General features: G+C 70.2%; 51 protein-coding genes and 1 pseudogene (2 of these 52 only partly in view). 34 read left to right on the top strand and 18 right to left on the bottom strand.

Features of this window, described 5'->3' with window-relative positions; translation table 11 throughout:
• The 3 genes from ABTU92_RS16420 to ABTU92_RS16410 all read left to right on the top strand — a co-directional run.
• On the top strand, positions 1 to 1239 hold the 3' portion of the coding sequence (locus ABTU92_RS16420; RefSeq protein WP_408092484.1) for a tripartite tricarboxylate transporter permease. Its footprint begins 279 nt before the window's first position; only the last 1239 of its 1518 coding nucleotides appear in the window; its start codon lies off the left edge, out of view; its stop codon occupies positions 1237 to 1239.
• A gap of 121 nt (positions 1240 to 1360) precedes the next feature.
• Positions 1361 to 2200 (top strand): sulfurtransferase, encoded by an 840-nt coding sequence (locus ABTU92_RS16415; RefSeq protein ID WP_408092483.1) that lies wholly within the window; start codon positions 1361 to 1363, stop codon positions 2198 to 2200.
• 46 nt (positions 2201 to 2246) lie between these two features.
• Positions 2247 to 3383 carry a zinc-binding dehydrogenase gene (locus ABTU92_RS16410; protein ID WP_408092481.1) on the top strand — a complete coding sequence of 379 codons (1137 nt, stop codon included), beginning with the start codon at positions 2247 to 2249 and terminating at the stop codon, positions 3381 to 3383.
• A 120-nt stretch (positions 3384 to 3503) separates the two neighbouring features.
• Here ABTU92_RS16410 and ABTU92_RS16405 read toward each other — a convergent pair whose 3' ends face one another.
• The 4 genes from ABTU92_RS16405 to ABTU92_RS16390 form a co-directional block, all read right to left on the bottom strand.
• Positions 3504 to 4514, bottom strand: coding sequence for a Gfo/Idh/MocA family protein (locus tag ABTU92_RS16405; RefSeq protein ID WP_408092479.1), 1011 nt, complete (start codon positions 4512 to 4514; stop codon positions 3504 to 3506).
• A gap of 202 nt (positions 4515 to 4716) precedes the next feature.
• Positions 4717 to 5169 (bottom strand): GlcG/HbpS family heme-binding protein, encoded by a 453-nt coding sequence (locus tag ABTU92_RS16400; protein ID WP_408092477.1) that lies wholly within the window; start codon positions 5167 to 5169, stop codon positions 4717 to 4719.
• A 395-nt stretch (positions 5170 to 5564) separates the two neighbouring features.
• Positions 5565 to 8393: a sulfide/dihydroorotate dehydrogenase-like FAD/NAD-binding protein gene (locus tag ABTU92_RS16395; protein ID WP_408092475.1), complete on the bottom strand. Its 2829-nt coding sequence runs from the start codon at positions 8391 to 8393 to the stop codon at positions 5565 to 5567.
• On the bottom strand, positions 8390 to 13369 hold the full coding sequence (locus ABTU92_RS16390) for a 2-oxoacid:acceptor oxidoreductase family protein (protein WP_408092473.1): 4980 nt from the start codon (positions 13367 to 13369) through the stop codon (positions 8390 to 8392). Before ABTU92_RS16390 ends, ABTU92_RS16395 begins: the two co-directional genes overlap by 4 nt.
• A 769-nt stretch (positions 13370 to 14138) precedes the next feature.
• On the opposite strand from ABTU92_RS16390, the gene ABTU92_RS16385 reads away from it, so the two are divergent.
• The 4 genes from ABTU92_RS16385 (at position 14139) to ABTU92_RS16370 (ending at position 15605) form a co-directional block, all read left to right on the top strand.
• A complete protein-coding gene (locus ABTU92_RS16385) occupies positions 14139 to 14306 on the top strand; it encodes a hypothetical protein (protein ID WP_170145822.1) in 168 nt (55 codons plus the stop codon).
• Between the two features lie 50 nt (positions 14307 to 14356).
• Complete coding sequence (locus ABTU92_RS16380; RefSeq protein ID WP_408092471.1) at positions 14357 to 14518, top strand: hypothetical protein; 162 nt, start codon at positions 14357 to 14359, stop codon at positions 14516 to 14518.
• 50 nt (positions 14519 to 14568) lie between these two features.
• Positions 14569 to 14730 carry a hypothetical protein gene (locus ABTU92_RS16375; protein ID WP_201159338.1) on the top strand — a complete coding sequence of 54 codons (162 nt, stop codon included), beginning with the start codon at positions 14569 to 14571 and terminating at the stop codon, positions 14728 to 14730.
• A 182-nt stretch (positions 14731 to 14912) separates the two neighbouring features.
• A complete protein-coding gene (locus ABTU92_RS16370) occupies positions 14913 to 15605 on the top strand; it encodes a peroxiredoxin-like family protein (protein ID WP_408092469.1) in 693 nt (230 codons plus the stop codon).
• A gap of 53 nt (positions 15606 to 15658) precedes the next feature.
• Here the strand turns inward: ABTU92_RS16370 and ABTU92_RS16365 are convergent, their stop codons facing one another.
• Entirely contained in the window at positions 15659 to 16546 is an 888-nt protein-coding gene (locus ABTU92_RS16365) for a LysR family transcriptional regulator (RefSeq protein ID WP_408092467.1), read from the bottom strand.
• Between the two features lie 298 nt (positions 16547 to 16844).
• Between ABTU92_RS16365 and ABTU92_RS16360 the strand changes: the two genes are divergently transcribed.
• The 3 genes from ABTU92_RS16360 (at position 16845) to ABTU92_RS16350 (ending at position 17591) form a co-directional block, all read left to right on the top strand.
• On the top strand, positions 16845 to 17012 hold the full coding sequence (locus ABTU92_RS16360; RefSeq protein ID WP_408092465.1) for a hypothetical protein: 168 nt from the start codon (positions 16845 to 16847) through the stop codon (positions 17010 to 17012).
• Positions 17013 to 17062: 50 nt separating this feature from the next.
• Positions 17063 to 17224, top strand: coding sequence for a hypothetical protein (locus ABTU92_RS16355; protein ID WP_408092463.1), 162 nt, complete (start codon positions 17063 to 17065; stop codon positions 17222 to 17224).
• A gap of 64 nt (positions 17225 to 17288) precedes the next feature.
• Positions 17289 to 17591 (top strand): hypothetical protein, encoded by a 303-nt coding sequence (locus ABTU92_RS16350; protein ID WP_408092461.1) that lies wholly within the window; start codon positions 17289 to 17291, stop codon positions 17589 to 17591.
• A 22-nt stretch (positions 17592 to 17613) separates the two neighbouring features.
• On the opposite strand, the gene ABTU92_RS16345 is transcribed toward ABTU92_RS16350, so the two are convergent.
• A complete protein-coding gene (locus ABTU92_RS16345; protein ID WP_408092459.1) occupies positions 17614 to 18843 on the bottom strand; it encodes an alpha/beta hydrolase family esterase in 1230 nt (409 codons plus the stop codon).
• Positions 18844 to 19008: 165 nt separating this feature from the next.
• Here ABTU92_RS16345 and ABTU92_RS16340 point away from each other — a divergent pair, with 165 nt between their 5' ends.
• Positions 19009 to 19791: an SDR family oxidoreductase gene (locus ABTU92_RS16340; RefSeq protein WP_408092457.1), complete on the top strand. Its 783-nt coding sequence runs from the start codon at positions 19009 to 19011 to the stop codon at positions 19789 to 19791.
• A 161-nt stretch (positions 19792 to 19952) separates the two neighbouring features.
• Here the strand turns inward: ABTU92_RS16340 and ABTU92_RS16335 are convergent, their stop codons facing one another.
• Entirely contained in the window at positions 19953 to 20759 is an 807-nt protein-coding gene (locus tag ABTU92_RS16335; protein ID WP_408092455.1) for a HesA/MoeB/ThiF family protein, read from the bottom strand.
• Between the two features lie 69 nt (positions 20760 to 20828).
• On the opposite strand from ABTU92_RS16335, the gene ABTU92_RS16330 reads away from it, so the two are divergent.
• Positions 20829 to 22184: a peptidoglycan-binding domain-containing protein gene (locus ABTU92_RS16330; protein WP_408092453.1), complete on the top strand. Its 1356-nt coding sequence runs from the start codon at positions 20829 to 20831 to the stop codon at positions 22182 to 22184.
• Positions 22185 to 22333: 149 nt separating this feature from the next.
• On the opposite strand, the gene ABTU92_RS16325 is transcribed toward ABTU92_RS16330, so the two are convergent.
• On the bottom strand, positions 22334 to 23149 hold the full coding sequence (locus ABTU92_RS16325; RefSeq protein WP_408092451.1) for an enoyl-CoA hydratase: 816 nt from the start codon (positions 23147 to 23149) through the stop codon (positions 22334 to 22336).
• A gap of 479 nt (positions 23150 to 23628) precedes the next feature.
• Between ABTU92_RS16325 and ABTU92_RS16320 the strand changes: the two genes are divergently transcribed.
• The 4 genes from ABTU92_RS16320 to ABTU92_RS16305 are packed head-to-tail and all read left to right on the top strand — an operon-like array spanning position 23629 to position 26631.
• A complete protein-coding gene (locus tag ABTU92_RS16320) occupies positions 23629 to 24825 on the top strand; it encodes an ATP phosphoribosyltransferase regulatory subunit (protein WP_408092449.1) in 1197 nt (398 codons plus the stop codon).
• Positions 24822 to 25790 (top strand): ATP phosphoribosyltransferase, encoded by a 969-nt coding sequence (hisG, locus tag ABTU92_RS16315; protein WP_408092447.1) that lies wholly within the window; start codon positions 24822 to 24824, stop codon positions 25788 to 25790. The genes ABTU92_RS16320 and hisG overlap by 4 nt, the downstream gene beginning before the upstream one ends.
• A 50-nt stretch (positions 25791 to 25840) precedes the next feature.
• On the top strand, positions 25841 to 26128 hold the full coding sequence (locus ABTU92_RS16310) for a DUF1778 domain-containing protein (RefSeq protein WP_408092445.1): 288 nt from the start codon (positions 25841 to 25843) through the stop codon (positions 26126 to 26128).
• On the top strand, positions 26125 to 26631 hold the full coding sequence (locus ABTU92_RS16305) for a GNAT family N-acetyltransferase (RefSeq protein WP_408092443.1): 507 nt from the start codon (positions 26125 to 26127) through the stop codon (positions 26629 to 26631). The genes ABTU92_RS16310 and ABTU92_RS16305 overlap by 4 nt, the downstream gene beginning before the upstream one ends.
• A gap of 9 nt (positions 26632 to 26640) precedes the next feature.
• Here the strand turns inward: ABTU92_RS16305 and ABTU92_RS16300 are convergent, their stop codons facing one another.
• Positions 26641 to 27186 carry a GtrA family protein gene (locus ABTU92_RS16300; RefSeq protein ID WP_408092441.1) on the bottom strand — a complete coding sequence of 182 codons (546 nt, stop codon included), beginning with the start codon at positions 27184 to 27186 and terminating at the stop codon, positions 26641 to 26643.
• Between the two features lie 229 nt (positions 27187 to 27415).
• On the opposite strand from ABTU92_RS16300, the gene ABTU92_RS16295 reads away from it, so the two are divergent.
• The 3 genes from ABTU92_RS16295 to ABTU92_RS16285 all read left to right on the top strand — a co-directional run bounded on the left by ABTU92_RS16295 (position 27416) and on the right by ABTU92_RS16285 (position 30552).
• On the top strand, positions 27416 to 28555 hold the full coding sequence (locus ABTU92_RS16295) for a glycosyltransferase family 2 protein (protein WP_408092439.1): 1140 nt from the start codon (positions 27416 to 27418) through the stop codon (positions 28553 to 28555).
• Positions 28552 to 29391: a ChbG/HpnK family deacetylase gene (locus tag ABTU92_RS16290; protein ID WP_408092437.1), complete on the top strand. Its 840-nt coding sequence runs from the start codon at positions 28552 to 28554 to the stop codon at positions 29389 to 29391. The genes ABTU92_RS16295 and ABTU92_RS16290 overlap by 4 nt, the downstream gene beginning before the upstream one ends.
• Before the next feature lie 288 nt (positions 29392 to 29679).
• Entirely contained in the window at positions 29680 to 30552 is an 873-nt protein-coding gene (locus tag ABTU92_RS16285; RefSeq protein ID WP_408092435.1) for a DUF2076 domain-containing protein, read from the top strand.
• Between the two features lie 34 nt (positions 30553 to 30586).
• Here ABTU92_RS16285 and ABTU92_RS16280 read toward each other — a convergent pair whose 3' ends face one another.
• Complete coding sequence (locus ABTU92_RS16280) at positions 30587 to 32992, bottom strand: hypothetical protein (protein ID WP_408092433.1); 2406 nt, start codon at positions 32990 to 32992, stop codon at positions 30587 to 30589.
• A gap of 315 nt (positions 32993 to 33307) precedes the next feature.
• Positions 33308 to 34051: a L,D-transpeptidase gene (locus ABTU92_RS16275; RefSeq protein WP_408092431.1), complete on the bottom strand. Its 744-nt coding sequence runs from the start codon at positions 34049 to 34051 to the stop codon at positions 33308 to 33310.
• 468 nt (positions 34052 to 34519) lie between these two features.
• Between ABTU92_RS16275 and ABTU92_RS16270 the strand changes: the two genes are divergently transcribed.
• On the top strand, positions 34520 to 35191 hold the full coding sequence (locus tag ABTU92_RS16270) for a chemotaxis protein (RefSeq protein WP_408092429.1): 672 nt from the start codon (positions 34520 to 34522) through the stop codon (positions 35189 to 35191).
• A gap of 314 nt (positions 35192 to 35505) precedes the next feature.
• On the top strand, positions 35506 to 36495 hold the full coding sequence (locus ABTU92_RS16265) for a tripartite tricarboxylate transporter substrate binding protein (protein WP_408092519.1): 990 nt from the start codon (positions 35506 to 35508) through the stop codon (positions 36493 to 36495).
• A gap of 390 nt (positions 36496 to 36885) precedes the next feature.
• On the opposite strand, the gene ABTU92_RS16260 is transcribed toward ABTU92_RS16265, so the two are convergent.
• Together ABTU92_RS16260 and ABTU92_RS16255 are read right to left on the bottom strand one after the other, a co-directional pair.
• Entirely contained in the window at positions 36886 to 37320 is a 435-nt protein-coding gene (locus tag ABTU92_RS16260; protein WP_408092427.1) for a GNAT family N-acetyltransferase, read from the bottom strand.
• A 30-nt stretch (positions 37321 to 37350) separates the two neighbouring features.
• The gene (locus ABTU92_RS16255) at positions 37351 to 37902 is read right to left on the bottom strand and encodes a hypothetical protein (RefSeq protein WP_408092425.1); all 552 of its coding nucleotides are present in this window, start codon (positions 37900 to 37902) and stop codon (positions 37351 to 37353) included.
• 391 nt (positions 37903 to 38293) lie between these two features.
• Between ABTU92_RS16255 and ABTU92_RS16250 the strand changes: the two genes are divergently transcribed.
• The 4 genes from ABTU92_RS16250 to groL all read left to right on the top strand — a co-directional run bounded on the left by ABTU92_RS16250 (position 38294) and on the right by groL (position 41668).
• Entirely contained in the window at positions 38294 to 38992 is a 699-nt protein-coding gene (locus ABTU92_RS16250) for a peptidoglycan-binding domain-containing protein (RefSeq protein ID WP_408092423.1), read from the top strand.
• Between the two features lie 220 nt (positions 38993 to 39212).
• The gene (locus ABTU92_RS16245) at positions 39213 to 39341 is read left to right on the top strand and encodes a hypothetical protein (protein WP_408092421.1); all 129 of its coding nucleotides are present in this window, start codon (positions 39213 to 39215) and stop codon (positions 39339 to 39341) included.
• 297 nt (positions 39342 to 39638) lie between these two features.
• Complete coding sequence (gene groES / locus ABTU92_RS16240; protein ID WP_111357443.1) at positions 39639 to 39935, top strand: co-chaperone GroES; 297 nt, start codon at positions 39639 to 39641, stop codon at positions 39933 to 39935.
• Between the two features lie 95 nt (positions 39936 to 40030).
• Positions 40031 to 41668: a chaperonin GroEL gene (gene groL / locus ABTU92_RS16235; protein ID WP_408092419.1), complete on the top strand. Its 1638-nt coding sequence runs from the start codon at positions 40031 to 40033 to the stop codon at positions 41666 to 41668.
• A 147-nt stretch (positions 41669 to 41815) separates the two neighbouring features.
• On the opposite strand, the gene ABTU92_RS16230 is transcribed toward groL, so the two are convergent.
• On the bottom strand, positions 41816 to 43561 hold the full coding sequence (locus tag ABTU92_RS16230; protein ID WP_408092417.1) for an ABC transporter ATP-binding protein/permease: 1746 nt from the start codon (positions 43559 to 43561) through the stop codon (positions 41816 to 41818).
• Positions 43562 to 43872: 311 nt separating this feature from the next.
• Between ABTU92_RS16230 and ABTU92_RS16225 the strand changes: the two genes are divergently transcribed.
• The 3 genes from ABTU92_RS16225 (at position 43873) to ABTU92_RS16215 (ending at position 47731) form a co-directional block, all read left to right on the top strand.
• Positions 43873 to 45066 carry a TRAP transporter substrate-binding protein gene (locus tag ABTU92_RS16225; RefSeq protein WP_408092415.1) on the top strand — a complete coding sequence of 398 codons (1194 nt, stop codon included), beginning with the start codon at positions 43873 to 43875 and terminating at the stop codon, positions 45064 to 45066.
• A 224-nt stretch (positions 45067 to 45290) separates the two neighbouring features.
• Positions 45291 to 45992, top strand: coding sequence for a TRAP transporter small permease subunit (locus tag ABTU92_RS16220; protein ID WP_408092517.1), 702 nt, complete (start codon positions 45291 to 45293; stop codon positions 45990 to 45992).
• Positions 45989 to 47731 carry a TRAP transporter large permease subunit gene (locus ABTU92_RS16215; RefSeq protein WP_408092413.1) on the top strand — a complete coding sequence of 581 codons (1743 nt, stop codon included), beginning with the start codon at positions 45989 to 45991 and terminating at the stop codon, positions 47729 to 47731. The genes ABTU92_RS16220 and ABTU92_RS16215 overlap by 4 nt, the downstream gene beginning before the upstream one ends.
• Positions 47732 to 48017: 286 nt before the next feature.
• Here the strand turns inward: ABTU92_RS16215 and ABTU92_RS16210 are convergent, their stop codons facing one another.
• The gene (locus ABTU92_RS16210; protein ID WP_408092411.1) at positions 48018 to 49232 is read right to left on the bottom strand and encodes a hypothetical protein; all 1215 of its coding nucleotides are present in this window, start codon (positions 49230 to 49232) and stop codon (positions 48018 to 48020) included.
• 205 nt (positions 49233 to 49437) lie between these two features.
• Here ABTU92_RS16210 and ABTU92_RS16205 point away from each other — a divergent pair, with 205 nt between their 5' ends.
• Positions 49438 to 49872, top strand: a complete 435-nt coding sequence (locus ABTU92_RS16205) for an META domain-containing protein (protein ID WP_408092409.1) — start codon at positions 49438 to 49440, stop codon at positions 49870 to 49872.
• Positions 49873 to 50026: 154 nt separating this feature from the next.
• Here ABTU92_RS16205 and ABTU92_RS16200 read toward each other — a convergent pair whose 3' ends face one another.
• Positions 50027 to 51523, bottom strand: coding sequence for a UbiD family decarboxylase (locus tag ABTU92_RS16200; protein WP_408092407.1), 1497 nt, complete (start codon positions 51521 to 51523; stop codon positions 50027 to 50029).
• Positions 51524 to 51758: 235 nt separating this feature from the next.
• Between ABTU92_RS16200 and ABTU92_RS16195 the strand changes: the two genes are divergently transcribed.
• The 5 genes and pseudogenes from ABTU92_RS16195 to ABTU92_RS16175 all read left to right on the top strand — a co-directional run bounded on the left by ABTU92_RS16195 (position 51759) and on the right by ABTU92_RS16175 (position 55110).
• Positions 51759 to 52313, top strand: coding sequence for an SCP2 domain-containing protein (locus tag ABTU92_RS16195; RefSeq protein WP_111358051.1), 555 nt, complete (start codon positions 51759 to 51761; stop codon positions 52311 to 52313).
• A 119-nt stretch (positions 52314 to 52432) separates the two neighbouring features.
• Positions 52433 to 53374 carry a peptidase U32 family protein gene (locus ABTU92_RS16190; RefSeq protein WP_408092515.1) on the top strand — a complete coding sequence of 314 codons (942 nt, stop codon included), beginning with the start codon at positions 52433 to 52435 and terminating at the stop codon, positions 53372 to 53374.
• Positions 53375 to 53518: 144 nt separating this feature from the next.
• The gene (locus tag ABTU92_RS16185) at positions 53519 to 54448 is read left to right on the top strand and encodes a U32 family peptidase (protein WP_408092405.1); all 930 of its coding nucleotides are present in this window, start codon (positions 53519 to 53521) and stop codon (positions 54446 to 54448) included.
• Between the two features lie 67 nt (positions 54449 to 54515).
• Complete coding sequence (locus ABTU92_RS16180) at positions 54516 to 54746, top strand: DUF433 domain-containing protein (protein ID WP_408092403.1); 231 nt, start codon at positions 54516 to 54518, stop codon at positions 54744 to 54746.
• Positions 54746 to 55110: pseudogene (locus tag ABTU92_RS16175) on the top strand (DUF5615 family PIN-like protein). Before ABTU92_RS16180 ends, ABTU92_RS16175 begins: the two are co-directional and overlap by 1 nt.
• A gap of 48 nt (positions 55111 to 55158) precedes the next feature.
• On the opposite strand, the gene ABTU92_RS16170 reads toward ABTU92_RS16175, so the two are convergent.
• Positions 55159 to 55590: a RidA family protein gene (locus ABTU92_RS16170; RefSeq protein WP_111358046.1), complete on the bottom strand. Its 432-nt coding sequence runs from the start codon at positions 55588 to 55590 to the stop codon at positions 55159 to 55161.
• Between the two features lie 51 nt (positions 55591 to 55641).
• Positions 55642 to 55917 carry the end of an ABC transporter permease gene (locus ABTU92_RS16165; RefSeq protein WP_408092401.1) on the bottom strand. Its footprint extends 555 nt past the window's final position, so 276 of the gene's 831 nt are visible here — the last part of the coding sequence; its start codon lies beyond the right edge, outside the window — the gene reads right to left on this strand; its stop codon occupies positions 55642 to 55644.

The following is a 55917-nucleotide window of genomic DNA, read 5'->3' as shown; positions in this document are numbered from 1 at the left end:
GGCGAGGTGATGGCGAAGAAGGGGCAGGCCTCGATCGCCATCGGCATCGCCACCATCGCGGGATGTGTCGGCGGGATTCTCAGCCTGATCGTCATGCTGGTCTCGGTCGACGCGCTGGCCCGTGTCGCCATCTCGTTCGGCCCGGCCGAGATCACGGCGCTCGTGGTGTTCGGCCTCTCCACCATCTGCGGGCTCGCCGGCGGCTCGCTGGTCAAGGGCCTGATCGGCGGCGTGATCGGCCTGATGCTGATGAACATCGGCCAGGATCCGATCGACGGCGTGCCGCGCTTCACCTTCGGCACCACGGCGATGCTGCAGGGCGTCGACCTCCTGGTCGCGATGATCGGCCTGTTCGCCGTGCCGCACGTCGTCACCGTGTTCGCGACCTACTGGCGCGGCAAGGAGATGCGCATCGAGGCGGGCAATGTCCGCACCGAGCTGCCGTCCTGGCGGCTCCTGCTGTCGCAACGGTGGAACTTCGTCCGCTCCGCGGCGATCGGCACGGTGGTGGGCGCCATCCCGGGCACCGGCGGACCGATCGCCGCGTTCCTGGCCTACGACCAGGCGAAGCGCTGGTCGAAGCACCCCGAGACGTTCGGCAAGGGCGAGGTGTCGGGCGTGGTCGCGCCGGAGGCGTCCAACCACGCCGTCACGGGCGGCGCCATGATCCCGCTGATCGGCCTCGGCATCCCGGGCGATCCGGCGACCGCCATCATCCTGGGCGGCCTTCTGATCCACGGCATCCAGCCGGGACCGCTGCTGTTCATGGAGAAGCCCGACGTGATCACGTCGATCTATCTCCTGTTCGTCCTCGCCTATGTCGTCACGGCGCTGATCCAGCTCTTCGGCGTGCGCCTGTTCGTCAAGGCGCTGCGGGTGCCGCCGCACCTGATGGCGGTCGGCATCCTGGTGATGTGCGTGATCGGCTCCTTCGCGATCCGCAACTCGCTGTTCGACGTCGGCGTGATGGGCCTGGTCGGCTTCGTCGCCTACTGGCTGATCAAGGGCGGCATCCCGGCGACCCCGATCCTGCTCGGCCTGGTGCTCGGGCCCACGCTGGAGCGCGAGGCGCGCACCGCCCTGATCATGTCGGAAGGCTCGCCGGCGATCTTCGTGGAGTCCTACACGGCGCTGCTGTTCTGGGGGTTTGCCCTGATCATTCTGGGCAGCCAGGCCATCGGAATGATGCGGGCTCGCAAGAACGGGGCCGGAAACAAGCCGGGCAAGGCGACGGCGTGACCGCCGGGAGGGCGCTCCGCGCCCGTCGCCGAGCCAATTCGGGGCCGACCGTCCGGCCGGCCCGCTTCCGCACCGGATCGGCGACCGCAGACCGGGCGACATCCATCGACCGAGGACCACCATGACCTCACCGCTCGTCTCGAACGACTGGCTGGAGAGCCACCTCACCGATCCCGATCTTCGGATCATCGAGATCTCGGGCGAGGCCGAGCCACGGCCCTATTGCGACGCCCACATTCCGGGCGCCACCTTCCTGTTCTGGAAGGATGCGTGCTGGCACCCCACCGACCGTGAGCTGATCACGCCGGAAGCGCTCGCCGCGATGTTCGGCCGGCTCGGCATCGGCCCCGAGACCACCGTCGTGCTCTACGGCGAGCCGGTGCAGTACGGCACCTACGCCTACTGGGCCTTCACGATGGCGGGCCACAAGAACCTCAAGGTGCTCGACGGCGGCCGCCGCAAGTGGATGCAGGAGAACCGTCCGCGCTCGCAGACGGTGCCGCACCACGCGCCGGTTCCCTATTCCACGCCGGCCCCCGACCTCTCGATGCGGCTCGGCCGCGACGACGTGCGCGCGAAGCTCGGACGGCCGGAGCGGCTGCTGCTCGACGTCCGCTCGGCCGAGGAATATCTCGGCGTGCGTCTCGCCGAATACGCCACGGCGTTCGATCACGGCGCCATGCGCTACGGCCGCATCCCCGGCGCGCAGCATCTCTACTTCCGCTGCGTCCTGAACGACGACAACGGGTTCAAGACACCCGACGAGATGCGCCGCGCGCTCGCCGTCGCGGGTGTCGATCCGGGTCGCTACGAGGACGTCGTCGTGTACTGCCGGATGAGCCATCGCGCCACCCTGGTCTGGGTCGCGCTGGAGAAGCTCCTCGGCTACCGCAACATCAAGATCTACGACGGCTCCTGGACCGAATGGGGCAGCATCGTCGGGTTCCCCGTCGAGAAGTGATCGCCCGCGAGCGCGCCCGGCGCGCCGGACCGAGAAGGACAGTGCGATGACCGCGACCACCACAGCGACCGCTCCTAACGACTATCACGTCCCGCCGACCATGAAGGCCTGGGTGCTGGACGATCCCGGCCAGCTCCGCCTCACCGAGAAGCCGGTGCCGCAGCCGGGCCACGCCGAGGTGCTGGTGCGCATCGACGCCATCGCGTTCTGCGCCGGCGACATCTCGATCATCACCAGGGGGCCGCCCGCCCTGATCGAAGGCGGCAAGCCGTTCAACAAGAACTTCACCCCCGGCCACGAGTACATGGGGACCGTGGTGAAGCTCGGCACCGGGGTCGACGAGTTCGCGGTGGGCGACCGCGTCGTCGTCGAGGTGCATTACGGCTGCGGCCGCTGCGAACGCTGCCGCGCCGGCATGTACACGGCCTGCCTGAACTACGGCATGAACTACAAGGGGCACGACAAGGGCCACCGCGCCAACGGCTTCACCACCGACGGCGGCTTCTGCGAGTATCAGGTCAATCACGTCGCGACCCTGATCCACGTGCCCGACGGCGTCGGCGACGAGGAGGCGACCCTGATCGTCACGGCCGGCACGGCCATGTACGCGCTCGACACGCTCGGCGGGCTGATCGCGGGCGAGAGCGTCGTGGTGCTCGGGCCCGGCGCGATCGGCCTGATGGTGACGGCGGTGGCGAAGGCACTCGGCGCCGATCCGGTGATCCTCACCGGCACGCGCGAGGCGCGTCTCGCGCTCGGCAAGCGCATGGGCGCCGATCACGTCGTCAACATCCGCAACGAGGACCCGGTCGAGGCGGTGCGCCGCATCACGGGCGGGCGCGGCGTCAACTACGTGGTCGAGGCCTCGGGCGATCCGAACAGCCTCAACGTCGCGACCGACATGCTCAAGCGCGGCGGCAAGGTGTGCCTGGTCGGCTTCCCGGAGGAGAAGGCCTCGGTCGATCTCGCCAAGCTGATCCGCCAGCACATCTCGGTGTTCGGCATCCGCGGCGAGGGTCGCAGCGCCACCCACCGCTGCGCGGCGCTGATCTCGCAGAAGCGCTTCGACCCGAAACCGATCCACACCCACACGTTCCCGCTCGGCGAGGTGCCGACCGCCTTCCGCTACGCCCGCGACCGCATCGAGGACGCCATCAAGGTGGTGGTGAAGATGCGAGAGTGAGTGGCGACGCGCGTGGCTCTTCTTCGTCATGCCGCGGGGAAGACGGCGCCTGCGCTCCCTCTCCCCGCGCGCGGGGAGAGGTGAAGAAGCGCCTCGGCGGTTCACCTCGGCCCGCCTCGCTCAATCCTTCTCCAGCATCTCGGCGACCGTGACGCGACGGCCTTCGCGGGCCGAGACGGTGCCGGCCCGCACCACGGCGAGCGACTGGTAGCCGTGGACGCCGTCGGTCTCGGGCTTCGCCTGCCCGCGCACCGCCGCAGCGAACTCCTCCAATTCGTCGCGGATCGCGTCGTTCTTCTCGAACGGGATCGCCTCGACCTTGTCGGAGTGCCGTTTCTGCAGGCGCAGGCCGCCGTGCAGGTCGTAATAGGCGGTCGCCTCCTTGCCGTAGATGTTCATCAGATAATACTCGCCGGCCGAGGCATAGCAGGCGTTGACCGTGGAAAGCGCGCCGTTCTCGTGCTCGAGGATCATCGAGGCGACGTCCGGATTGTCGCCGGGCAGCACGAGCTGGGACGCGCGCCCCGACACCGCGACGACCGGCCCCATCAGGTAGCTGAGCACGTCGATGTAGTGGATGCCGATCTGCAGCATCACGCCGCCCGGCATGCCCTCCGCCGTGTGGCGCCAATGATGCGCGTCGAACTTGCCCAGCCGGTCGCGGCTGATGTTCGATTCGGCGTTGACGAGGCGACCGAACACGCCGGCGTCGATCTGCTGCTTGATCCAGCGGAACTGACTCTCGCGACGGCGCTGATAGCCGAGCTGCAGCACGATGCCGTGCCGCTTCGCGACCTCGGCGATGGCGCGGCCCGTCGCGACATTGTTGGCGATCGGCTTGTCGAGAAAGACGTGCTTGCCGGCGGCGGCGGCCTGTGCGGTGGTCTCCAGATGCACGTTGTTCGGCGTCGTGTTGACGATGCCCTCGATCGACGGATCGGCCAGCATCTCCTCGTAACTCGCGACCGTCTTGCAACCGTACTTCTTGGCGAAGGCGTCGCGCTTGTCGGCCGTGCGGGTGTAGCAACTCACGATCTCGATCTTGCTCGACCGCGCGATGGCGTCGGCCAGCACGTCGGACCACCAGCCCATGCCGATGCAGCCGACGCGTACGGGTGAGGTGTTGCTCATGGGGTTCGACCAGGTTGTTGTGAAGTTCGGATGGAGAAGCGCGAAGGCTCAAAGGAGCTGGTCATTCCAGGGCGCGGGCGAAGCCCGCGAGCCCGGAACTCATATCCCCGGTGTCGATGATCGACCGTATCACAGGGGTTACGGGTCCCGGGTTCGGCCCTCCGGGCCGCCCCGGGACGACCGGAGTCGGAGGGAGGTGCCGTCACTTCCCGTCGATCGACACCGACGCGCCGATCGACCGCACCGCCTCCTCGGCGATCTGCGCGTCCATGTCCCAGCTGCCGCCCGAGACGCCGACGCCGCCGACGCATTCGCCGTCGATGATGATCGGGCAGCCGCCTTCCATGGCGGTCCAGTTCTCCGGGCCGGCGGCGAGCGCGAGGCCGAGCGCATGGGCGACGTCGAGCGGCTGGGCGACGGCACCCTTCGAGGTGGTCGGCCGCTTGTTGGAGGCGCAGCAGCGCGCCTTGGTGGTCGAGGAATGCACCAGATGGAAGCGCGCCGTGTCCATGCGCTCCAGCAGCAGCAGATTGCCGCCGCCGTCGACGATCGCCACGGCCACCTGGATGCCGGCCACGCGGGCCTTCTCCATGGCGGTTTCCAGGATTTTTCTGGCGCCCGCATTGGTCAGGCGCTTCGCGCTCGCGGTGTACATGGGGTTCTGCTTCGGAGCTCGGTTTCGGGTTTCGTTTCGGAACGCCATTGTCGGGGCGGCGGAGTCGCGACGCAAGACCGCCCGGCCGCATCGCACCCGCGCACGCATGGCTCGCCGCACTTCGAATGCAATGGATGCAGGGCTCGGGCTACCCACAGCACTTGTCATACAGAGTTGGCCGGCCGCGCCTGCGGCACGCCGCCGCGCCCGACCGATTTCCCGCGCATCCCCGCAGGCGCCCGCACGTTCGCCCGGCTCGCCATCGCCCGCGAATCACCGCGCCGGGGCGGCCCATACGAAAAGGGAGCGGGGGGTCGCCCCGCTCCCTCGTCTCGTTGGCCGTCTGTCGTTCGGCCGATTGCTGCGCCGCGAAAGGCGGGCGGCCGTGTAGTCGCTCAGGCGAGCCCGTGCGCCACCTTGCTGGCCTGCTCCTGCGCCTTGAAGGTGTTGAACCGGGGCAGGAACTTGTCCCAGTCGATGAGATGGGCGTCGAGCTCCGGCCCGTCGATGCAGGCGTGCTTGCGGACCATCTTGCCGTCCACCGTGATCGGCACCATGCAGGCGCCGCACATGCCGGTGGCGTCGACCATGATCGAGTTGAGGCTCGCCACCGTCTTGACCCCGTAGGGCTTGGTGAGGTCGGAGACCACCCGCATCATGATCGGCGGACCGATGGTGATCACCTCGGCGATCTTGCGGCCCTTCGACGTCTTGTCGTTCTTCAGCATCTCCTCGAGCGGCGTCGTGACGAAGCCCTTGATGCCGTAGGTGCCGTCGTTGGTCGCGTAGATCAGGTCGAGCTGGTCGCCGTACTTGGCCTTCAGCTTGCCCATCCGCTCGTCGTCGCCGGTCCAGAACAGGAACTCCTTCGAGCGGAATCCGGCGATCAGCGTGACGTGGTTGCCCATCTCCAGATGCGCGCGGGCGATCGGATAGACGGGCGGCAGGCCGACGCCGCCGGCCGTGAAAACCACGGTCTGGTCGGGACCGTAGTGGTGCAGCTCGCTCGCCCGGCCGAGCGGGCCGGCGATGCCCGCGAAGGCGTCGCCGATCGTCATCTGGTTCATCATGAGCGTCGAGGTGCCCATGCCCTGGATGACCAGGTCGATGGTGCCGGCCTCGGCGTCCCAGTCGGCGAGCGTCAGCGGAATCAGCTCGCCGTCGTCCCAGCCGAGCACCCGGACGAACTGGCCGGCCTTGGCCGACTGCGCCACCATCGGGGCCCGCACCTTGAACTCGACGATGCCGCCGGCGAGCGGGATCTTCTCGACGATGGTCTGCTTGACCTGGCCGAGCTCGGTGTACCGCGCGGCCTTCGCCACCCGCGCCTTGATCTCGGCCGGCGTGAACGGAATCTCGCCGACGATCTCGCGCGCCGCCGCCTGGCCGTCGCCGGCCGCCCGGATCGCGGTCGAGCCGCCGCGGGCCGCGTCGCCACCCGAGTAGACGTCCTTGATCGAGGTTTTCTGCGTGCCCTCGCCGACCTCGATGGTGCCCCATTTCGAGGTCTTCAGGTCGGGCTCGGCGTCCTTCATGATCGGGTTCGCCGTGTTGCCGAGCGCCATGATCACGAGATCGACCGGCACCCGTTCGGTCTCGCCGGTGGCGACCGGCGCGCGGCGACCCGACTTGTCGGGCGGGCCGAGCTCGTTGACGGCGAGCACCGCGTGGCTGACGAAGTGGGTCTTCTCGTCGCCGATGAACTCGATGGGCGCGCGCAGCACGGCGAGGTTGATGCCTTCCTCGAGGGCGTGGTGCAGCTCCTCGACGCGGGCCGGCATCTCGCTCTTGGTGCGGCGGTAGACGATCGTCACGTTGGCGCCGAGCCGGCGAGCCGTGCGGGCGGCGTCCATGGCGGTGTTGCCGCCGCCGATGACGAAGACCTCCTTGCCCTTGGTCTCGGGCAGCGGCGTCTCGTACTTCTCGTCCAGCGCCCGCATCAGGTTGACGCGGGTGAGGAACTCGTTGGCCGACATGACGCCGAGATAGTGCTCGCCCGGCACGTTCATGAAGGTCGGCAGGCCGGCGCCGGTGCCGACGAAGATCTTCCAGAAGCCGGCGTCCTTGAGGTCGTCGAGCGTCGCGGTCTTGCCGACCACGAAGTTCTTCACGAAGCGGCCGCCGAGCAGGTTGATCTTCTCGACGACGTCGTCGATCAGCGTGTTGGGCAGGCGGAACTCCGGGATGCCGTAGCGCAGCACGCCGCCGAGGTCGTGGAACGCCTCGAACACCGTGACCGGGAAGCCCTCGGCCGCCAGCAGATAGGCGTTGATCAGGCCGGACGGGCCGGAGCCGACCACCGCGATCGGCGGCTTCTCGGCGCGCGCCCACGGGCTGATCACGCCGGCGAAGCGCTCGGCCGGCTTGGGGCCGACCAGCTTCTCGCGCTCGGGCAGGAACCATTCGAGCTGGCCGATCTCGATCGGCCGGCGCGTCTGCTTGCAGACGCCCTGGCACTGCAGCTCTTGCGGACACACGCGGCCCGTCACGTTGGGCAGCGGATTGCAGCTCTCGATCAGCTCCAGCGCCTGGCGGAACTTGCCGTTGCCGAGCAGCTCCAGCATCTCGGGGATGTGGATCTTGACCGGGCAGCCACCCTTCGGCTCCTTCTTGCCGTGGATGATCACGCCGATCTCGCACGGCTTGTCGGTGCACTGCTTGTCGCGCAACACCTCGAGCCACACGAACATCTCGACCTCGCGCTCGGTGTAGCCGAGCGCCATGTAGCCGAGATAGCCGGTGTTCACGAGCGCGAAGTCGCCGACGCGCTCCTCGGGCGGGCGGATGTAGGGCGGGATGAAGGCGTCGAACGGCCACTTCGCCGACAGGCCCTTGAACATCGGGTACTTGTCGGACAGGTGATCGTCGAGCGCCTTCACGAACTTGCGCTTGAAGCGCATTGGCATCGACCAGATGAAGCGTTGCAGGAGCACGCTCATCTCGTCGTTGCGCAGCAGCAGGTTCCAGAACGTCCGCGTGAAGGCGGGGCTCAGCTCCTCCTGCTGGAACTCCCAGGCGATCGCCTGCACGCCGTCCGACACGAAGGTGCCGCGCAGCGACTTCGGATCGCCGAGGAGACGTTTCTTGAGAAGCTCGAGCTGCTTCTGGAACAGCTCGACGGCTTCGGAGGATTCGAGCTCCTCGAGCTGATTGCGCGTCTGCTCCAGCGCCTGCGTGGTCTGGGCGTAGCGCAGCAGCTGCTCCTGGGGATTGGCGGTGCTCATCGCACGATCTCCGCGTCGCAGCCGGCCGCCGCCTTGGCGAGCCGGGCCTTGAGGTCCGGCGTGACCGTCACCTTTTCGAGCGCGCCCGGGATGGTGTGGGCGACCTCCTTCGGCACGCCGTCGACCATGATCCTGATCCGCTCGAACAGCTCGGGGACCTGCTGGTAGCAGGTCTTGCAGTTGGTGCAGGCGGCGACGTCCTCGTCGCGGATGTGCGGCAGGGCCGAGCCGTTGGCCTTGGCGGCGGCCGCCGGAGCGGCCGCGGCGGCACCCGGCGCGGCCCCGAAGGGCGCCAGCGCACCGGCGAGCGCGGTCGGCGACGGGGCGCTCGACGAGGCGGCGAGCTCGCTCATCGCGCGGGCGATGGTGTCGAGCGTCGACTCCTGCGTCTGCACGGCCTGCTCGTAGCGCGACTTCAGCGCCTCGAGCTCGACGCGGTGGTCGGCGTCCAGCCGCTCGATCGGCCGGCCGGCGAGGTACTGGAGCGTCCGCCAGTAGCGCCGCCGCTCCTCGACCAGATGCACGATGGTGTTGGAGACCTCGAGCTTCACGAGCCGCTTGTCGGCGTCGGTCGACCACACGAACGGCACCTTGCCGGCGCGCGCCGCCGGATCGAGCGCGACGAAGTCCTCGACCGGGACCGCGTCGGCCTCGTTCTTCAGCGGACGGAACTGCTTCTTGAAGCGGGTCTCCTCCTGGGCGAAGTAGGCCGGGGTGAGCACCACCTCCTTCAGCTTGGTGACGCCCTCCTCGACATGCTCGATCGTGGTCGTCGTCCAGTCCTTGTCGAGGTCCGGGTTGCCGTCGAGCGAGAACCAGCCCTTGCGGCTGCGGTCGGCGCCCGGATCGTGCACGAACACCGGGTTCATGCGCGCCTCGACGGCGAGGCGAGCGCGGCGGCTGGCGGCCGCGTCGGCGATGCCGTGCTCGGCCTGGCACGGCGTGTAGACGTCGAGCACGGCCGGCGACGAGGTGTGGTTGAGATAGCGCGTCACGTTCTGCAGGAAGTGCTGCTGCAGCGCCGTCGAGGTCTGCACCACGAAGACGTTCGGGTGGAACGCGGCGATCAGGCCGAGCTCCTTGCGGTCCTCCTGCTTGCCGGCATGGGCGGCGCCGAAGCGCGACAGATCCGAGTCCTGACCGGTGAGGCTCGCCGTGGAGGCCTGGCCGCCCGTGTTGGAGTAGACGCCGGTGTTGAGCACCACGACCTTGACGGGCGTGTTGGTCGCCAACAGCCGCGACAGCGCGCCGAAGCCGATGTCGTAGGTGGCGCCGTCACCGCCCATGCTGATCACGGTCGGCAGCAGCGACAGCTCCTCCGGCGTGAACTGCGACCACGCGAAGGTGCGGAAGAACTTGTCGTGCATGCCCGGATCGTAGGCGTCGTCGAGCTCGAGCTTGGCGATCCGCATCGCCTTCACGTCGTCGACGGCCGAGGCCGTGAGCCCCTCGAACAGCCCCTTGGCGACCGCCGGCGTGTCCTGGAACAGGCTGTTCACCCACGGGTCGTTGTAGGGGTTGAACGGGAAGGTCGAGGCATAGACCGACGAGCAGCCGGTGGCGTTGGCGATCACGGCCGAGGCCGGGCCGTTGCCGGTCGGGCCGCTCTCCAGCAGATACTGGCGCTTCTCCAGCACCTCGATCACGCCGGCGATGCGCTCGCGCCGCACCTTGTCGTCCTGCACGGACGGAAGCTTCGCCTTGAGCTTGTCGATCACGCTCTCCAGCTCGCGCAGATGGTCCTTGCGGCGCTTGGTCTGGATCGCGTTGTTGGTCGAGGTGACGAGGCGGATCGCCGTCACCTCGCCGCAGCCGCGGCAGGCGCCGTGGCCGCCCGTGGTGGCGTAGTAGTTGGCGCGGTCGAGCATCAGCCGCTTGGTGTCGCCGTCGGCCGTCAGCGCCGTGTCGGTGAAGCGGGCCGGCGTGTTCGGCGTCTGGCTGAGGAACTCGAAACGGGTCTGCAGGCTGTCGAGGAGCGCGGCGTCCTGCTCGCGCGCCTTGAGAGCGCCCGGGCCGCAGACGTCGATGCACTCGAGGCAGCCGGAGCACTTCCACGGATCGATCGCCACCGAGTAGAGGCCGCCGGTGCCGGGCTTCTCCTTCTCCATGGAGTCGAAGAACGGCCGGGTGCGCGCCACCGGGAACTCGACCAGCACCTCGGCGAGCTTGCCGAGATTGCGCTTGAGCGTCGGATTGTCGACGTCGAGGGCGGCGGCCGCGGCCGCGACCACCTCGCCGAACGCCTTGGCGTCCTTGCTGCCGCGATAGGCCTCGCGCACCGCGTCGGCGAGCGCGAAGACGCGATCGCGCACCGCCTCGCGCTGCGCCTCGACGAGGTCGAGATGCTTGAGGCCGGTGAGCAGCAGGTCGTGGATGTCGTGCACCGTGTTGGGGATCGCGGCGTCCGGGCAGACCAGCGTGCATTCCATGCAGCCCGTGCACAGCGCCGGCTCGAACTCCGGCACGTCGCGACGGAACAGGCCCTTGTCCTTCCAGGCGGCCGAGCCGGCCGGCATGAACATGCCGGTGCCGGGCAGCACCGGCGCCTCGCCGATGGTGCCGTCGCGGAACGGCGCGGCGATCACCTCCTCGTAATAGGCGCGATCGAAGATGCCTTCGGCCGGCGCGGCGCCGGCCGCCTTGCACATCGCCGCCGAGATGGCGACGGTGCGCAGCTGCTGCACGCCCGCCTCGGTCTCCGCCTCGACGAACTCCGGCCGCGTGTAGTCGAGCGCCTGCGTCGCTTCCAGGCCCTCCTTGATCACCGCCATGTTGCCGTCGACCACGGCGGCGCCCTTGGAGCCGAACTTCTTGGAGAGCTGCTGCTGCACCTTCTTCAAGATCACGTCCATCGAGGCGTCCGCGACGATGCGGTCGACATGGCCGCACACCGCGCCGATGAAGGCGATGCCCATCATGCGGGTCTCGAGCTCGGGCGTCGGCGCGTGGCGCTTGGCGACCGCGAAGCCGTCCACCACGAACATCTTGATCTTCTTGTCGCGGATCGTCTTGCGGGCGCGCTTGGGCAGATCCTTCCACACCTCGAGCGGCGAGAGGTTCGACTGCAGCACGAAGGTGCCGCCCTCGACCAGGCCGCGCAGCGGGTTGGTGTGGCTGAACACCTTGTGGTCCGGCGACACGACGATCTCGACGTCCTCGATCTCGGCGTTGGTGATCTTCACCGGCTCGGGGCTGAGCGTGATGTAGTAGTTGGTCGGCGCGCCGCTCTTCTCCGAGCCGTATTTGGGCGAGGCCTTGGAGTGCATGTCGAGCACGCCGGCCAGGATGTCGGTGAGGAGCTTGCCGGTCGCGATGGTGCCGTAACCACCGACCGAGTGGAAGCGCACCCGGAAGGCCGATGGCGGCAGGAGGTTCGGGTTCGCCTCGGTCTCGAGCGCCATCAGCTCGGTCTCGGGATAGGCCTCCTTCAGCCTCTCCTGCAGGGCGGCGAGACGCGGGCTCGGATCCTTGGCGAAGAACTGCGAGCCGAGATAGACGAACGGCGCGTTCTTGGTCTCCATGTTCTTGAACGCGGCGATCAGGTGGCGCGGCTGCAGGTCGTGGGCGCCGAGGCCGAAGATCGCGGTCGTCATCTTGGGCAGGCGGTCGAGCGCCGGGATGCCCGGGTGGCGGGTGCCGTTGGTGGCGTTCTCGATGCCCTTGAACAGCGCCTGGGTGACGAAGCTCGTCAGCGCCGTGACGTCGGAGCGCTCCAGCACCGTGACGGCCGTCTTGCCCTTCAGGGCGGCGACCAGTTCGGCCTCCGGGAACGGCTGCAAGAGCTTGATCGACACCACGCCGACCTTCTTGCCCTGGCTGCGCAGATGCGCGACCACCGCCTCGACGTCGTCCGTCACGGAGCCGAGGCCGACCATCACGTGCTCGGCGTCGTCGCACATGTAGGTCATCACCGGCTTGTACTCGCGGCCGGTCAGCGCCGCGTACTCGGCCATCGCCTCGCGCACGAAGCGCGGCACGTCGCGCACGAAATGGGTGCGGTGGTCGACCGAGCCGGCCTGGAAGTCGGGCTGGTTTTGCACGCCGCCGGTGAGGCCCGGATTGTGCACGTCGACGAGCGCCGGCACGAGCTGACGGGTGCCCTTCTCGTAGGCGTTGGTCCACTGCCGGGTCCAGGCGCCGCGCAGCTCCTCCGGCACCAGCGCCAGCGTGTCGCCGATCAGCGACGCGGCGTTGTCGGTCTCCACCTGCTCGGCTTCCGTCTTCAGCCAGGTGCGCAGCTTGGCGAGGTCGGCCGGAGCGAAGTCGCCCTCGTGCTTGATCAGCCACAGCTCGAGCTGATGCACGCGGCCCTTGGCGCCGAACAGGATCTCCTGCGCTACGGTCGGGCACTTGATGCGGCCGGCCGGATCGCCGAGGAACTCGCGGATCAGCTCCGGCTCCGGCATCAGCGCCTCGCTCATCATGTGCGAGGTGGCGAAGCCGTCCATGGCGTTGGCGACCGGGATCAGCGAGGTGGCCGACACCTTGTAGGAGATCACGGCGAGGTCGGCCGCCTCCTGCGGGTTGGAGCCGAACAGGATCGTGTAGCCGGACTGCAGCAGCGCGTAGACGTCGTCGTGGCCGGCCATCACGTTGAGCGAGTGCTTCGACACCACGCGGGCGGCGACCTGCAGCACGAAGCCGCCGACCTTCTTGCCGACCGTCACGTAGTGGGACTCGAGCCCGTACAGGATGCCCTGGCTGGACGAGGCGTTGGAGACGAACTTGGCGCCGGTGAGCGCGGCACCGAGCGCGCCGGACTGGGCCGAATGCTCGCCCTCCGGCTCGAAGAAGAACGGATGCTTGCCCCAGACGTTGCAGCCGCCGGCGGAGCGGAAGGCCTCGTAGATTTCGGAGATCTCGGTGGACGGCGTGATCGGATAGCCGATGACGCCGCCGCAGACGTGCCCCATCACCTGGGCGACGGCACCGTTTCCGTTGATGACAGTCGGAATGCCCGAGTATTTCGCGTTCATCTGTTGCGTCCGTCTGGTACGTGATCTCGCGCCGAGCAGGCGTCCGTCGCTCGCATGGGAGCCGGGGCGACCGTGGTCGCTCGAACCTTCGGTTATCGACGTTTCGTCCCTGGCTTTTGTCCGGGTCGCGCGCCGAGTCGTGCTCAGGCGCGCCCTCCCGCCTTGACTGGAAGCGTTCTACTCCCCGGCTACCCCCCTCGCTCTGACTATTGTCAAAGGCTTCGGGCCGCACCGTCGTGCCGCAATGCGGAAAAACCGCCGTCGATCTCACATCGATGTTGCGCCCGGCGAGGGTCGCGTTGGCACGACGAGCGCATCACGGTGGTCGTCATGGTCGCATCCCGGTCCCGGAAACCCGCTTGCGACAGGACTTTCCCCTCGTCGATCCGAGCTTCACGCGGCGCGACGACGACGCGGTCCGACCCGCTGCAGTGCGGCATCGACGATCCGCGGCCCCGCGCCGGCCGCAAACCAGTCATGTGAAATATCAACTGATGGGGAAGCTGGCCGGCACGCTGATATGTCGCATCCGGTCGCGCGGATGTCGGACGGCGGACCGTCGGCCACCGGCGTCGCCCGAATCGTCGCCCCGGCGAACGCGGCTCGGGGGTTCTGCGGCGTCGCACGGGCGCGTCCGCGGGCAGCGCCGATCATAGCCCGGCGCTATCGATCCCATAGGCACTCGGCATTTCAGTTCGAGGCTCTCCGCCGCGATATTCGCATCACCGGCTTCGAGACGAAGCCCCCGCGAATACCGAAGGAGATCGACATGACCCGCAAGACCCTCGCCCTCGCCGCCCTCGTCGCCGCCACGCTGGTGTCGGCCCAGAGCATCGTGAACGCCGCGCCCTATGGCGACCAGGGCAGCCGCTACGTCGAGACCGGCCACGGCGCCGTCGAGACCGGCTCCGACCAGGCCAAGGGCGGCATCCGCTGACCCGCATCACCCCCGAACACACATTCGATCAGACTGACAGGAGAACCCCCATGAACACGCTCAAGATCGCGCTCGTCGCCCTCGCCACCCTCGTCTCGGCCCAGAGCATCGTGAATGCCGCGCCGTATGGCGACCAGGGCAGCCGCTACGTCGAGACCGGCCACGGCGCCGTCGAGACCGGCGAGGACCGCGCCAAGGGCGGCATCCGCTGACGCCCGTCACCCCCGAACGAGCCAATCATCAGACTGACAGGAGAACCCCCATGAACACCCTCAAGATCGCGCTCGTCGCCCTCGCCACCCTCGCCTCGGCCCAGAGCATCGTGAACGCCGCGCCCTATGGCGACCAGGGCAGCCGCTACGTCGAGACCGGCCACGGCGCCGTCGAGACCGGCTCCGACCAGGCCAAGGGCGGCATCCGCTGAGCCGCAGAGCAGAGACGGGGGCCGGTGCGCGCCGGCCCCTCGTCTGCCGGCCTCGCGTCGGCGATCCGATTGCCCCGCATCGGGGGCGTGTTATAGATCGGCCGTCGCCCCGGGCGTCGGTCCGCAAAACCCGTCCGCGGCGATCCCGCGCGCGACGCGGTGGATGTCAGTCGAGGCCTCCCATGTCCGATCCGGACCGGTCCGCTTACGAATGCTGCCGCGATATGGAGGCGCCGCTGTGCGACCGCCTCGGCGCGCTCGACGCGAGCTACCGGGAGACGATCCCGGCGCTGCACGAGGTGACCGACCGCCTGGTCGCGCGCCTGCGCGAGAGCGGCGTCGGCGCCACGGCCCCGCAGGTCGGCGACCTGATGCCGGACTTCCTGCTGCCCGACGCGAACGGACGGCTGGTCGGTCTCGACGATCTGCTGGAGACCGGCCCGGTGGCGCTGGCGTTCCACCGCGGCCACTGGTGCTCGTATTGCCGGCTGAGCGTCGACGCGCTGGCGAAGGCGCGCGCGGCCGCCGACTCGGCCGGGCTTCACATGGTGGCCATCGTGCCGGACCTGCAGGAGTTCGCGCAGAGCTTCGCGGCGGACGCGCGCGGCGCCCTCCCGGTGCTGTGCGACGTCGACAATGGGCTCGCCGCCAGCCTCGATCTGGTCGTCTGGATGGGCGACGAGATGCTCGACCTGACAAAGAAGGCCGGCATTGACCTGCCCCGCTACCAGGGCAACGACTCGTGGTCGCTGCCGATCCCCGCGACCTTCGTGGTCGGCCGCGACCGGCGGATCCTGGCGCGCTTCGTCGATCCGGACTATCGCAAACGGATGTCGATCGAGGCCATGCTCGCCGCCGTCAAACCGACGGCCTGATCGGCATCGCGGCGGATCTGATTCGGTAGCGTGCCCCGCCGAGGCGGCGCCGCTCACGCCAGCAGGCGCTTCCAATTGCAGGCGCGCAGCATCTTCATCGCGGCGGTCGCGGCCGGCGAGCGCTCGCGGCCGGCGACGCCGTAGAGATAGATGGTCCGCTCCAGCTCGAAGCCGGCGAGCGGCGCCCGCACCACGCTGGCGCCCGACAGCGCGCTCGCCGGCGCGACCGCGACGCCGAGATCGGCCTCGAGGAAACGAACGAGATCGCGCTCGCTGTGCAGCTCGTGCGCCCGGTCGACGTCGATGTCGGCCTTGCGCAGCAGCTCGGCGATGCGGCCGGCGTGCTCGCAATAGACGCGCGTGAGAAGCCGTTCCTCGCGCAGATCCTCCGGCTCGACGACGGCGTGATTGGCGAGCCGGCTGTCGGCGCCGAGCAGCAGCTCGAATCGCTCCGAGAACAGCGGCCAGTGATCGAACCGGTCCCAGCTGGTGTCGATCGCCGCGATCATGCCGAGTTCGGTCGTCCCGTCCTTCAGCAGGCGCGTGACGTCGGCGGCCGAGCCGCGCATCAGCCTGAGGTCGAGCCCGCGGAAATGCCGCCCGAGTTCCTGCAGATGGGGCACCAGGAGACTGCCGTCGATGCTCTCCGACAGCGCGATCCGCAGCGTGCCGGCCTCGCCCTTCTTCATCGAGGAGGCGAGCGCGCGGGCCGAGCGCGCGGCGTCGTCGCATTGTTGCATGAAGGGCAGCATCCGCTGGCCGAGCTCGGTCAGCAGCGCCTGCGGCCGCTCGCGCCGGAACAGGTCGCCACCGAATTCGGCTTCGAGCTGCTGGATGGCGCGCGTGAGCGAGGGCTGCGAGACGTTGCACTCGCTCGCCGCCTGCGTGAAGTTGCGCGTCCTGGCGAGCGCCAGGAAATAGCGCACCTGATGCATTTCCATCCGGGCACCGAGCCGACGGTCTTCTTACGTCGGCGATCTTAAAAGGCAGGCAACGGGCGCATCGCTGCGCCGAGTCCGCGTCGTGCGGACTCCACGCGTGCGAGATTTAGGCCATGCGCCTCGCAGGTCAAGGGCACCGGCACGACGGCCACCGACCCCGGCGCGCGCCACGCTCGTCTCCATAGCACGACGCTATCGATCCCATAGGCACTCGGCATTTCAGTTCGGTCCTCGCCGCCGCGATATTCGCATCACCGGCTTCGAGACGAAGCCACCGCGGAATCCAAAGGAGACCCCCATGACCCGCAAGACCCTCGCCCTCGCCGCCCTCGTCGCCGCCACCCTGACCTCGGCCCAGAGCATCGTGAACGCCGCGCCCTACGGCGACCAGGGCAGCCGCTACGTGGAAACCGGCCACGGCGCCGTCGAGACCGGCAGCGACCAGGCCAAGGGCGGCATCCGCTGACGCCCGTCACCCCCGAACCAGCCATTCATCAGACTGACAGGAGAACCCCCATGAACACCCTCAAGATCGCGCTCGTCGCTCTCGCCACCCTCGCCTCGGCCCAGAGCATCGTGAACGCCGCGCCCTACGGCGACCAGGGCAGCCGCTACGTCGAGACCGGCCACGGCGCCGTCGAGACCGGCAGCGACCAGGCCAAGGGCAACATTCGCTGACGATCGGCGGAGAACGGCCGGCCCCGGCGGGGCCGACCGTTCCACCCGAGCGCGGAGGTGCATCATGAATCGACTGGGCTTTGCGATCGCCGTCGTCCTCGCGGTCGCCACGACGGGACTCACGACGGGCGTCACCGGCGCGGCGGCCGCGCCGTTCGGATCCGACCAACCGCCGAGTCTCGGCACCGCATCGAGCGATGCGCGGCATGCCGGTCCGCGCGGGCCGTTCACGGCACGCTCGGGGCCCGGCTTCACGGCCGATGTCGTGTGTCGCGACGCGACCTTGCTCGACACGATTCCGCCCGGACGCGGGCGCCTGTTCGAGTGCCAGCCGGACGGCTCGCCGGCGACGCACGTGCCGCACTGAACACCGTCGCGGTGTTCGACATTCAGCGCCGCTTGTTCAGGCCGGCCGCGTCGAGCGCGCGCTTGATCGTGTCCTCGACGAACTTCTGAACACCCGGCTTCTGCACACCCGGGCGCGACCGCGGCGGATCCGCGGCGCGGCCGGGATGCGGAGGCACGGCCCTGTCGGACGTCGGCGCCACCTTCGGCGACTCGACGCGGGACGCCTCGACGTGAGGCTTCGGACGCTCGACGGCGAACAGATTGACGATCGTGCGCCGCGTCTGCGTCAGCCCGAAGAACCGGGCGATGTGATAAGATGACGAGATCCCGACCTCGATCAGATACTCGCCCGGCACGCCGTAGCTGGTGTCGTCGTCGCCGCCGGCGACCGGGGCGCCGTGCGCCATCAGCGGGATGATGTAGCTCTCGATCACGTCGCGTCCCGTGGCGTCGGTCCACACGTGGCGCGGATAGCCGTCGACCGTCTCGGTGCGACTCGGGCGCGTGGAGAGGCCGTGCACGTCGGTCCACTGCTTGAGGAGTTCCTCGGCGTTCTTCGGCTTGACCACCGTGTCGGCGCCGCCGTGCCAGACCGAGACGCGCGGCCACGGTCCGCGATGCGGCGAGGCGGCGCGCACCAGATCGCCCCACTCGCGCGGCTCCCGCACCTTCACCCGGAACATGCTCTCCAGCGCCTGGCGCATGCCGGTCGCGCTCTTGTAGGGCAGGCCGGCGACGATCGCGCCGGCGGCGAAGACCTCCGGATAGGTCGCGAGCATCACGGCCGTCATGGCGCCGCCCGCCGACAGGCCGGTGACGAAGATCTGCTTCGGATCGACGGCGTGATCCTCGGCCATCTTGCGGATCATCTGGCGGATCGAGGCGGCCTCGCCCTGGCCGCGCGTGGCGTCGTGCTCGCGGAACCAGTTGAAGCAGGTCTTCGGATTGTTCGCCTCGGTCTGCTCGGGGAACACCAGCAGGAAGCCGTAGCGGTCGGCGAGCGTCGACCAGCCGGCGCCGAGATCGTAGCTCGCCGCCGTCTGGGTGCAGCCGTGCAGCACGACGACGAGGCTCTTGTTCGGCTTCTTCGGGACGTACTTGTACATCCGAAGCCCGCCCGGATCGGGTCCGAAATCGGGCACCGCGACGAGCCGGCTCGGCACGTCCGGCCGCTCGCGCGACGAGACGGCGCCCGGCATCATGCGCAGGAACGCCTCCCACTGCTTCCGCTGGCGCTCCAGCGCCGCGATGGTCGTCTGCAGACCTGGCACTCGTGACTCTCCTCGAACGCGCGCGATCGAGCACGCATGGGACCGAGACATAACGCGCCCGGTCGCGCTGCGATGCACAATTTCCTTGAACAATGTGTTGATGCGCGATCGCGGCCGTCCTAAGGCGTCGCATTCTGCGGCGTGATAACGTGAAAGTGACGGCGAATGGACCTCGGACTCGTCGGAAAAGTTGCAATCGTCACGGGTGCGAGCCGCGGCATCGGCCGCGCCGTCGCGCTACGGCTCGCCGCGGAGGGCATGGACGTGGCGCTCGTCGCCCGCGACGCCGACGCGCTCGACACGGTGCGTCGTGACATCGACGCGCTCGGGCGCGAGTGCGTCGCCTGGGCGGCGGATCTGCGCGAACCGAACGCCGCGACCGAGATCGTCGCCAAGACCAGCGGGGCGCTCGGCCGGCTCGACGTGCTCGTCAACAGCGCCGGCGCGACGAAGCGCGGCGACTTTCTCACGCTGACCGACGCGGACTGGGCCGACAGCTTCGCGCTGAAGTTCTTCGGCACGATGCGAATGACGCGGGCGGCGTGGCCGCTCCTGCAGGCGGCGGGCGGATCCGTGATCACGATCGCCGGCACGGGTGGGCGCACCGGCGACGCGGAGTTCGCGATCGGCGGCAGCGTCAACGCGGCACTCGGCCTGCTCACCAAGGCGCTGGCCGATCGCGGCATCGCAGACGGTGTGCGCGTCAACACCATCAATCCCGGCATCATCGAGACCGAGCGCTTTCTTGCGCGCCTGCGCCGCGTGATGGAGGAGACCGGCGTGTCGGAAGCGCAGGCGCGCGAGAGAATGCTGGCGGAGCATCGCATCGCCCGCTTCGGCCGTCCCGAGGAGGTCGCCGATCTGGTCGCCGTGATGGCGTCGCCGCGCTTCGGCCATCTCGACGGCGCGATCGTCGATCTCGACGGCGGCGAGACAAGGACGGTGTGAGCCGGACGACGTGACACGCCGGGAATCCGGGACTCGTCATGGCCGGGCTCGTCGCGGCCATCCACGGTCTTGGTGCGGTGCCGCCCGGAAGACGTGGATGGCCGCGACAAGCGCGGCCATGACGATGCCAGAGTTCGCGGTGGCGTTCGGCCCGCCTCGCTTCACCTCTCCTCGTACGCGGACAAGTCCGTGATGGTCGGCGTCTCGCCGGTCAGCGGATTGCCCGGGTCCCAGGCGTAGCGCAGCGTCTCGAAGCGCAGGCTGCGGCCGTCGACCATCAGGAGACGGCCGACCAGGCCCTCGCCGAAGCCGACGATCTCGCGCGCCACCTCGACGGCCATCAGCGAGCCGATCACGCCCGTGAAGGCGCCCAGAATCCCGGCCTCGGCGCAGGCCGGCACGGTGCCGGGAGGCGGCGGCTCCGGGAACAGGCAGCGATAGGTCGGGTTCGGCGTGCCGTCGGACCCGCGCTCGTGCGGCCGCAGCGTCGTGATGGTGCCGTCGAAGATGCCGACCGCCCCGGTGACCAGCGGCGTCTTTGCGAGGCAGCAGGCGTCCGAGACCAGGTAGCGAGTGCCGAAGTTGTCGGAGCCGTCGACGACCAGATCGTAGCGGCCGATCAGGTCGAGCGCATTCGTCGCGCCGATGCGAGTCCGGTGCCGCTCGACCGTCACGTTCGGGTTGAGCCGGCCGATCACGTCGGCGGCGCTGTCGACCTTCGGCCGGCCGAGATCGGGCGTCGCATGGATCACCTGGCGCTGCAGGTTGGAGAGCGACACCACGTCGTCGTCGACGATGCCGAGCGTGCCGACGCCGGCGGCGGCCAGATAGAGCAGCAGCGGCGCGCCGAGCCCGCCGGCCCCGACCACCAGCACCCGGGCGGCCTTCAGCGCCGCCTGGCCGGGGCCGCCGACCTCGTGCAGCACGATGTGGCGGGCATAGCGCTCGAGCTCGTCGGGGGTCAGCATCGTGGCACCTTTCTCCCCTCGCCCGGTTTGGCTAGGGTCGCCGCGCTCTACCACGTTCGGGAGGCCGGAATGAACCGTGTCGCGCCGCTCCTTCTCGCCGCCCTGCTCGCCGGCACCGCGCCGGCGGCGGCGCAGGCCCCCGGCCCGGCCGCCCCGCCGGCGCGAAAGTCCGCGGCCGCGGCCGCGCCGAAACCGCCGTCCAAGCCCGTGACGGTGCCGGCCTGGGCCGGCGTTGCCGAGGCGGAGCGCATCGCCGTGCAGTCGGACCTGATCTGGACCGGCGACTACAACGGCGTGATCGGGCCGGAGTTCGGCGAGCGCGCCTTCGCCGCCGTGAAGGCCTTCCAGAAGCGCTACGGTTACAAGGAGACCGGCACGCTCGAGCCGGCCGAGCGCACCCGGCTCGCTGCCGCCGCGCAGGCCGCGCAGGCGCATGTCGGCTGGACGATGCGCGACGACCGCGCAAGCGGCGTGCGGCTCGGGCTGCCGGCCGGCCTCGCCCCCAAGGCGAGCCCGGCGGCGGGTGGCAACGGCACGCATTGGCAGTCCGGCAAGGGCGAGGTGCAGGTCGACACGTTCCGCATCAGCGGGCCGGACGTGTCGCTGTCACGCGCCTTCGAGCAGCAGAAGAAGGAGCCGAAGACCCGCAAAGCCGACTACGCCGTGATGAAGGGCGACTTCTTCGTCGTCTCGGGCTTTCAGGGGCTGAAGAAGTTCTACGTGCGGGCGCACGGCCGCGGCACCGAGGTGCGCGGCATGGCACTCTTCTACGACCAGAGCCTGGAGGGCACGCTCGATCCGGTGGCGGTCGCCATGTCGAGCGCCTTCGTGCCGTTCCCGGAAAGCATAGCCGGCGTGCCGGCGCCGCGCCGGCGGGTGGAGTATGCCAGCGCCGTCGTGGTCGGCCCGTCCGGCGACCTCGTCAGCGAGGCGCGGGCGCTGGAGCAATGCCGCAGCGTCCAGGTGGCGGGCCGCGGCTATGCCGAGATCCGGGCGACCGGCGACGGGCTCGCGCTGCTGCGCCTCTACGGCGCGGCGGGGCTCGTTCCGCTGCCGCTCGGTGGTGGGTCCGCGGGCGACGTCACGCTGGTCGGGATTTCCGATCCGGACCGCCAGGACGGCGGCGCCGCGGTGTCGACGCTGGCGGCCCGGAGCGGTCCGGGCGGCACGCTTTCGGTCGCCCCCCCGATGGGCTTTTCGGGAGCGGCTGCAGTCGATGCGGGTGGCCGGATGGTGGGTGTGGTAAGCGCCATGCCGACCCAGGTGGCCGGCCCGGGCGCCGGCGGCGCCGGGCTGATCACGGCGGACGCGGTCCGGCGGCTCCTGGAGGCGAACGGCATCACGCCGGCGACGTCGGCGGCCGCCGACCCGAAGGCCGCCGACCCGAAAGCAGCGGTGCTGCGGGTGATCTGCGTGCGGGATTAGCGTCTCTGTCATTCCGGGGCGCGGACCGTCAGGTCCGCGAGCCCGGAATCCATATCCTCGGTGTCCGTGGCTCACGACAGGCAGGGCGTATGGGTCCCGGGCTCGGCGCTTGCGCGCCGCCCCGGGACGACCAAGTCGATCGACTTCGCCTACTCGGCCGCCTCGGTGATGTTGTCGCGCGGCGGCTTGTGGTGCGGCTGGTTGAAGTGCGGCTTGCGCTTCTCCAGGAACGCCGCCATGCCCTCGCGCTGGCCGTCGGTGCCGAACAGCGCATGGAAGGCGCGGCGCTCGAAGCGCAGGCCCTCGGCGAGCGGCAGCTCGTGGGCGCGCTGGACCAGCTCCTTGGCCGTCATCGCGGTCGGCAGCGACATCGCGGCGATCGTCTCGGCCGCCTGCATGGCCACCGTCATCAGGTCCGCCAGCGGCACCACCCGCGAGACCAGCCCGCAGCGCTCGGCCTCCTCGGCGTCCATCATGCGGCCGGTCAGCACCAGATCCATCGCCTTGGCCTTGCCGACGGCGCGCGTCAGGCGCTGGGTGCCGCCGAGGCCGGGCACGATGCCGAGCGTGATCTCGGGCTGACCAAACTTCGCATTGTCGGCCGCGATGACCAGGTCGCACTGCATGGCCAGCTCGCACCCGCCGCCGAGCGCGAAGCCGGCGACCGCCGCGATGGTCGGCTTGCGCGAGCGCGCCGGGCTGTCCCAGTTCGCCATGTAGTTCGAGCTGAAATTGTCGATGAAGGAGCGCGGCGCCATCTCCTTGATGTCGGCGCCCGCCGCGAAGGCGCGCTCGGTGCCGGTGATGACGACGCAGCCGATCTCCTCGTCCTTGTCGAACGCCGCGAACGCCGCCCTCAGTTCTTCCGCCAGGGTCGAGTTCAGCGCGTTCAGCGCCTTCGGCCGGTTCAGCCGGATGACGCCCACGCGCCCCACGGTTTCGACGATCAGGGTCTCGTAGGTCATGGTTCACATCCTTTTTGGACCGAGCCGGGGGGGGCTCGGGCGCCATGTCGAAGCGCGTCGCGGGGGTTCTGCAGCCGCGCGAGGGGCGAAGAGGGAGGAACTAGCCCGAACGTGCTGCATTGCAGCAGGGGTAACGCACCAGACCATCGCAGGCAATCACGATTCGCTTAAGATCGTGTGATCGTGAGGGTTCCGCGAGGCGTCGCAAAGCACAAAAAAGATGCTGCAGCGCATAACCGGGTCGGCGATTTGGCGGACCTCGCGTATCCGCGCGGCGAATACTTGGTAACCGTACCTATGTCGCGTTTCGTCGCCCTGGTCGAGCAATTCAACCAGAACGGGCGCGTGCAGGGCCGAGCGAGCGCGCACAGCCGGGCGGGCGATCTCCACGCCCGGCACTGGCCGGCGTGCGACCGAAGCCGTCGAAAGGGCGGATGAGACGTGCTACAGGCGGCCCGTTCAAAGGTGCCGGGGAGCTCATGTCCGCCGTTTCCGTTACCGCCGTCGGCAAGGATGCCCGCGCCGACGTGCTCGTCTCGTCCTACGACCGCGCCGGCTACGCCCGCGTCGAGCCGGCCGTCCTGCAGCCGGCCGAGCCGTTCCTGGCGCTGTCCGGCGAGGACATCCGTCGCCGCATGTACCTGATCCCGGACGCCGGCGGCGACGACCTGTGCCTGCGCCCCGACCTGACGATCCCGGTGGCGCTCGACTATCTGGCCTCGCCGCAGGCCGGCCGGCCGGCGCGGTTCAGCTATCTCGGGCCGGTGTTCCGCCAGCGCCCCGGCGCGTCCGGCGAATTCTGGCAGGCCGGCATCGAATCCTTCGGCGGCGCCGACAAGACCGCGGCCGACGCCGAGGCGATGGCGCTGGCCCTGGAGGCGACCGACCTCTACGGCCTGACCGCGCCAGACATCCGCATGGGCGACGTCGGCCTGTTCGCGGCGCTGATCGCGGCGCTCGATCTCGCGCCGGTATGGCGCCGCCGGCTCGCCAAGGACTTCAACCGCAAGACCGTGCTGGCCGAGGACCTGCATCGCCTCGCCGTCACGGGCCACAACGGGACGCCCGAGTACCAGGGTGTGCTCGCGGCGCTGTCCAACGCCGACCCGAAGGCGGCCCGCGCGCTCGTCGCCGACCTCCTGTCGATCGCCGGCATCACCACGGTCGGCGGCCGCTCGGTCGCCGAGATCGCGGCGCGCTTCCTGGAGCAGGCCGAGCTCGGTGCCGGCGCGGCGCTGCCGGCCGAGACCGGACAGATCATCGAGAACTTCTTCGCCGTCGCGGGCGACCCGGCGACTGCGGCCGCGGCGCTGCGCCGCTTCGCGGCCGACGTCGGCCTCGACCTCGGCGCCGTGCTCGATACCTTCGAGGCGCGCAACGCGCTGCTCGCGGAAAAGGGCATCGACACCGGCCGCATCCGCTTCGCGACCTCGTTCGGCCGCGGCCTCGACTACTACACGGGTGTCGTCTTCGAGCTGCACGACCCGCACGGCCGCGTCGAGGGCCAGCTCGTCGCCGGCGGCCGCTACGACGGCCTTTTCGCACGCCTCGGCGGCGGCGCCGACGCATCCGGGCATGCCGACGCGATCCCGGCGGTCGGCTTCTCGGTGTGGATCGAGCGGCTGGTCGCGCTCGGCGCGGCGTCGCCGCAATCCGGTTCGGGAGTTGCGCGATGAGCGCCTTCGTCATCGCCGTGCCGGCCAAGGGCCGGCTGCAGGAGAACGCCGAGAGCTATTTCGCCCGCGCCGGGCTGAAGCTCGTGAAGCCGCGCGGCGCCCGCGAGTATCGCGGCACGGTCGCCGGCCTGCCCGAGATCGAGGTGGCGTTCCTCTCGGCGTCCGAGATCGCCCAGCAGCTCAGCCAGGGCGCCGTGCATTTCGGCATCACGGGCGAGGATCTGATCCGCGAGTCGATCCCGCACGCGGACGACAAGGTCGTGCTGCTGCACGGGCTCGGCTTCGGCTACGCGACCGTGGTGGTGGCGGTGCCGCAGGCCTGGATCGACGTGCGCAGCATGGCCGATCTCGACGACGTCGCGACCGCGTTCCGGCTGGAGAACGATCGCCGCATGCGGGTCGCGACCAAGTACGTGAACCTGACGCGCGCCTTCTTCGCCCAGCACGGCATCATCGACTACCGCATCGTCGAGAGCGCCGGCGCGACCGAAGGAGCGCCGGCGGCCGGCACGGCCGAGCTGATCGTCGACATCACCACCACGGGCACGACGCTCGCCGCCAACGCGCTGAAGATCGTCGAGGACGGCATCATGCTGCGCTCGCAGGCGAACCTCGTCGCGGCGCGGCGCGCCGACTGGACGCCGGCGGCGCGCGAGATCGCCCGCGTGATGCTCGACCGCATCGCCGCCACCGATCGCGCCGCGAGCTTCCGCGAGATGCGCACCCGCTTTCCCGCCTGCGACGAGACCCTGCTGAGCGAGGCGCGGGCGAAGTTCGGCGTCGAGACGCCGTTCGGCGGCCCGACCTCGTCCGGCATGCTGACGCTGCACTGCCCGCCCGACCAGGTCCATGCGCTGGCCACCTTCCTGCGCGCCCACGGCGCGGCGAGCGTCGTGGTCGGCCCGCTCGACTACGTCTTCGCCTGCGAAAACCCGCTGTTCGACCGGCTCGAGGCGGCGCTGTAGGGCGGGGGCGATGGGTTGACAGGGGGCGACGCGGAGACCACCTTCGTTGCATGGTTGAAGCGCGACACGAACGCACCGAGACGCTCGACCTGCGGCTGAGCGAGTCGGCCAAGCAGACCCTGCAGGCTGCGGCGACGGCGGCCCGAAAATCGCTCGGCGACTTCGTGCTCGAAACGGCGCTGCGGGAAGCCGAAGCGCGGCTCCCCGACAGGACCGTCTTTCACGTCGACACGGTCCGCTGGGAGGCGCTCGTCGCCGCCCTCGACGCGCCGCCACGCCGGCACCCCCGTCTCGAACGCCTGTTCAGAGAGCCGTCGGTCTTCGATCCCAAACCGTGACGGAGCCGCTCCGCATCGAGTCGTTGCGGCGGAGCCATTCCGTCGACGGTTTTGCTTGCGGACAGCCGGACCTCGATCGCTTTCTCGTCCGCCACGCCCTGCAGGCCCAGCAGGCGAACGCGTCGCGGACCTATGTGGCGCTCGCCGGCGACGCCGTGGTCGGCTTCTACACGCTCGTGGTCGGCGAGGTGCGCCACGACGAAGCGCCGGAGCGCATCGCGAAAGGCATGCCGCGACACCCGATCCCGCTTCTCGTCCTGGCTCGCCTCGCCGTTCACCTCGATTGGCAGAACCGCAAGATCGGCGCCGGCCTGCTCCTCGACGCGCTCGGCCGAACGCTCCAGGTCGCCGACATCGCCGGCGTGCGGGCCCTCGCCGTGCATGCCAAGGACGAGCGGGCCGCCGCGTTCTACGGTCACTTCGGCTTCGTGCCGTCGCCGACCGATCCGCGCCACCTGTTCCTGCTGATCAAGGACATTCGCGCGACGGCGGGGCCGGCCTGAGCGTCCGACTCACGGCGTCCGCGAGCCAGCCTCCCCCGGGCCGCGTCGCTTTCGGAACACCACGAAATGCGACATCGTGAAGTTGACCACGAAGCTCACCAGGATGGCGCAGCCCTTGGCGAGCCACACCGGCGCGACCTGGGCGACCAGCACCAGCGTCGCCGTGTTGGCGATCGCGCCGAGCACGCCCGAGGCCGCGAAGGCGCCGTAGTCGCGCAGCCGCAGCGTGCGCCCGGACTCCTCGGCGAAGGTGAAGGTGGAGTTGAGCACGTAGGACCCGGTGACGCCGACCACCCAGCCCATCAGGTTGGCGGCGATCAGCATCAGGTCGTCGGGGTCGCCGCAGCCGCACAGGCCGGCGGCCGTCTCGAAGGCGCGCACGCTCGCGGCCGCCGATTGCAGCCCCATGAGCGCGACGAAGAAGACGCTCGCGTCGACCGCGGTGTTGACGAGGCCGACCACGGCGAAGCTCGCCGCCTTGCGGAGCATGCCGGCGCGCCGGCGCACCCCGGGAACGGCCCGTGGAAACAGGGCTTCGATCCGGCTCGTGTCCATCGTCTCTCCGCCCGTTCCCTGCACGCCTGCCGGCGCCGCGCCGTCGGCCGTGTCGATACACGCGGCATCGATGCACGCGACACCGATTCACGCGACGCCACGCCTTCGCCGCACCGGGCCGGCAGGCTCGATCGGCGACGGCCGCGCGACAGCACCGGTCGCATCGTCTATAAGGCGCGCCGACGCAACCCCGAAAACAGCAACCCGAACCCAGCGCCGACACCATCCCATGGACAATGACGGGCCGATGACCCCGGGTGAGCCGGCATTGCGGCAGGACGCGGGCGGCGGCAGCCTCGACGCCATCCCCTCCGACACCACCGCGCTCCGGTCGACCGACGCGGCGGAGCGCGCCGCCGCCGGCCTGTCGATCGTCATGCCGGTCTACAACGAGGCGGGCGGGCTCGCCGCCCTGCACACGCGCCTCGTCGGCGTCGCCCGCGCCCTGAAGGCGCGCTGGGGCCTCGCCTGCGAGGTCGTCTATGTCGACGACGGCAGCCGCGACCGCTCGCTCGCCGTCGCCTCCGCGCTGCCGGCCGACGGCATCGACGTGCAGGTGATCGCGCTGTCGCGCAACTTCGGCAAGGAGGCGGCGCTGCTCGCCGGGCTCGAGCACGCCCGCCGCGGCGCCGTGCTGTTCATGGATTCGGACGGCCAGCACCCGCCCGCCATGGTCGAGCGCCTCGCCGGGCACTGGATCGACGACGGCTTCGACGTGATCTACACGGCCAAGGCGCACCGCAAGACGGAGTCGGTTCTGCGCCGCTCGTTCGGCCGCGCCTTCTACACGCTGATCAACTGGGGCTCCCGGCACAAGATCCCCGCGGACGCCGGCGACTTCCGTCTGCTGTCGCCGCGCGCCGCGGCGGCGCTGAGGCAGCTCCCGGAGCGCAACCGCTTCTTCAAGGGGCTGGCGAGCTGGATCGGCTTCCGCCAGCTGCGCATCGACTACGAGCCGGCGGCGCGCGAGCACGGCGCGTCGAGCTGGAACTTCGGCGCGCTGCTCGGCCTGTCGATCGAGGGCCTCACGGCGTTCTCGGTGGCGCCCCTGCGCATCGCCAGCCTGCTCGGCCTGCTGCTCGCCGCGACGGCGCTGCTGTTCGGCATCTACATCCTGGTCGAGGTGCTGGTGTTCGGCACCGACGTGCCCGGCTATCCGTCGCTGGTCGTCGGCCTGATGGTGCTGGGCGGCGTGCAGCTCGTAATGATCGGCGTGATGGGCGAGTACATCGCCAAGATCCTGTCCGAGACCAAGGGCCGCCCCGTCTACTTCGTCGCCGAGCACAGCGTGAAGCGCGCTGATCAGGACGCCGCGACCGCGACGCCGGCCGCTGCTTCGACGGCCGACCATCGGGAGCACTCCGCGTGACCGCCGCCCCGCAGCGCCGCCTGATCCTGTGCGCCGACGATTTCGGCCTCGCCCCCGGCGTCGACGACGCCATCCTCGACCTGATCGGCCGCGGTCGCCTCAACGCGACGAGCGTGATGGTGCTGCCGCCGACCTTCTCGCCGGCCGAGGCGAAGCGGCTCGCCGACGTGGCGGAAGGCCGCGCCCAGATCGGACTCCACCTCACCCTGACGGCGCCGTTCAAGCCGCTCACCTTCGGCTACGCGCCGCTGGCGCGCGACGGCAGCTTCCTGCCGGTCGGCAAGCTGCTCGCCGCCTCGTTCGTGACGCCGTTCGATCGCGACGGCGTGACGCGCGAGATCACGGCGCAGCTCGAGGCCTTCATGCGCGCCTTCGGCCGGCCGCCCGATTATGTCGACGGGCACCAGCACGTCCATCTGCTGCCGGGCGTGCGCGAGGCGCTGCTCGACGTCGTGCCGCGAACCGCGCCGGGCGCCTGGGTGCGCCAATGCGGCCAGGTGACGGCGACGCTGAAGCGGCTCGGCGATCCCAAGAGCCTGCTGCTCGACCGGATGAGCGGCGCCTTCCGGCGCCTCGCGGCGGATCGCGGCGTGACGACCAACCCGGCCTTCGCCGGCACCTACACGTTCAAGCCGGAGGTCGACTACGCCGCCCTGTTTCCGGCCTTCCTGAAGGATCTCCCGGACGGCAGCGTGGTGATGTGCCACCCGGGCCGCGTCGACGGCGAGCTGAAGCGCCTCGACCCGCTCACCGGCCTGCGCGCGGCCGAGTACGCCTATCTGGGCGGCGACGCTTTTCCGAAGGTGCTGGCGGCGGCCGGATTCACGCTGTCCTGAAGCCGCTGATCGTCGATCTCCGTCATTCCGGGGCGCGGCAAAGCCGCGAACCCGGACTCCAGCCCCGAGGCCGGTGGATGTGGCTGGAGTCCGGGTCGCAGTCGCTGCCGCGATCGCGCCCGGAACGACCGGCGGAGGGGGGTGCGGCAGGCTGCCACGGCCCCTCCCCCATCACCATTCCGCCGCCGAGACGACCCCCCATATAGGGGGCGCGCGCCGCGCGGTCGGTCGACCGCCGCCGGGCGCGCCATCGCCGGCCCGGCCGGGACGGCCCATCAGGAGACCACGATGACTCCGCAGGAACAGAAGCTCGTCGCCGACCTGTTCGAGCGTCTCGCCACCCTCGAGCGGGAGCCGCGCGACGCCGACGCCGAGCGCGCCATCCGCGAGGGCCTCGCCCGCGCCCCGAACGCGCTCTATGCGCTCGTGCAGACGACGCTCCTCCAGGACGAGGCGCTGCGCCAGGCCCAGGCCCGCATCGACGCGCTGGAGGCGGAGCTCGCTCCGCCCCCGCCGCAGCAGCAGGGCGGATTTCTCGACAATCTGCGCAGCGCCGTGTTCGGCGGCGGCAGCCCGCAGGGCGGGCCCGGCCAGGGCCGCGGCTCGGTGCCGTCGGTCCGCGCCGGCGAGCCCGGCGGCGATCCGCGCTGGGGCGCCGGTGCAGGGGGCGCGCCGATGGGCGGCGGCGCGCCGATGGGCGCGCCGGGCGGCTTCGGACAGGGCCAGTTTGGCGGGCCGGGCTTCGGCAATCAGGGCTTCGGCAATCAGGGCGCCCCGCCGCAGGCCGGCGCGTTCGGCGGGCGCGGCGGCTCGTTCCTCGGCACCGCGGCCGCGGCCGCGGCCGGCGTCATCGGCGGCTCGCTCCTGATGGACAGCCTGCGCGGCATGGGCCACGCCGCGGGCGGCGGCGCGGCGGGCGGCAGCCAGGCGGCGCTCGACAGCGGCAGCGGCGGCGGCTCGCCCTGGGGCGGCAGTGGCGCGTCGGGTGGCGACCTGTCGCGCGACGCCGGTCTCGGCGACATCGGCGGCCGCGGCGGTGGCGACGGCGGCGCCACCCGGCAGGCGGGTGCCTTCGAAGACCCGAGCGGCTGGGACGAGGCCGACGACGGCTACGATGTCGGCTCGGGCGATTTCGGCGGCGACGACTCCGACTTCGCCTGACGCAGACCGTGACGACGGCCGCGCCGGCCGGCCGTCACCGGCCCTGCACCTTGACGAGCTCCCGCTCGGCGAGCGGGAGCCACTTGGCCTGATCGGCGGACAGCTTCCGCTGCGCCGCCTGCTCGCGCAGCGTCGCCACCACGGCGCGGAACCGCTCGACCGGCTGATCGCCGGCGCTGGCGAGTCTCCATTGCAGCACGGCGAGCTCCCAGCGTGCCGCCGCGTTGCCGGGCTCGGCCGCGACGAGCGCCTCGGTGCCGGCCAACGCCGCCCGCCAGCTCGCCACCGCCTCCGACGCCTTCCCGGCCGCGGCCAGCGCGTCGCCGATCTTGCTCTGCGCCACCACGACGTCGCGGCGCGCCGCAGGGCCGGGCTGGTCGGCGGCGAGCCGCTCGCGCGCCGCCAGCGCGGTGCGGTAGGCGGCGAGCGCCTGATCGGGCATCCCCTTGGCCAGCAGCACGTCGCCGATGCGCTCCTGCGACACCGGCAGGTCGCGCGGCCAGCGCGAGCCGCGCGGATCCTCGCCGGCGAGCTTCTCACGCAGCACCAGGCTGGCCCGATAGGCGGCGAGCGCGTCGTCGAAGGCGCGCTGGCTCCTGAGCACGTCGCCGATGCGCTCGTAGGAGACCGACAAGCCGCGCCGCGCCGCGGCGTCCGCCCGATCGGCGACCGCGAGCTGCAGGGCGAGGCCGGCCCGGTAGCTCCCGAGCGCGTCCTCGGCCGCGCCCTGGGCGAGCTGGACGTCGCCGATCTTGTTGTAGAGGACGGCGAGGCTCTGCTGCCAGTCGGGCCCGTCGCCCGGATCGACGGCGGACAGCCGTAGCGACAGCGCCGTGCGAAACCCCTTCAGCGCCTCGTCCGGAGCGCCGCGGGCGAGCAGCACGTCGGCGATGCGCTCGTAGGCGAGCGACAGATCGCGCCGCGCCGCCGGGCTCGTCGGATCGAGCGCCAGCAGCGTCTCGCGGATCGCATGGGCGGCCCGGAAGCTCTTCAGCGCGTCGTCGACGAGGCCCTTGGCGAGCAGCGCATCCCCGAGCGCCGTCGTGGCGCGCGACAGATCGCGCTGCCGCTCGGCGCTCGCCGGATCGGCGCCGGCGAGCCGCTCGGCGGCGGCGACGCCGGCCCGCGCGTTCGTCAGGGCGCGATCGGCGTCGCCTTCGGCGAGACGCAGCCGGGCGGCGTCGAGCGAGGCGGCGACGATCTCGCGCTGCACCGGCACGTCCATGCCGGCCGGGAAGACGAGGCCGTCGAGCAGCGCCTCGGCCGACGCGGTGCGGCGGCGCGCCGGATCGGCGAGGCCGAGCGCCGCGAGCCGCTGCTCGAAGGCGAGCAGCATCACGGCCCGGCGCAGTTTTTCACGCGGCTCTTCGCTTTTGGCGGCGAGGTCGCCCAGAACCCTCTCGGCCGACTCGGCGAAGGACGCCACGACGCGCGGCGGGACACCGAGGCGGTCGGCCGCGTCGATCATCCGCACGCTCGCGGCCGTGCCGGTCGAAAGCGTCGCGTCGAGCAGCGCCGGATCGTTCGGCAGCACGACCTTCCAGGTCGCCACGCCGGCCCCGACGACGAGCGCCAGCACGGCCGCGGTCGCGAGCCAGCGGCGCCGCCGCCGGCGGCCGCGCATCGCCCGCTCGGCCGGCCCGCGATACTCCTCGAACGACAGCGAGAGCAGCGCCGCGGCGAGCCGGGCGATCACCTCGGCGCGCGGCGCCGCGCCGATCCGGGCATCGATCACCAGCGGCGCCATCGCGGTCTCGTCCTCGTCGCCGATCGCGCCGTCGACCGTCAGCCGGCGGCGCAGCGCCGGCGGGGCGAGATCACGGATGTCGGTCTCCAGAACGCCGCCGACCAGCACGGCAATGACCCGGTCGCCGCGGCCGAGTCCCTTGAAGCGCCGCACCGCCTCGTTCACGCCGGCGTCGGCCGCGGCGGCCGGCGAGCACAGCACGACGAGGAAGCGCGCGTCGATCAGGGCCGCGACCATCTCGTCCGGCAGAACCGTCGGGGCCGCCAAGTTCGCGGCGGTGGCGGCGGCAGATGCCGGGGGTGTCGGGGGGGCCGGTGACGCCGGCCCGGCGGGGGTGACGGGGGCGCCCACCGATGCATCGGCAGGCGTCGTTTCGGCCGGCGTCGTTTCGGCCGGCTTCGCGTCCGCCGTCGTCGGGGTCGTCGCGGGCGCGGGACCGACGACCGGCGTGACCGGGGCGGCATCCGGCGCCGATGCGGCGGGTGCAACGGGGCCGACGGCCGGCGGCGGCGCCGAGAATCGCACGAGCGGGCCGATGGTCTTCGGCACCGGACCGTGCGGCGTGTCGCGGCCGACCAGCGCCCACGGCACCCGCAGGTCCGACAGGCCGCCCTCGATCGCCTTGCCCCAGGCCTCGTCGGCCGGCGCATGCACCAGGAACGCACGGTACTTCGGGTGGACAGCCTGTCCCACGATCCCCTCCCCCGGTGACTTCGACGACGCGGCGCCCGCTGCGACGCAACCGCCGCCTCGGCTCGGGCGCGACCGTAGGGCCATGACTTCGGCGTCGGTATGTCGCTGCCGCGCCCCGCCGGACGCAGGAACGCGCCCGATTCGCGCAATGTCGAATCGGACGCGCCCCGCGCCAGTAAATCAACAGGGTGGACGGATGATCGTGACGGTGCGGGCAGTCCCTCCGGGGTGAGTGCCGTCCGGCGGACGGCACGGAAGAGCTTTCACTTCACGTCGCGGCGTCGGGGGGCTGCCCTTCGCCGGTCGCACGGAACTTCAGAGGACGACGACCTTGCTGCCGACCTTCACCCGCTCGTAGAGGTCCATGACGTCCTCGTTGCGCATGCGGATGCAGCCGGACGACACCTGGGTGCCGATCGTCCAGGGCTCGTTGGAGCCGTGGATGCGATAGAGCGTGTCGCCGAGATAGAGGGCGCGGGCGCCGAGCGGGTTCTCCGGGCCGCCGGGCATGAAGCTCGGCAGACCCGGCTGCCGGCGCAGCATCTCCTCGGGCGGCCGCCAGTCCGGCCATTCCTTCTTGCCCGTGATGGTGTGGGCGCCGGCCCAGGTGAAGCCCGGACGGCCGACGCCGACGCCGTAGCGCATCGCCCGGCCGTTGCCCTGGACGAGGTACAGATAGAAATTCCGGGTATCGACCACGATCGTGCCGGGCGCCTCGTCGCCGTCATAGGCGACCACCTGCGGCCGGAAGCGCGGATCGACGGCGGTGCGGCTGAACTCGCTCGGGTCGATGCCGGCGTAACGTCCGCCGCCATACTGGGTCGGATCCTGCGCCTGGCCCCCGCGGGCATGCGGCGCGGCGACGTCGCCGCCCGAAAAGATCGCCTCGATGAAGCCGCCGCCGAGGCCGCCGCGCCGCACCGGCGCCTGCTGGGCGGTCTGCGGCACCATGTAGACGCGTCCGGAGACGGTGTGAGGGCCCGACACGTAGGTCTGGGCGAGGGCCGGCGGTCCCGACAGCGCGGTCGCGGCCAGGAGGCAAAGAAGAACGCGGGACATGACGGGGCTCTGCACTCGTTACGCGATGAACGGTTCGGACACCAAGTCGTGGTGCATTTCGAGTAAAAGCCCGAAATGGCGACCAAGTCGTAAAAACGAGCCGGCCCCGATTTACTGTAACGGTATGATCGATGGAATTCGAACGACTATGGTGTCGGAACCGTAAACACGGAATTTTCGTGGTTAATGAAACATGAAGCGCGCCGAAACGTGGTAAATACATCGTAACCGCGCTTCGGGCGCGGGCCGCGCGGCGCTGCGCCACGACGACACCAGGGCCGAGAACTCACCGGAAACGTGCACATCCGTCGCGTGAACCGGTCGTTAAAGAATGGTCCGGTAGAACGGTAAAGAACGCCTCGAATTACCGAAGCCTCCATGCAAACGCGCAAACTCTTTCGCATCGAGCAGGTCCGCCCCGTCGAAGAGATCGCGTTAGGTCTCATCGGATCGGCGGACGAGGTCGTCATGCCCGCCTCGGCGAACGACGCGGACGCCGCGTTGCGCCACCTCGAGGTGATCACCGAGATCCGCGGCGTGCGCGCCCTGATCGAGGGCCGCGCCACCGAGGCGCAGCAGACGCTCGAGAAGTTCCAGGCGCAGTTCAACGAGTTCCACAAGCTCAAGGCCGAGCTCGACGTGATCAGCGACGCGATCGTCGAGACCAAGCGCGAGCTGGCGACCATCCACGTCACCGGCTTCAACGGCCACGAGATGTCGCGGGTGGCGAACGAGCTCGACGCCGTCGTCGACGACACCGAGCGGGCCACCGAGGCGATCCTGGGCGCCGTCGAGGACATCGACAGCCGCGCCGACACGCTCGCCAATGCGCTCACCGACGAGACCCAGAAGGCGACGGCGCGTGAAATCCAGGACTGCGTGATCCGCATCTTCGAGTCCTGCAATTTCCAGGATCTCACCGGCCAGCGGATCAGCAAGGTGGTGGCAGCCCTCAAGTTCATCGAGGAGCACATCCGCCGCATGGAAGAGATCTGGGGCGGCATCGAGTCCTTCGGCGAATACGTGCCCGAGGTGGCGGCGCCCGAGGTCTCGGAGGAGGACAAGCTCCTCAACGGCCCCAAGCTCGAGGGCGACGCGGGCCACGTCTCCCAGAACGACATCGACGCGCTGTTCGACTGAGCCGGCTCGACCGGGCCGGTTCGACCGAGCCTGTGCGACCGAGCCTGTGCGACCCGGCGACCGCCTGGCGGAGTGGCCCGGCGCCTCGTCGCCTGCGATCTCCCGTGATCCCCTGCGATCTCCTGTGATCCCTTAGCACGCGGACGCCTCGCCGGCCGGGCGCGTTCGTGGTACCCGTGGATGAAAGGATCGGCCGTCACAACGATCCATCACACGGGAGGAAGTCCATGAACGCTCGCCGGCGTGCTCTCGCCCTGTTGCCTCGCGTCCTGTTGCCTCGCGTCCTGTTGCCTCGCGTCCCGTCTTTCCGCGTGCTGTCGTCTCGTCTGCTGGTGTCCGGCCTCGCCGGAGCCGTTCTTCTCGCAATCGCAGCATCACCGAGCGGGCCGGCCGCGGCGCAGGACTATCCGGCACGGCCGGTGCGCATGATCGTGCCGTTCGGCGCCGGCGGCCCGGCCGACGTGTTCGCCCGCGCGCTGGCGCAGCATCTCTCCGAGACGACGAAGCAGTCCTTCGTGGTGGAGAACCGGCCCGGCGCCGGCGCCATCATCGGCACCGACATGGTCGCGAAGTCGCCGGCCGACGGTTACACGCTGCTCGTGATGTCGAACACCCACACGACGAACGAGTCGCTGATCCCCAACAAGCCGTTCGAGCTGATGCGGGACTTCGTCGCGGTGGCGCCGATCAACTCGTCCGACCTGCTGATGGTGGTGAACAACGCCGTGCCGGCCAAGACGCTCGCCGAGTTCATCGCGCTCGCCAAGCAGAAGCCCGGCGGCCTGAACTACGCCTCGTCGGGGCCGGGCACGCCGTATCACATGGCCGGAGAGCTGTTCAAGGCGATGAGCGGCACCGACATCGTGCATGTGCCGCACAAGGCGTCGGGCGAGGCCCGCAACGCCGTGATGGGCGGCCATGTGCAGATGATGTTCGACGCCATCACGACGATGCGCAGCAACGCCGAGGCCGGCCAGGTGCGCGCGCTCGCCACCACCGGAACGACGCGCTCGGCCCTAATGCCGAACGTGCCGACCGTCGCGGAGGCCGGCGTGCCGGGCTACGAGGCGACCATCTGGCTCGGCGTGATGGCGCCGGCCGGCACCCCCGCCGCGATCGTCGACCAGCTCAACGGCGCGATCCGGGCCGTGATCGCCAGGCCCGAGATCCGCGAGGCGTGGAGCCGCCAGGGCGCCGTGCCGATGGACATGGACCCGAAGGCGTTCGACGCCTATCTGCGCGCCGACATCGAGAAGTGGGCCAAGATCGTCAAGCTCGCCGGCCTCGGCGCCAAGACGGAGTAGCTGCGAAGGAGTGAAGAGAGGACGTGATCACTTTGCTTCGTTGAAGCCGACCTGATCACGTCGTCTGTTGGTGGCTGCGCGGGTCGCTCTCATCGCTGACGTGATCGTGCGTGGCTCACCCCCCTCCCTGTCCCTCCCCCACAAGGGGGGAGGGAACGCAGGAGGCGCGGCCACGGAGCCCCGGGAAAGCGATATCAGTTCGGTGGTGCGACCAGATGGGCGGGGCCCGCCACAGCCTGCTCCCTCCCCCCTTGTGGGGGAGGGATGGGGAGGGGGTGAGCCAAGCCCGTCGACAGTCGTGACGCGACGAAGAGGGGGTGAGCCAAGCCCGATGATGGTCGTGAGGCGCCGGGGCGCCGAAACACCCCCGTCACATCACCTCGCTCCGCCCTATCCCACCCTCTTCATCATCGGCGTGTCGGCGCCGGACGAGAGGCGCTCGGCGATCGCGGCCGGGACGGCGGTGGGCAGCACCGGCACGTAGCCGCGCTCGGCGAAGAAGGCGGCCTCGCCGCCGGCCGCCACCCACAGGGCGCGGCAGCCGAGCGCGACGGTCTCGCCCTCCAGCGCCTCGGCGATGGCGCCGCCGAGACCGCGATGGCGCAGCATCGGCAGGGTGACGATGCGCAGGAGCCCGTCGTCGCCGTGCACCTCGATGCCGCCGAAGCCGACCGGGACGTCGTTCTCCTCGAAGCGCCAGAAGTACCGTCCGGGCGCCGCGACGTCGTCGTGCGGCAGGCCGGCGCCCTTGAGCGCGGTCTTCAGCCCGTCGCGCTCGAACGGGGCGAGCGGCAACCAGAGGAGCTTGGGGTGCCCGGCATTCATGCGGGCCTCGTGGTCATGCAGGGTGGCGGATCAGCGGGCGGCGGCGGGAGCGGGACGCGGGGCGCGCGCCGTGGTGCCCTCGGCGCCGCAGCGCACCAGGATCATGGTGCCGTAGCGGCCGGCGACCTCCGGATCGACCCATTTGAGGATCAGCACGCGGCCGTCGAACGACACCACCTCGCGGTCGTCGGCATCGGGGGCGGCCGGGCTCGGGCCGATATAGCTCTTCCCGTCCGGTCCCGCCTTGAGCAGCATGTCCTGCACCTGCGGGCTGTCGTGGCCGAGCATCGACACGCCGGTCGAGGAGCGATTGATGACGAAGGGCAGCTTGCACTGGCCGCGCGCCGCCGCCTCGGTACGGGCGCGGTCCTCGGGCCGGTGATAGGCGGCGATGCCCCAGCGGCCGACGATCTCGTCCGGCCGGATGCTGGACGGCGGCGCCGCCGCCACCGGGGCGGGGCCGGGCTCCGGCGCCGACCCGCCGCCCGAGAACGACGGCAGCGTGCTCGCGCAGCCCGCGAGCGACGTCAGCGCGGCGGCGGCCGTCAATACGCGCGCGGCGCCCCGGAACGAACCCAGCATGACGATCTCCGACATCGATGCCCCACTCTGATCGGCGGAAGGGCTTGACGCAAGTGTGATTCATACCTCCGCCGCCGTCGCCGACCGGCCGTGCCGGCGCGCCCGCGAGCGTCGGGTTCGCGGAAGAACGCCCTCACCATGACGGCCCGAGATGGGCGTTTCGATGACCGCCGTCGGCTCCGATCGGCGTCCGGCTCCGGTGGCGGAGAACCAAGCTCGGTCCGGCGGCGGGATGGTCGCCGGCGACATCGGCCGAGATCGACGAGGTGAGCAGAACGATGTCGCCCGCCGCCGGTTGGCCCGGTGTCGGTTCCGCGCCTCGCGCACGGATGACGCCGGCCGGGCCCGGTGTCGGGACCGAACCCAACCAGAACACCTCCGGGAGACCTCGATGAAACGCATTCTTCTCGCGACGACCGTCCTCGCCCTGTCGCTGCCGGCCTATGCGCAGCAGCCCTCGCAGGGTCAGCAGGGCCAGCAGCCGTCCGGCCAATGGCAACAGGGCCAGCAGAGCGGCAAGGGGTCGGGCTCGAGCGACAAGGGGAGCGCGCACGATTCCGGCCGGCAGTCGTCGATGGACGGCGCCGGGCAGACCGCCGAGCGGCAGCCGATCTCGGTCGACGGGCTCAGCAAGGACCAGATCAGCCGCCTCCAGCAGGCGCTGAACGACAAGGGCTTCAGCTCCGGCGAGGTCGACGGCGTGTGGGGGCCGGACACCCGCTCGGCGCTGCAGAACTTCAAGCGCGACAAGGGCTATGCGTCCGCCGACGACCAGCTCGACCGGCGCGCGCTGTCGGATCTCGGCCTCGACATGGCCGAGTTCGGCGGCGATGCCGGGCAGGGCCAGTCGATGGGCACCACCGGGGCGGGCGGCTCGTCGACGGGCGGCGGTCCGACCTCGCAGGGCGGCCAGAGCGGCACCTCCGGGGAGAGCGGCTCGGGGATGAGCGGCGGCGCCTCCGGGTCCGATGCGTCCGGCTCGGGCGCGAGCGGTTCGGACGCGAGCGGCTCGGGCGCGAGCGGCTCCGGGACGGGCGGCTCCGGGATGTCCGGATCGGATACGGGCGGCTCGGGGTCCGGCAGCCGGTAACCGGATCGACGAGCACCCCCGTCGGGGCCGGTCCCCGACGCGCGAAGGCCGCGGCTCCGCCGCGGCCTTTTTTCTTTCTCGCTCGGCCGCCCTGTCGCACCGATCCCGGCCGTTCCGAAGAACGCCTTCCACGGCCGTATCCGGGGCAGTGGTTTCCGGGCCGGTCTGATGGTGCGCGTCGCCCCCCCGCGGCGGGCGTTCTCTCACTCGCCCGATCGGGTTGAGTTTTTCGCCGACCGTCGAGATCGAGCCGCTTCCACTGCCCGAGCCGGTGCGGGTGAGCGACCCGGATACGCTGGTGCCGCAGGACCATCCTGCGCGCTCGTCCCATCAGGTCATCGTCGAGTGACCGATCCGCGGGCAAGTCGTCCGCGGGTTGCCTGCCCGCGGCGGCCCGGCTAAGACGACGCCTGCGCCCTCGCGGGCCCGCCGGTCGCCGTCTCGCGACCGGCCCGGCGCATTAACCGCGCCGGCAGCCGCAACGCCCCGGCCTCGGTTTGGTTCCGGCCGGCGCCTTGACAGCCCGGAGCCGCCTCCCTATCTCCGGGCCGGGTCTGGCACTCGCGACACCGGAGTGCCAGCCGACAATCCCGAGTTTGCCAACGAAACCCCAGCCACCCGAGGTGGCGACGAGGATAGACAGTCCATGGCGAAGACCACGTTCCGCCCGCTGCACGATCGCGTCGTCGTGAAGCGCATCGAGGCCGAAGAGAAGACCGCCGGCGGCATCATCATCCCGGACACCGCCAAGGAGAAGCCGAGCCAGGGCGAGATCATCGCCGTCGGCCCGGGCGGCCGCGACGAGGCCGGCAAGCTGGTCCCGCTCGACCTCAAGGTCGGCGACCGCGTCCTGTTCGGCAAGTGGTCGGGCACCGAGGTGAAGCTCGACGGCGAGGACCTCCTGATCATGAAGGAGTCCGACATCATGGGCGTGATCGGCTGATCACCACGCCTTCCCGCCGGCCGCGCGGGGCGCGCGAGCGCGCTGCCCCCACGGCCCGGCGTTCCCCCGACTGACCCCAATTCGGAGCAATCGACATGGCTGCCAAGGACGTCCGCTTTTCCACCGACGCGCGCGACAAGATGCTGCGCGGCGTCGACCTGCTCGCCAACGCCGTGAAGGTGACGCTCGGCCCGAAGGGCCGCAACGTCGTCATCGAGAAGAGCTTTGGCGCCCCGCGCATCACCAAGGACGGTGTGACGGTGGCGAAGGAGATCGAGCTCGAGGACAAGTTCGAGAACATGGGCGCCCAGATGGTGCGCGAAGTGGCCTCGAAGACCAACGACCTCGCCGGTGACGGCACCACCACGGCCACGGTGCTCGCCCAGGCGATCGTCCGCGAGGGTGCCAAGTCGGTCGCGGCCGGCATGAACCCGATGGACCTGAAGCGCGGCATCGAGATCGCCGTGCAGGCGGTCGTGAAGGACATCGAGAAGCGCGCCAAGAAGGTCGGCTCGTCGGCCGAGGTCGCGCAGGTCGGCACCATCTCGGCCAACGGCGACAAGGGCGTGGGCGAGATGATCGCCGGCGCCATGCAGAAGGTCGGCAACGAGGGCGTCATCACGGTCGAGGAGGCCAAGGCGCTCGAGACCGAGCTCGAGGTCGTCGAGGGCATGCAGTTCGACCGCGGCTACCTCTCGCCGTACTTCATCACCAATGCCGAGAAGATGACGGCCGACCTCGAGGACGCCTACATCCTCCTGCACGAGAAGAAGCTGTCGGGCCTGCAGGCCATGCTGCCGGTGCTCGAGGCCGTGGTGCAGTCGGGCAAGCCGCTCGTCATCATCGCCGAGGACGTCGAGGGCGAGGCGCTGGCCACGCTCGTCGTCAACAAGCTGCGCGGCGGCCTCAAGGTCGCGGCCGTGAAGGCGCCGGGCTTCGGTGATCGCCGCAAGGCGATGCTCGAGGACATCGCGATCCTCACCGGCGGCCAGGTGATCTCCGAAGACCTCGGCATCAAGCTCGAGAACGTCACGGTGCAGATGCTCGGCCGGGCCAAGAAGGTCCTGATCGAGAAGGAGAAGACCACGATCGTCGACGGCGCCGGCAAGAAGGCCGACATCGAGGCGCGCGTCGGTCAGATCAAGGCGCAGGTCGAGGAGACCACCTCGGACTACGACCGTGAGAAGCTCCAGGAGCGTCTGGCGAAGCTCGCCGGCGGCGTCGCGGTGATCCGCGTCGGTGGCGCCACCGAGATCGAGGTGAAGGAGAAGAAGGACCGCGTCGAGGACGCCCTCAACGCGACCCGCGCGGCCGTCGAGGAAGGCATCGTCCCGGGCGGCGGCGTCGCGCTGCTGCGCGCCAAGGCCTCGGTCGGCAAGATCAAGAACGACAATGCCGACGTCCAGGCCGGCATCAACATCGTGCTGAAGGCGCTCGAGGCGCCGATCCGGCAGATCGTCGAGAACGCCGGCGTCGAGGGCTCGATCGTGGTCGGCAAGATCCTCGAGAACAAGTCGGAGACGTTCGGCTTCGACGCGCAGACCGAGAAGTATGTCGACCTCGTCGAGGCCGGCATCATCGATCCGGCCAAGGTGGTGCGCACCGCGCTCCAGGACGCCGCCTCGATCGCCGGCCTGCTGGTCACCACCGAGGCGATGGTCGCCGAGCTGCCGAAGGACAAGCCGGCCCCGGCGATGCCGCACGGCGGCGGCATGGGCGGCATGGACTTCTGATCGGCCGCTCCTGATCGGCAGACCTGATCACCAGACGACGAAGGGCCGCCGAAAGGCGGCCCTTTTTTCATCGCCTTTCATCGCCGCTCTTCATCGGAGCGGGCGAGGCCTTCGAGCCCCGCGAACGCAGTTGTTACTACCGCCGCCTCACTGCGCCGGCGCCAGATCCCGCTCGCGAATCGTGTGGCCGTCGCCGTCGCGCTCCAGCACCAGGCGGCGGTCGTGCAGGGCGTCGAGCGTCGAGCGGTGGCCGATCGACACCAGCGCCGTGCCGGGCAGTCTTTCGCGCAACAGCCGATAGAGGGCCGCCTCCGACGGCTCGTCGAGCGACGCCGTCGCCTCGTCGAGGAACAGATAGTCGGGCGCGTGCAGGATGGCGCGGGCGATGGCGAGACGCTGCTGCTCGCCGAGCGACAGCATGCGGGCCCAATGGGCGTCCTCGTCGAGCCGCGGCACCAGCCCGCCGAGCCCGACCGCTACGAGGACCTCGGCGACCCGCTCCCGCGCGAACCGCTCCGGCTCGGCCGGGTACGCGACCGCGGCGGCGAGCGGGCCGACCGGCAGATACGGCTTCTGCGGCAGGACCATCACGGTCTTGCCGTCCGGCACCGCGATGTCGCCGTCGCCGAACGGCCAGATGCCGGCGAGCGCCCGGAACAGGGTCGACTTGCCCGAGCCCGACGGGCCATTGACCAGCACGCGCGCCCCGGCCGGCAGATCGAGGTCGGCGGCCGTCACCAACGGCCGCCCGTTCGGCAGCCGCACGTCGAGCGCCGCGGTCGCGATGCCGCCGGCCTCCGGGCGCGGCGTCACCGCGATCGTCTCCGGCGTCCGGGTCGCGGCTCGGCCCGCCGCGATCGCGGCGTCGAAGCCGTCGAGCCGGTCGACCACCGCCTTCCATTCGGCGATCGACCGGTAGGACGTGATGAAGAAGGACAGCGCCGTCTGCACGCTGCCGAAGGCCGAGGCCGTCTGCATCAGCCCGCCGAGATTGACGACGCCGGCGAAATAGGCCGGCGACACGACGACGAACGGGAACACGGTCGAGATCTGGCCGTAGCCGGCCGTGAAGAAGGTGAGCTTCTTCTGCCGCGTCATGATGGCGAACCAGTTGCCCATCAGGGCGCCGAAGCGATCGAGCAGCCGGGCCTTCTCGGCGCTCTCGCCGCCGAGCAGCGCGATCTGCTCGCCGTTCTCGCGCACCCGCACCAGGCTGAAGCGGAAATCGGCCTCGTAGCGCTGCTGGCGGAAGTTCAGCGGGATCAGCGGCCGGCCGATCAGATGGGTGAGCGTGGTGCCGACGACCGCCCACAGGAGGGCGGCCCAGACCAGATAGCCCGGGATGTCCCACGTGCTGCCGCCGAGATGAAGCGGTGCCCGCGCCGACAGGCCCCACAGGATGGCGACGAACGACACCAGCGTGACGACCGCGTTGAGGAGCCCGAGCCCGATGGTGAGGCCGCGATCGATGAACTGGTTGATGTCCTCGGCGATGCGCTGGTCCGGATTGTCGGCCGAGTCGCCGAGGAGCTGCATGCGGTAGTGGTTGGCGTCGGCGAGCCAGTGCGACAGATAGCGGCTCGTCATCCAGCGCCGCCAGCGGATCTGCAGCCACTGGTTCAGATAGAGCTGATAGACGGCGAGCACGATGAAGGCGGCCGCCAGCGCACAGAAGAACAGGAGCTCGGACACGAAGGTGTCCCAGCTGCGCTCCTGCAGGGCGTTGTAGAAGCGGTTGTTCCATTGGTTGATCATCACCGTGATGGCGACGATGGCGAGCTCGATGGCGACGACGGCGGCGAGCAGGCCGCGGCCCGCCCAGCGGTCCTCGGAGCGGAAGTAAGGTGCGGCGAGGCGCCACACGACGGCGAGGGACGAGGTCAGGCGGGACACGAGGCGCTCCAGTGGCGGCGGCGCGCCGGCGGGACCGGCGGCGAACGGCCGCCTCAATCGCGGCGAAACCGGGCGTTTTCACGTCCCCGCGGTCGCCCCGGCGGCCGGTCCGACAGTACGATCGGGATCCGGGATTTCGCCTAAAGTTCGATACCTTCGCCCTTGAGGTTGCGACGGGAACCGGCCACACTGCCGCCCAACCGGCAGCACCCGCATGTCGGAGCACGAGCGGTCCACGCTCCAAGAACACCTGACAAGGACGGCCCGAGAACGAGGCTGTTCGCCAACGACTTTTTGGAGGAAACGCAGTCATGTCCCGCCCGGATTCCCGCCACCCGTCCGTCCGCACGTCGCCCGACCACGTCGAGGCGACCACCGCGAAAGCCGCGACGCGGCGCAAGTTCCTGCTGACCGCCGGCGCCGCCGGCGCCGCCGCCACGGTCGCGGCCCCGGCCGTCGCCCAGTCGAGCGGCCCGATCACCATGCGCTGGCAGAGCACGTGGCCCTCGAAGGACATATTCCACGAATACGCCCTCGACTTCGCCAAGAAGGTCAACGACATGACCGGTGGCGACCTGAAGATCGAGGTGCTGCCGGCGGGCGCCGTGGTGCCGGCCTTCGGCCTGCTCGAGGCGGTGTCGAAGGGCACGCTCGACGGCGGCCACGGCGTGATGGTCTATCACTACGGCAAGCAGACCGCGCTCGCCCTGTGGGGCTCCGGCCCGGGCTTCGGCATGGACGCCAACATGCTGCTCGCCTGGCACAAGTACGGCGGCGGCAAGGAGCTGCTCGCCAAGCTCTACGACTCGATCGGCGCCAACGTGGTGTCGTTCCCCTACGGCCCGATGCCGACCCAGCCGCTCGGCTGGTTCAAGAAGCCGGTCGCCAAGGTCGACGACATGAAGGGCCTGAAGTTCCGCACCGTCGGCATCTCGATCGACGTGTTCCAGGGCCTCGGCATGGCCGTCAACGCGCTGCCCGGCGGCGAGATCGTCTCGGCCATGGACCGCGGCCTCCTGGACGCGGCCGAGTTCAACAACGCCTCCTCGGACCGGGTGCTCGGCTTCCCGGACGTGTCCAAGGTCTGCATGCTGCAGAGCTACCACCAGAACGCCGAGCAGTTCGAGGTGCTGTTCAACAAGACCAAGTACGAGGCGCTGCCCGAGAAGATGCGGGCCCTGATCGCCAACGCGGTCGAGGCCGCCTCGGCCGACATGTCCTGGAAGGCGATCGACCGCTACTCCAAGGACTATGTCGAGATGCAGCAGAAGGACAAGGTCCGCTTCTACAAGACGCCGGACGCCGTGCTGAAGAAGCAGCTCGAGGTCTACGACGAGGTCGTCAAGAAGAAGGCCGGCGAGAACCCGATCTTCAAGGAGATCCTCGAGTCGCAGCGGCAGTTCGCCCAGCGCGCCACGCAATGGGAGAACGACACGGTGGTGAGCCGCAAGATGGCGTTCGACCACTATTTCGGCGCCTCCGGGGTCGCCAAGCAGCCGACCTGATCGCCTGATCCCCGCCGCCGCGCGGCGGCGGTCTCGCGCCGGAGCGGTCCTCGTTCGTCGGAGGATCGCTGCGGTGCCGCCGAGACGGCCGCTCCCGGTCCCCGGCGCCGGCACCGGTGCCGGTGCCGGCCCGTCTTCTCCGGCCAGACGACGTCCCGTCCGCGGCGCGTCGGACGGGCCATGCGCCCCGATCGCCGCCGCGCCGAGCGTTTCCGCCCATGTCGATGCTCCAGTCCACCCGGGCGATCCGCCGCGCCAAGCCGGTGCAGCGCGTGCTCTACGTCGCCGACCTGATCAGCACGATCGTCGGCAAGACCGCGGCCTGGCTGATCATCGCGCTGATGACCGTCGTGGTCATCGAGGTGTTCAAGCGCTACCTCTTCAACGCGCCGACCGCCTGGATCTTCGATCTCAACAACATGCTGTACGGCACCGTCTTCATGCTGTGCGGCGCCTACACGCTCGCCCAGAACGCGCATGTGCGCGGCGATTTCCTCTACGGCTCGTTCAAGCCGCGGACCCAGGCGACGCTCGACCTGATTCTCTACGTGGTGTTCTTCCTGCCCGGCATCGGCGCGCTGGTCTATGCCGGCCTGCACTACGCGCAGGATTCCTGGCGCATCCTCGAGCACTCGAACGTGACGGCCGACGGACCGCCCGTCTATCCCTTCAAGACCGTGATCCCGATCGCCGGCGTGCTCGTGCTGATTCAGGGGCTCGCCGAAATGTTGCGCTGCGTGGTCTGCCTGAAGTCCGGGGTGTGGCCGCCGCGGCTCAAGGACGTCGCCGAGCTCGACGTGATCGAGGAGCAGCTCGCCAACAGCGAGTACGTCGACGAGGACACCCGCAAGGCGGCGATCGCCCGCGCCCACGCCATAGACGAGACCGCGCGCCAGCGCGGCATGGGGGGAGACCTGAACACATGAGCGATCCCGCCCTCGGGCTCCTGATGCTCGGGCTCATCGTGATCGCCATCATGATGGGCTTCCCCACCGCCTTCACGCTGATGGGGCTCGGCATCTTCTTCGGCTTCTACGCTTTTTACGATCCCACCCAGTTCTGGTGGGACAACCGCGTCTTCGACCTGATGGTCCAGCGCACCTACGGCGCGATGACCAACGACGTGCTGATCTCCATCCCGCTCTTCGTGCTGATGGGCTACGTGATGGAGCGCGGCGCCCTCGTCGACAAGATGTTCTACAGCGTGCAGCTCTCGTTCAGCCGGGTGCCGGCGTCGCTGGCGGTCGCGAGCCTCATCGTCTGCGCCTTCTGGGGACTCGCCTCGGGCCTGGTCGGCGCCGTCGTGGTGCTGATGGGCGTCATCGCCTTCGGCCCGATGCTGCGGGCCGGCTACGACGTCAAGCTCGCCGCCGGCGTCATCACGGCGGGCGGCACGCTCGGCATTCTCATCCCGCCGTCGGTGATGATCATCGTCTATGCGGCGGTCGCCGGCCAGTCGGTGGTGAAGCTCTACGCCGCCGCGATGTTCCCGGGCTTCTTCCTGGCCACGCTCTACATCGTCTACATCATCAGCCGTGCCCTCATCCAGCCGTCGCTCGCCCCGCCGCTGCCGCCGGACCAGACCCGGGTGCCGGTGCCGGAATGGCTGAGCCGACTGCGCGCGGCCTACTCGCCCAATGTGCTGAAGACCTTCGTGTCGGCGCTCGCCTCGCCGGCGCGGGCCCGGGCCGTCAAGCGGGAGGACGGCACACCGGTCGGCTACGGCGCGCTCGTCGCCAACTTCCTGATCGCGCTGGTGCCGCTCGTGCTCGCCGCCGCGCTGATGGGGCTCGTCTGGTGGTACGTCGTCATCCATCGCGCGCCGGCCGAGGAGATCGAGTCGCTCGGCCTGCAGCCACTCGGCGGCGCCGCCCCGGTCGAGGCCGCGGCCGACACCGGGCCGGGCACCGGCTTCTTCGTCACCTACGCCGTGGTCGGCGTGCTGCTGGCCGCCATGCTGGTCCGCTACTACTGGCGCATGGGGGCGGAGCGCTTCTCGCTTCTGAAGCTGCTCACCTCCTCGGTCCTGCCGATCGCCACGCTCAGCATCACGGTGCTGCTGGTCATCCTGCTCGGCATCACCACGGCGACCGAGTCGGCGGCGGTCGGCTCGTTCGGCGCCTTCCTGCTGGCGCTGTTCGCCCGCACGCTCGACTGGAAGCGCACCAAGGAGGCGGTGTTCCTCACCGCCAAGACGACCGCGATGGTGTGCTGGCTGTTCGTCGGCTCGGCGCTGTTCTCGGCCGTGTTCGCGGTGCTGGGCGGTCAGGCGCTGCTGGAGCGCTGGGTGCTGTCGCTCGACCTCACGCCCACCCAGTTCATGATCCTGTCGCAGGCGATCATCTTCATTCTCGGCTGGCCGCTGGAATGGACCGAGATCATCATCATCTTCGTGCCGATCTTCCTGCCGCTCCTGAAGCACTTCGGCATCGACCCGATCCTGTGGGGCGTGCTCGTCTTCGTGAACCTGCAGGCCGCCTTCCTGTCGCCGCCCGTCGCCATGTCGGCCTTCTACCTGAAGGGCGTGGCGCCGCCGCACGTCACCATCAACCAGATCTTCGCCGGGATGATGCCCTACATGGGCGTCGTCATCCTGTGCATGGTGATCATGTACATCTGGCCCGGCATCGTGCTGTGGCTGCCGAACTGGCTGTACGGGGGGTGAGGCACCAAGCTGGAGCGCGGGCTACCAACGGCGCGCTCTTTTCACCTCTCCCCAGCGGGGAGAGGTCGACGCGCACAGCGCGTCGGGTGAGGGGGTGCCGCCCTCTCGATGAAACAACCGGCGTCAGTCCCCCCTCACCCCAGCCCTCCCCGCCGGGGAGAGGGAGCCGCGCAGCACTCGCCGTATCGTCAGAGGCTCCTCACAACCGTTCGCATGCGGCGATCCAGGCGTCGTGAAAGGTGCCCGCGCCAGCCCTCGCGTGGAGAGGGACGAGATTCGGCGCACCCTACTTCCAGCTCTGGTTCTCGGCGTCCCACACCCGGCCTTTCAGGTCGCGGGCGAGGGTCGCGAGCAGCGCGTCGGTCTCGACCGCGGCGCCCTCCTCCTCCTGGCCGTGATACCCGCCCGTGAAGGCGAGCTGGGCGCCGGCCGCCTTGTCGGCCGGCTCGACCGAGGACTCGCCGAGCCAGATCACCAACCCGTCGCCGCCGGCGGGCTTTTCCGGGCCGACCAGCAGGGTCACCTCGATCACCTCGGTGAGATCGAGTCCGCGCGCCGCCTGATCGGGGCGCTCGAGCGTGATGGTCACCTCGCGCGTCACCTCGTCCCAGCGCGCCGAGACCGGCTTCGCCGCGAGCGCCGCGGCGACCGCGGCCGACAACCGCTCGCTCAGCGCGTCGACCTTGAGGGCGCCGCCGTCCATGAACGCGGCCGCGTCGATCCGCACGGCGCGCTCGATCCCGTAGGCGCCGGTGGTCCAGCCCGCCATGATCACGCCCGGCATGCCCTGCAGCTTCGAGACCAGCGCCGCGGCGCGCTCCGGCGCCGTCTCCAGCCGCACCGTCTGATGGCCGCTGCGCAGATCCGTGCAGGTCTGCACCAGGCTCGCATAGTCGACCCGCACGCCCTGGCCGCGCAGGCTCTTCACCAGCTCGGGCAGGCCGTCGCGCGACACCTTCACGGCGACCGCCACGGGCGACACGTCGGCGAAGGTGCCGGGCGCGGTGACGATCTCCTCCTCGCTCGCCTGCTGGTCCTTGAACTCCTGCTCGCTCATGTCGGAGAGGTCGGTCGCCGCCGCCGGCTGCGTCTTGCCGTCGCGCGTGATGGTGCCCTCGAGCGAGAACGTGTCGTTCGCCTGCTTGCGGGTCAGGCTCACCGTCACGGGCACGCCCTCCGGCTCGCTCTTGCCGCTGCCGACCAGCTTGCCGCCCTCCGGCTTGAGCGCGATCTTGAAGCGGTCCTTGCGGATCGAGCCCGGGGTCACCGAGTGGCAGAGATCGAGCTCGGCCGAGACGATGCGGTTGCCCTGCCGCACCTCGCGCCAGATCGCGTCGCTCGACAGCGCCCCCATCAGCTCGCCGAAGATCGTGATGTAGCGCACCGTCTCGGCCGGCGGCGTCGGCGCGGGCGCCGGTCGCGAGCCCTTGGCCTGCGGGAAGGCCGGGCCGGAAAGGGCGAGCGTCAGGGACGCGGCGGCGACGGCGGCGAGCGCACGCATGAAGTCCTCCAGGAGAAACGGCGAGGCCGGCGGGATCGACCGCCGACGCTTGACCACAACCACGGCCAGCCGGCAAGAACAAGGCGCCCGACGCCGCCGCCCGGCGCATTCGGCCGGCCCATCGGCACCGCGGCAGCGCCTCGCTGCGGCCGCGATCCGGTCCTCGTTATCGTTCTCGATCCTGTTCTCGATTCGGAGTGGCCTCATGCTCTTTCGCGGCGCTTTCGTCCTGCGGCTGTCCCTCGCGCTCACCGTGTGGGGCGGCGTCATGGGGGGCGCCATCATGGCGGCCACCGACGCACAGGCGCAGGGTGCGTTTCCTTACGGGCAGGAGCTGCGCATGGACGCCGACCCGATGAAGGGCTCCAAGAAGGTGCCGATCCTCGACATCGCCGACAACGGGATCGCCGACATCGAGCTGTGGTGCGACGCCGTGATGGCCCGGCTCGTCGTCGCCGGCGATACCGTCACGGTGCTGACCGGGGAGCGCACGGCGCGTGGCTGCCCGCCCGAACGCGCCCAGGCCGACACGGCGATGATCGCCGCGCTTGAGCAGGCGACCCACTGGAAGGTGGTCGGCGACGCCCTGGTGCTCTCCGGCGGCCCGGCCGAGCTGCGCTTCCGCAAGCAAGGGAATTGAGACGGTCGCGCCTGCACTCCGACTCGTCATGCCCGGCCTTGTGCCGGGCATCCACGTCTTCCGACGTCTGGGCGCAAAAGACGTGGATGGCCGGGACGAGCCCGGCCATGACGGAGGAGAGGCGTGTGTCGCAGTCGGCGTGGGAGGCTGCGGATCACAACCCCAGCTTCGGCCACAGCGCATCGACGCGCGCCGTGACGTCGGGCGTCGCCTTGAGCACGGCGCCCCATTCGCGGCTGGTCTCGGTGCCGATCTTGTTGGTCGCGTCGAGGCCGAGCTTGCCGCCCAGGCCGGAGAGGGGCGAGGCGAAGTCGAGATAGTCGATCGGCGTGCGGTCGATCACCATCAGGTCGCGCGAGGCGTCGAAGCGGGTCGCGATCGCCCAGGCGACGTCGTCCCAGCTCTTCGGATCGACGTCGTCGTCCACCACCACGATCAGCTTGGTGTAGGTGAACTGCGGCAGCATGCCCCACAGGCCCATCATGATGCGCCGGGCGTGGCCGGGATACCGCTTCTTGATGGAGATGATCGCCATCCGGTACGAGCAGGCGTGCGGCGGCAGCCAGACGTCGACGATCTCGGGGAACGCCCGCTTCACGATCGGCAGGAACAGCTCGTTGAAGGTCGCGCCGAGCACGGCGGGCTCATCCGGGGCGCGGCCCGTGAAGGTGGACAGATAGGTCGGGTCGCGCCGCGTCGTGATCGCAGTGACGCGCATCACCGGGAACGGCTCGACGGAATTGTAGTAGCCGGTGTGGTCGCCGAACGGTCCTTCCGGCGCCGTCTCGGTCGCCGACACGAACCCTTCCAGCACGATCTCCGAATCGGCCGGCACCATCAGCGGCACCGTGCGGGCCTTTGCCAGGCGCGGCCGGGCGCCGCGCAGGAGACCGGAGAAGCGAATCTCCGACAGCGTCTCCGGCAGCGGCAGCACGGCGGCCAGCATCGTCGCCGGATCGGTGCCGATGGCGACCGCGACCGGCGTGTCCTTGCCCTGCGCGGCCCACTGGGCGTGGTGCTTGGCGCCACCGCGATGGTGCAGCCAACGCATGATGACGCGATCCGGCCCGAGCACCTGCATGCGGTAGATGCCGAGATTGTAGCCGGCGACCGTCTCCTGGTCGGGCGGCCGCGTCGTCACGACGCCCCAGGTGATCAGCGGGCCGGCCTCGCCGGGCCAGCAGGTCTGCACCGGAAGCGTGCCGAGGTCGACGTCGCGGCCGGTGCGGACCTCCTCCTGCACGACCGGACGGTCGACCGTCTCGGCCCGGGTGCGCATCGCCGCGCGAAGAATGGGGAGACGCGCGAGCGCGTCGCGCAGCCCGTCGACCGGTTGCGGCTCGCGCAAGGAGGCCAGCGCCTCGCCGAGTTCGGCCAGCCGCTCCGGGCGGATGCCGAGGCCGGCGGCGACGCGCTTGCGGGTGCCGAACAGATTTGTGATCACCGGCACGGGCAGGATGCGGCCGTTCGCGTCTCGCGGGCGCTCGAAGACCAGCGCCGGCCCGTCGCGGGCGATGACCCGGCGGTGGACCTCGGCCATGTCGTGGACGATGCCGACCGGCTCGGCGACGCGCGCGACGTCCCCGTCTGCGTCGAGGTGGCGCAGAAACTCGCGAAGGTCGCGGAACGGCGGAAAGTCTCGGATCGGCACGGGCCCTCCTGACGCCGCTCGGCGTCGTCATTCCGGGGCGCACCGCAGGTGCGAACCCGGAATCCAGCGGCAAGGTTCGAGATCGTGTCTGGATTCCGGGTTCGCGGCTTCGCCGCGCCCCGGAATGACCATGACCCTGGACTCCAGCCGGTGCGATCAAGAAGTCCGGCAGTGTCGTGCGTCCTTGACATAGAACAAAGCCCTAGCCGCCCCGGCGGGGTAACCAAGCCCTTCCATGTCGAGCAATTCAGCCACAGTCCCCGAGCTCCCGGGGGTTCTCGCGTTCGGCCTGCGGCCGTTGCCGCTCGCCCCGCTCGCGGCCGCCCTCGATCTCGTCGTCAAGTCGGCCGCCAGGCGGCATCCCGGCATGTTCGCCCGTCTCGGCGATCAGGCGGGGAAGCGATTCCTCATCGAGCCGACCGACCTTCCCTTCATCGTCGTGATGACGCCGCGCGCCGAAGATCCCGAGATCCTGGTGGTGCGTCCCGGCGAGGAGCCCGAGGCCGACGCCCGCATCGCCGGGCCGCTCGGCGCGCTGGTCGGCCTGATCCACGGCGCCTATGACGGCGACGCCCTGTTCTTCTCGCGCGACCTCACGGTCGAGGGCGACATGTCGGCCGTGGTGGCGCTACGCAACGCGCTCGACGACGCGGAGATCGACCTCGTCGCCGAAGCCGCCGCGGTGCTGGGTCCCCTCGCCTCGCCGGCCGAGCAGGTCGGCCGCCTCGCCGCCTCGGTCGCCGAGCGCATCACCGGCATCGCCTTCGCCCGCCCACGGAGCGGCTCATGACCCCCACTCTCACGGCCGAACGGCCCGGCGCCGGCAAGGCGGCGGGCGCGACGTCCAATGACACCTGGACGCCGAAGGGCAAGCTCGAGCTGGTCTGCCCGGCCGGCACGCCGGCGGCCATGCGGGCCGCCATCGAGGCGGGCGCCGACTCGGTGTATTGCGGCTTCGCCGACGACACCAACGCGCGCAACTTCCCCGGCCTCAACTTCAGCCATGCCGAGATGGCCGAGGGCGTCGCCTATGCGCACAAGCGCGGCGTCAAGGTGCTGATCGCCGTCAACACGTTCCCGCGCGCCGGGCAGCCTGATGCCTGGCATCGTGCCATCGACACGATCGCCCAGGTCGGCGGCGACGCCGCGATCGTCGCCGACATCGGCCTGCTCGACTACGCCGCCGAGAAGCACCCGAACCTGCGGCTGCATCTCTCCGTGCAGGCGGCCGCGGCGAACCCCGAGGCGATCGGCTTCTTCGTCGAGCGCTTCGGCGTGCGGCGCGTGGTGCTGCCGCGGGTGCTCACCGTCCAGGAGATCGCCGTCCTCAACAAGGAGATCCCCTGCGAGACCGAGGTGTTCGTGTTCGGCGGCCTGTGCGTGATGGCGGAGGGGCGCTGCTCGCTGTCCTCCTACGCCACCGGCTGCTCGCCCAACATGAACGGGGTCTGCTCGCCGCCGAGCCACGTCACCTATGCGCAGGAGAAGGGCAACTTCGTCTCGCGGCTGGGCGAGTTCATGATCAACACGGTGCCGGGCGGCCAGCCGATGCCGTATCCGACGCTGTGCAAGGGCCGCTTCACGGCGAACGGCGAGACCTCGCACATCTTCGAGGACCCGGCGAGCCTCGACGCCAGCCTGCTGATCCCGCCGCTCCACGAGGCCGGCGTGACAGCGCTGAAGATCGAGGGCCGGCAGAGGAGCCGCAGCTACACGGACGCCGTGGTGCGGGCGCTGCGCGGCGCGCTCGACCAGCACACTCGCGGCCTGCCGATCAATGCGCGCGCCCTGACGGCGCTCTCCGAAGGCGCCTCGACGACGCGCGGCGCCTACCAGAAGACGTGGCGATGAGAACAGCGGAGCCGTCGCTGGTCATTCCAGGGCGCGCCGAAGGCGCGAACCCGGAATCCAGCGGCAGACTCCGAGCTCTCGGCTGGATTCCGGGTTCGACGCTGCGCGTCGCCCCGGAATGACGCCGTCGGGAAACCGGGACTGATGATGATGGTGACGTCCGAAACCGCTGCACGCAGCACCCTCACGCTCGGGGCGGTGCTGTTCAACTGGTCGCCCGAGCAGTGGCGTGACTATCACTTCCGGGTCGCCGACGAGGCGCCGGTGGAGCGCGTCTGCGTCGGCGAGGTGGTGTGCTCGAAGCGCCTGCCGTTCTACCAGGACGACATGCCGGCCGTGATCGAGCGCCTGCAGCGCGGCGGCAAGACCGTGATCCTCTCCTCGCTGGCGCTGCCGACGCTGCCGCGCGAGCGCAAGATGATCGACGACCTGCTGGCGATCCCCGGCGTGCTGGTGGAGGCGAGCGACGTCTCGGCGCTGGGCCCGCTCGGCGGCCGGCCGCACGTGATCGGCCCGCTGATCAACGTCTACAACGAGGGCACGGTCGCCTTCATGGAGAAGCAGGGCGCCGTGCACATCTGCCTGCCGCCCGAGCTGCCGATGACCGCGATGGCGGCGCTCGCCGTGAAGGCGACGACCGCGACGCTCGAGGCCTGGGCGTTCGGCCGCGCGCCCCTCGCCATCTCGGCGCGCTGCTACCATGCGCGCATCCATTCGCTCGCCAAGGATTCCTGCCAGTTCGTCTGCAACAAGGATCCGGACGGGCTCGAGGTCGACACGCTGGAGGGCCGCCGCTTCCTCGCCGTCAACGGCGTGCAGACGATGAGCGACACCGTCGTCAACCTGATCGCCGACGTCGACGTGCTCGCCAAATGCGGCGTCGGGTCGTTCCGCCTGTCGCCGCACACCTGCGACATGGTCGCGCTCGCGCAAGTCTTCCGCGACGTGCTCGACGGCACCATCGCGGCGGCCGAGGGCGAGGCGCGGGTCGCCGCCCTGATGCCGAACGCCGTCTTCTCCAACGGCTTCCTGCACGGCAAGCCCGGTCACCAGCGCATCGCGCTGGCCGGGTAGGGCGCCGCACGGCCCCGGTGTCAGGTCGAGAGATTCACGTTAGACTAGGCCATCGGAGGATGATCCCGTGGCCGACCTGTCCCGTATCGTGCTCGATCCCGCGGTCCTGACCGGAAAACCGGTGATCCGCGGCACGCGGATTTCGGTCGACTTCGTCATCGGGCTCATGGCAGACGGCTGGAGCGAGGCCGACATTCTGCAGACCTATCCAGGCCTCACCCATGAAGACGTCACGGCGTGCCTCGCCTATGCGCACGGCCTCCTGACCTCGGAGAAGGTCTATCCGAGCATCGCCTGATGCGCTTCCTGGCGAACGAGAACATTCCAGCCGCGGTCGTCACCGCCTTGCGGGCGGCCGGGCACGATGTCGCCTGGGTGCGCGAAGACGCGCCGGGCGCTCCGGATGATGCGGTTCTGGCCCGCGCCGTCGCCGACGAGCGCGTATTGTTGACCTCGACAAGGATTTCGGTGAGCTGGCCTGGCGCCGCGGCCTGCCGGCGACCTCCGGCGTGATCCTGCTTCGCCTCCCGATGCCCCCGCCGAACGATGCCAGGGCGGCGATCGCCGCGCGTATCGCCGAACGAGCCGACTGGGCTGGGCATTTCAGCATTGTCGAGCGCGGCCGCATCCGAATGCGTGCCCTGCAGACTCGATCACATTGACGATGATGGCCGGGACGAGCCCGGCCATCATGCGTGACAGGATGACCGTCACCCCTTCTTCGGCAGCGCGACGATCATGTCGAGCTCGACCCGGGCGCCGGGCGAGGAGAGCTGGTTGATGCACACCATCGTGCTGGCGGGACGCCAGTCGCCGAAATAGGGGCGCATGGCGCGGTGCATGCCGTCGCCGTCGCGGATGTCGGTCAGGTACTTCGTCACCTTGACGACGTCCTTCCAGCTCGCGCCGACCTCGTCGAGGATCGACTTGATCGCCTCCATGGCGTTCTTCGTCTGATCCTCGATCGCGTGCGGATGCACGTGCTCCTCGTCGCGATGCGGATGGTCGTGATAGAGCGCCGAGGCGGTCGCCCCCGAGATGAACATCAGGTCGCAGGCGCCGACGATGTGGACAGCCGGCGCATAGGGCATCTTGTGGGCCTGCGACGGATCGGGATGGATCGACTTCAGCTCGAAGGTCATGGACGTCTCCGGTGCGTTGATATTGGTGAGGTGCGAAGGACGTGAGAGGGATCAGTTGACGCGCCAGTGGCCGAGGCGGACGTCGATGGCGTCCTGGATCTTGGTGACGACGATGCCGAGGGTGGCGAGCACGATCAGCACGGCGAACACCTGCTCGGTCTCCAGCACCTGGCCGGCGAGATAGAGCCGCGCGCCGAGCCCGACCTTGCCGACCACCATCTCGGCGGCGACGACCAGGATGATCGACACGCCGAGCCCGAGCCGGATGCCGGCGAAGATCGACGGGATGGCGCTCGGCAGCAGCACCATGCGGATGATCTGGCGGCG

Source organism: Rhodoplanes sp. SY1, from assembly GCF_046000175.1.
In the GTDB taxonomy this organism is placed as follows: Bacteria; Pseudomonadota; Alphaproteobacteria; order Rhizobiales; family Xanthobacteraceae; genus Rhodoplanes.
This window is presented reverse-complemented; position numbering and strand designations above follow the sequence as displayed.

Excerpts from the sequence above, each read along its gene's own strand:
- groL (WP_408092419.1), top strand. The coding sequence starts at position 40,031 with ATGGCTGCCAAGGACGTCCGCTTTTCCACCGACGCGCGCGACAAGATG.
- hisG (WP_408092447.1), top strand. The coding sequence starts at position 24,822 with ATGAGCGCCTTCGTCATCGCCGTGCCGGCCAAGGGCCGGCTGCAGGAG.
- ABTU92_RS16210 (WP_408092411.1), bottom strand. The coding sequence starts at position 49,232 with ATGCGTGCGCTCGCCGCCGTCGCCGCCGCGTCCCTGACGCTCGCCCTT.
- ABTU92_RS16385 (WP_170145822.1), top strand. The coding sequence starts at position 14,139 with ATGACCCGCAAGACCCTCGCCCTCGCCGCCCTCGTCGCCGCCACGCTG.
- ABTU92_RS16330 (WP_408092453.1), top strand. The coding sequence starts at position 20,829 with ATGAACCGTGTCGCGCCGCTCCTTCTCGCCGCCCTGCTCGCCGGCACC.
- ABTU92_RS16410 (WP_408092481.1), top strand. The coding sequence starts at position 2,247 with ATGACCGCGACCACCACAGCGACCGCTCCTAACGACTATCACGTCCCG.
- ABTU92_RS16205 (WP_408092409.1), top strand. The coding sequence starts at position 49,438 with ATGCTCTTTCGCGGCGCTTTCGTCCTGCGGCTGTCCCTCGCGCTCACC.
- ABTU92_RS16250 (WP_408092423.1), top strand. The coding sequence starts at position 38,294 with ATGAAACGCATTCTTCTCGCGACGACCGTCCTCGCCCTGTCGCTGCCG.
- groES (WP_111357443.1), top strand. The coding sequence starts at position 39,639 with ATGGCGAAGACCACGTTCCGCCCGCTGCACGATCGCGTCGTCGTGAAG.
- ABTU92_RS16170 (WP_111358046.1), bottom strand. The coding sequence starts at position 55,590 with ATGACCTTCGAGCTGAAGTCGATCCATCCCGATCCGTCGCAGGCCCAC.
- ABTU92_RS16285 (WP_408092435.1), top strand. The coding sequence starts at position 29,680 with ATGACTCCGCAGGAACAGAAGCTCGTCGCCGACCTGTTCGAGCGTCTC.
- ABTU92_RS16220 (WP_408092517.1), top strand. The coding sequence starts at position 45,291 with ATGCTCCAGTCCACCCGGGCGATCCGCCGCGCCAAGCCGGTGCAGCGC.
- ABTU92_RS16225 (WP_408092415.1), top strand. The coding sequence starts at position 43,873 with ATGTCCCGCCCGGATTCCCGCCACCCGTCCGTCCGCACGTCGCCCGAC.
- ABTU92_RS16335 (WP_408092455.1), bottom strand. The coding sequence starts at position 20,759 with ATGCTGACCCCCGACGAGCTCGAGCGCTATGCCCGCCACATCGTGCTG.
- ABTU92_RS16380 (WP_408092471.1), top strand. The coding sequence starts at position 14,357 with ATGAACACGCTCAAGATCGCGCTCGTCGCCCTCGCCACCCTCGTCTCG.
- ABTU92_RS16370 (WP_408092469.1), top strand. The coding sequence starts at position 14,913 with ATGTCCGATCCGGACCGGTCCGCTTACGAATGCTGCCGCGATATGGAG.
- ABTU92_RS16390 (WP_408092473.1), bottom strand. The coding sequence starts at position 13,369 with ATGAACGCGAAATACTCGGGCATTCCGACTGTCATCAACGGAAACGGT.
- ABTU92_RS16295 (WP_408092439.1), top strand. The coding sequence starts at position 27,416 with ATGGACAATGACGGGCCGATGACCCCGGGTGAGCCGGCATTGCGGCAG.
- ABTU92_RS16340 (WP_408092457.1), top strand. The coding sequence starts at position 19,009 with ATGGACCTCGGACTCGTCGGAAAAGTTGCAATCGTCACGGGTGCGAGC.
- ABTU92_RS16395 (WP_408092475.1), bottom strand. The coding sequence starts at position 8,393 with ATGAGCACCGCCAATCCCCAGGAGCAGCTGCTGCGCTACGCCCAGACC.
- ABTU92_RS16400 (WP_408092477.1), bottom strand. The coding sequence starts at position 5,169 with ATGTACACCGCGAGCGCGAAGCGCCTGACCAATGCGGGCGCCAGAAAA.
- ABTU92_RS16275 (WP_408092431.1), bottom strand. The coding sequence starts at position 34,051 with ATGTCCCGCGTTCTTCTTTGCCTCCTGGCCGCGACCGCGCTGTCGGGA.
- ABTU92_RS16405 (WP_408092479.1), bottom strand. The coding sequence starts at position 4,514 with ATGAGCAACACCTCACCCGTACGCGTCGGCTGCATCGGCATGGGCTGG.
- ABTU92_RS16190 (WP_408092515.1), top strand. The coding sequence starts at position 52,433 with ATGCGGGCCGCCATCGAGGCGGGCGCCGACTCGGTGTATTGCGGCTTC.
- ABTU92_RS16375 (WP_201159338.1), top strand. The coding sequence starts at position 14,569 with ATGAACACCCTCAAGATCGCGCTCGTCGCCCTCGCCACCCTCGCCTCG.
- ABTU92_RS16365 (WP_408092467.1), bottom strand. The coding sequence starts at position 16,546 with ATGGAAATGCATCAGGTGCGCTATTTCCTGGCGCTCGCCAGGACGCGC.
- ABTU92_RS16270 (WP_408092429.1), top strand. The coding sequence starts at position 34,520 with ATGCCCGCCTCGGCGAACGACGCGGACGCCGCGTTGCGCCACCTCGAG.
- ABTU92_RS16355 (WP_408092463.1), top strand. The coding sequence starts at position 17,063 with ATGAACACCCTCAAGATCGCGCTCGTCGCTCTCGCCACCCTCGCCTCG.
- ABTU92_RS16300 (WP_408092441.1), bottom strand. The coding sequence starts at position 27,186 with ATGGACACGAGCCGGATCGAAGCCCTGTTTCCACGGGCCGTTCCCGGG.
- ABTU92_RS16360 (WP_408092465.1), top strand. The coding sequence starts at position 16,845 with ATGACCCGCAAGACCCTCGCCCTCGCCGCCCTCGTCGCCGCCACCCTG.
- ABTU92_RS16320 (WP_408092449.1), top strand. The coding sequence starts at position 23,629 with ATGTCCGCCGTTTCCGTTACCGCCGTCGGCAAGGATGCCCGCGCCGAC.
- ABTU92_RS16195 (WP_111358051.1), top strand. The coding sequence starts at position 51,759 with ATGTCGAGCAATTCAGCCACAGTCCCCGAGCTCCCGGGGGTTCTCGCG.
- ABTU92_RS16185 (WP_408092405.1), top strand. The coding sequence starts at position 53,519 with ATGATGATGGTGACGTCCGAAACCGCTGCACGCAGCACCCTCACGCTC.
- ABTU92_RS16260 (WP_408092427.1), bottom strand. The coding sequence starts at position 37,320 with ATGAATGCCGGGCACCCCAAGCTCCTCTGGTTGCCGCTCGCCCCGTTC.
- ABTU92_RS16255 (WP_408092425.1), bottom strand. The coding sequence starts at position 37,902 with ATGCTGGGTTCGTTCCGGGGCGCCGCGCGCGTATTGACGGCCGCCGCC.
- ABTU92_RS16310 (WP_408092445.1), top strand. The coding sequence starts at position 25,841 with ATGGTTGAAGCGCGACACGAACGCACCGAGACGCTCGACCTGCGGCTG.
- ABTU92_RS16325 (WP_408092451.1), bottom strand. The coding sequence starts at position 23,149 with ATGACCTACGAGACCCTGATCGTCGAAACCGTGGGGCGCGTGGGCGTC.
- ABTU92_RS16415 (WP_408092483.1), top strand. The coding sequence starts at position 1,361 with ATGACCTCACCGCTCGTCTCGAACGACTGGCTGGAGAGCCACCTCACC.
- ABTU92_RS16350 (WP_408092461.1), top strand. The coding sequence starts at position 17,289 with ATGAATCGACTGGGCTTTGCGATCGCCGTCGTCCTCGCGGTCGCCACG.
- ABTU92_RS16215 (WP_408092413.1), top strand. The coding sequence starts at position 45,989 with ATGAGCGATCCCGCCCTCGGGCTCCTGATGCTCGGGCTCATCGTGATC.